55 protein-coding genes (2 of these 55 running past the window's edge) are annotated in these 57671 nt (G+C 39.5%); 12 read left to right on the top strand and 43 right to left on the bottom strand.

Annotated elements, in window-relative coordinates; translation table 11 throughout:
* A protein-coding gene (recG, locus tag BVC88_RS08065; RefSeq protein WP_075350150.1) for an ATP-dependent DNA helicase RecG crosses the window boundary here: on the bottom strand, window positions 1-1450 show its 5' portion. Its footprint begins 644 nt before the window's first position; only the first 1450 of its 2094 coding nucleotides appear in the window; its start codon is at window positions 1448-1450; the stop codon falls past the left edge of the window.
* A gap of 72 nt (window positions 1451-1522) precedes the next feature.
* Window positions 1523-2599 carry a phosphotransferase enzyme family protein gene (locus BVC88_RS08060; RefSeq protein ID WP_075350149.1) on the bottom strand — a complete coding sequence of 359 codons (1077 nt, stop codon included), beginning with the start codon at window positions 2597-2599 and terminating at the stop codon, window positions 1523-1525.
* A 258-nt stretch (window positions 2600-2857) separates the two neighbouring features.
* On the opposite strand from BVC88_RS08060, the gene BVC88_RS08055 reads away from it, so the two are divergent.
* On the top strand, window positions 2858-4633 hold the full coding sequence (locus tag BVC88_RS08055; protein WP_075350148.1) for a sodium:solute symporter family protein: 1776 nt from the start codon (window positions 2858-2860) through the stop codon (window positions 4631-4633).
* On the opposite strand, the gene gldD is transcribed toward BVC88_RS08055, so the two are convergent.
* Window positions 4630-5205, bottom strand: a complete 576-nt coding sequence (gldD, locus tag BVC88_RS08050) for a gliding motility lipoprotein GldD (RefSeq protein WP_075350147.1) — start codon at window positions 5203-5205, stop codon at window positions 4630-4632. The two genes, BVC88_RS08055 and gldD, sit on opposite strands and share 4 nt — an antisense overlap.
* A 76-nt stretch (window positions 5206-5281) precedes the next feature.
* Here gldD and BVC88_RS08045 point away from each other — a divergent pair, with 76 nt between their 5' ends.
* Window positions 5282-5812 (top strand): DinB family protein, encoded by a 531-nt coding sequence (locus BVC88_RS08045; RefSeq protein WP_075350146.1) that lies wholly within the window; start codon window positions 5282-5284, stop codon window positions 5810-5812.
* A 59-nt stretch (window positions 5813-5871) separates the two neighbouring features.
* Here BVC88_RS08045 and BVC88_RS08040 read toward each other — a convergent pair whose 3' ends face one another.
* The 3 genes from BVC88_RS08040 to BVC88_RS08030 form a co-directional block, all read right to left on the bottom strand.
* Window positions 5872-6474 carry a nitroreductase family protein gene (locus BVC88_RS08040; protein WP_075350145.1) on the bottom strand — a complete coding sequence of 201 codons (603 nt, stop codon included), beginning with the start codon at window positions 6472-6474 and terminating at the stop codon, window positions 5872-5874.
* Window positions 6475-6544: 70 nt separating this feature from the next.
* Window positions 6545-8056 (bottom strand): S10 family peptidase, encoded by a 1512-nt coding sequence (locus tag BVC88_RS08035; protein ID WP_075350144.1) that lies wholly within the window; start codon window positions 8054-8056, stop codon window positions 6545-6547.
* Between the two features lie 52 nt (window positions 8057-8108).
* The gene (locus BVC88_RS08030; protein ID WP_075350143.1) at window positions 8109-8828 is read right to left on the bottom strand and encodes a DNA alkylation repair protein; all 720 of its coding nucleotides are present in this window, start codon (window positions 8826-8828) and stop codon (window positions 8109-8111) included.
* A gap of 309 nt (window positions 8829-9137) precedes the next feature.
* On the opposite strand from BVC88_RS08030, the gene BVC88_RS08025 reads away from it, so the two are divergent.
* From BVC88_RS08025 to BVC88_RS08015, 3 genes are all read left to right on the top strand, one after another.
* Window positions 9138-11108, top strand: a complete 1971-nt coding sequence (locus tag BVC88_RS08025) for a sensor histidine kinase (protein ID WP_175574392.1) — start codon at window positions 9138-9140, stop codon at window positions 11106-11108.
* A complete protein-coding gene (locus BVC88_RS08020; RefSeq protein WP_075350141.1) occupies window positions 11101-11736 on the top strand; it encodes a response regulator transcription factor in 636 nt (211 codons plus the stop codon). The genes BVC88_RS08025 and BVC88_RS08020 overlap by 8 nt, the downstream gene beginning before the upstream one ends.
* Before the next feature lie 99 nt (window positions 11737-11835).
* On the top strand, window positions 11836-12114 hold the full coding sequence (locus BVC88_RS08015; RefSeq protein WP_075350140.1) for a hypothetical protein: 279 nt from the start codon (window positions 11836-11838) through the stop codon (window positions 12112-12114).
* A gap of 17 nt (window positions 12115-12131) precedes the next feature.
* Here the strand turns inward: BVC88_RS08015 and BVC88_RS08010 are convergent, their stop codons facing one another.
* The 5 genes from BVC88_RS08010 to pyrF form a co-directional block, all read right to left on the bottom strand.
* Window positions 12132-12989: a nucleoside phosphorylase gene (locus BVC88_RS08010; protein WP_075350139.1), complete on the bottom strand. Its 858-nt coding sequence runs from the start codon at window positions 12987-12989 to the stop codon at window positions 12132-12134.
* A 6-nt stretch (window positions 12990-12995) separates the two neighbouring features.
* Window positions 12996-13967, bottom strand: coding sequence for an oxygen-dependent tRNA uridine(34) hydroxylase TrhO (trhO, locus tag BVC88_RS08005; protein WP_075350138.1), 972 nt, complete (start codon window positions 13965-13967; stop codon window positions 12996-12998).
* 114 nt (window positions 13968-14081) lie between these two features.
* The gene (locus BVC88_RS08000) at window positions 14082-14717 is read right to left on the bottom strand and encodes a NeuD/PglB/VioB family sugar acetyltransferase (protein WP_075350137.1); all 636 of its coding nucleotides are present in this window, start codon (window positions 14715-14717) and stop codon (window positions 14082-14084) included.
* 43 nt (window positions 14718-14760) lie between these two features.
* Window positions 14761-16068: a DUF2851 family protein gene (locus BVC88_RS07995; RefSeq protein WP_075350136.1), complete on the bottom strand. Its 1308-nt coding sequence runs from the start codon at window positions 16066-16068 to the stop codon at window positions 14761-14763.
* Window positions 16069-16336: 268 nt separating this feature from the next.
* Complete coding sequence (gene pyrF / locus BVC88_RS07990; RefSeq protein ID WP_075350135.1) at window positions 16337-17155, bottom strand: orotidine-5'-phosphate decarboxylase; 819 nt, start codon at window positions 17153-17155, stop codon at window positions 16337-16339.
* Window positions 17156-17680: 525 nt separating this feature from the next.
* Here pyrF and BVC88_RS07980 point away from each other — a divergent pair.
* Window positions 17681-18847 carry a hypothetical protein gene (locus tag BVC88_RS07980; RefSeq protein WP_139316544.1) on the top strand — a complete coding sequence of 389 codons (1167 nt, stop codon included), beginning with the start codon at window positions 17681-17683 and terminating at the stop codon, window positions 18845-18847.
* A 244-nt stretch (window positions 18848-19091) separates the two neighbouring features.
* On the opposite strand, the gene BVC88_RS07975 is transcribed toward BVC88_RS07980, so the two are convergent.
* Both BVC88_RS07975 and BVC88_RS07970 read right to left on the bottom strand, forming a co-directional pair.
* Entirely contained in the window at window positions 19092-19967 is an 876-nt protein-coding gene (locus tag BVC88_RS07975) for a lysylphosphatidylglycerol synthase transmembrane domain-containing protein (protein WP_075350132.1), read from the bottom strand.
* A gap of 18 nt (window positions 19968-19985) precedes the next feature.
* Window positions 19986-20972: a glycosyltransferase gene (locus tag BVC88_RS07970; protein ID WP_075350131.1), complete on the bottom strand. Its 987-nt coding sequence runs from the start codon at window positions 20970-20972 to the stop codon at window positions 19986-19988.
* A 119-nt stretch (window positions 20973-21091) separates the two neighbouring features.
* Here BVC88_RS07970 and BVC88_RS07965 point away from each other — a divergent pair, with 119 nt between their 5' ends.
* Complete coding sequence (locus BVC88_RS07965) at window positions 21092-22744, top strand: ArnT family glycosyltransferase (RefSeq protein ID WP_075350130.1); 1653 nt, start codon at window positions 21092-21094, stop codon at window positions 22742-22744.
* Window positions 22745-22913: 169 nt separating this feature from the next.
* Here BVC88_RS07965 and BVC88_RS07960 read toward each other — a convergent pair whose 3' ends face one another.
* The 4 genes from BVC88_RS07960 to rpsU all read right to left on the bottom strand — a co-directional run bounded on the left by BVC88_RS07960 (window position 22914) and on the right by rpsU (window position 26028).
* Window positions 22914-24419, bottom strand: a complete 1506-nt coding sequence (locus BVC88_RS07960; RefSeq protein ID WP_075350129.1) for an ArnT family glycosyltransferase — start codon at window positions 24417-24419, stop codon at window positions 22914-22916.
* A 60-nt stretch (window positions 24420-24479) separates the two neighbouring features.
* Window positions 24480-24785 carry a ribosome hibernation-promoting factor, HPF/YfiA family gene (hpf, locus tag BVC88_RS07955; RefSeq protein ID WP_075350186.1) on the bottom strand — a complete coding sequence of 102 codons (306 nt, stop codon included), beginning with the start codon at window positions 24783-24785 and terminating at the stop codon, window positions 24480-24482.
* A gap of 35 nt (window positions 24786-24820) precedes the next feature.
* The gene (locus tag BVC88_RS07950) at window positions 24821-25705 is read right to left on the bottom strand and encodes a tyrosine-type recombinase/integrase (protein ID WP_075350128.1); all 885 of its coding nucleotides are present in this window, start codon (window positions 25703-25705) and stop codon (window positions 24821-24823) included.
* A 128-nt stretch (window positions 25706-25833) separates the two neighbouring features.
* Entirely contained in the window at window positions 25834-26028 is a 195-nt protein-coding gene (rpsU, locus tag BVC88_RS07945; RefSeq protein ID WP_075350127.1) for a 30S ribosomal protein S21, read from the bottom strand.
* A 565-nt stretch (window positions 26029-26593) separates the two neighbouring features.
* Between rpsU and BVC88_RS21150 the strand changes: the two genes are divergently transcribed.
* Together BVC88_RS21150 and BVC88_RS07940 are read left to right on the top strand one after the other, a co-directional pair.
* A complete protein-coding gene (locus tag BVC88_RS21150) occupies window positions 26594-26800 on the top strand; it encodes a hypothetical protein (RefSeq protein ID WP_139316543.1) in 207 nt (68 codons plus the stop codon).
* Window positions 26800-27948 (top strand): hypothetical protein, encoded by a 1149-nt coding sequence (locus BVC88_RS07940; protein WP_075350126.1) that lies wholly within the window; start codon window positions 26800-26802, stop codon window positions 27946-27948. Before BVC88_RS21150 ends, BVC88_RS07940 begins: the two co-directional genes overlap by 1 nt.
* Window positions 27949-28057: 109 nt before the next feature.
* Here the strand turns inward: BVC88_RS07940 and atpC are convergent, their stop codons facing one another.
* The 3 genes from atpC to BVC88_RS07925 form a co-directional block, all read right to left on the bottom strand.
* Window positions 28058-28303 (bottom strand): ATP synthase F1 subunit epsilon, encoded by a 246-nt coding sequence (gene atpC, locus BVC88_RS07935; protein ID WP_075350125.1) that lies wholly within the window; start codon window positions 28301-28303, stop codon window positions 28058-28060.
* 61 nt (window positions 28304-28364) lie between these two features.
* A complete protein-coding gene (atpD, locus tag BVC88_RS07930; RefSeq protein WP_075350124.1) occupies window positions 28365-29867 on the bottom strand; it encodes a F0F1 ATP synthase subunit beta in 1503 nt (500 codons plus the stop codon).
* Between the two features lie 152 nt (window positions 29868-30019).
* Entirely contained in the window at window positions 30020-30499 is a 480-nt protein-coding gene (locus BVC88_RS07925; RefSeq protein WP_075350123.1) for a C40 family peptidase, read from the bottom strand.
* Between the two features lie 105 nt (window positions 30500-30604).
* On the opposite strand from BVC88_RS07925, the gene BVC88_RS07920 reads away from it, so the two are divergent.
* Window positions 30605-30844, top strand: coding sequence for a hypothetical protein (locus tag BVC88_RS07920; RefSeq protein WP_075350122.1), 240 nt, complete (start codon window positions 30605-30607; stop codon window positions 30842-30844).
* Between the two features lie 35 nt (window positions 30845-30879).
* Here the strand turns inward: BVC88_RS07920 and BVC88_RS07915 are convergent, their stop codons facing one another.
* Window positions 30880-33066 carry a S9 family peptidase gene (locus BVC88_RS07915; RefSeq protein ID WP_075350121.1) on the bottom strand — a complete coding sequence of 729 codons (2187 nt, stop codon included), beginning with the start codon at window positions 33064-33066 and terminating at the stop codon, window positions 30880-30882.
* A gap of 166 nt (window positions 33067-33232) precedes the next feature.
* Here BVC88_RS07915 and BVC88_RS07910 point away from each other — a divergent pair, with 166 nt between their 5' ends.
* Window positions 33233-34216 (top strand): D-alanine--D-alanine ligase, encoded by a 984-nt coding sequence (locus tag BVC88_RS07910; RefSeq protein WP_075350120.1) that lies wholly within the window; start codon window positions 33233-33235, stop codon window positions 34214-34216.
* A gap of 68 nt (window positions 34217-34284) precedes the next feature.
* On the opposite strand, the gene BVC88_RS07905 is transcribed toward BVC88_RS07910, so the two are convergent.
* The 7 genes from BVC88_RS07905 to BVC88_RS07875 all read right to left on the bottom strand — a co-directional run bounded on the left by BVC88_RS07905 (window position 34285) and on the right by BVC88_RS07875 (window position 41328).
* Entirely contained in the window at window positions 34285-34791 is a 507-nt protein-coding gene (locus BVC88_RS07905; RefSeq protein ID WP_139316542.1) for a hypothetical protein, read from the bottom strand.
* 3 nt (window positions 34792-34794) lie between these two features.
* Window positions 34795-35280, bottom strand: coding sequence for a hypothetical protein (locus tag BVC88_RS07900; protein WP_075350118.1), 486 nt, complete (start codon window positions 35278-35280; stop codon window positions 34795-34797).
* Window positions 35281-35332: 52 nt separating this feature from the next.
* Window positions 35333-36775 carry a carboxypeptidase-like regulatory domain-containing protein gene (locus BVC88_RS07895; protein WP_083639043.1) on the bottom strand — a complete coding sequence of 481 codons (1443 nt, stop codon included), beginning with the start codon at window positions 36773-36775 and terminating at the stop codon, window positions 35333-35335.
* 3 nt (window positions 36776-36778) lie between these two features.
* On the bottom strand, window positions 36779-37948 hold the full coding sequence (locus BVC88_RS07890; protein WP_139316541.1) for a hypothetical protein: 1170 nt from the start codon (window positions 37946-37948) through the stop codon (window positions 36779-36781).
* A 14-nt stretch (window positions 37949-37962) separates the two neighbouring features.
* Window positions 37963-38184, bottom strand: coding sequence for a hypothetical protein (locus BVC88_RS07885; RefSeq protein WP_175574391.1), 222 nt, complete (start codon window positions 38182-38184; stop codon window positions 37963-37965).
* Window positions 38185-38443: 259 nt separating this feature from the next.
* A complete protein-coding gene (gene metK / locus BVC88_RS07880; RefSeq protein WP_075350115.1) occupies window positions 38444-39697 on the bottom strand; it encodes a methionine adenosyltransferase in 1254 nt (417 codons plus the stop codon).
* A 239-nt stretch (window positions 39698-39936) separates the two neighbouring features.
* Window positions 39937-41328 (bottom strand): S8 family peptidase, encoded by a 1392-nt coding sequence (locus BVC88_RS07875; RefSeq protein WP_075350184.1) that lies wholly within the window; start codon window positions 41326-41328, stop codon window positions 39937-39939.
* Between the two features lie 405 nt (window positions 41329-41733).
* Here BVC88_RS07875 and BVC88_RS07870 point away from each other — a divergent pair, with 405 nt between their 5' ends.
* Window positions 41734-43389 (top strand): DUF885 domain-containing protein, encoded by a 1656-nt coding sequence (locus BVC88_RS07870; protein ID WP_075350114.1) that lies wholly within the window; start codon window positions 41734-41736, stop codon window positions 43387-43389.
* A 60-nt stretch (window positions 43390-43449) separates the two neighbouring features.
* On the opposite strand, the gene BVC88_RS07865 is transcribed toward BVC88_RS07870, so the two are convergent.
* From BVC88_RS07865 to BVC88_RS07790, 15 genes are all read right to left on the bottom strand, one after another.
* Window positions 43450-44043 carry a precorrin-2 dehydrogenase/sirohydrochlorin ferrochelatase family protein gene (locus BVC88_RS07865; protein WP_075350113.1) on the bottom strand — a complete coding sequence of 198 codons (594 nt, stop codon included), beginning with the start codon at window positions 44041-44043 and terminating at the stop codon, window positions 43450-43452.
* Between the two features lie 231 nt (window positions 44044-44274).
* A complete protein-coding gene (gene cobA / locus BVC88_RS07860) occupies window positions 44275-45054 on the bottom strand; it encodes a uroporphyrinogen-III C-methyltransferase (protein WP_075350112.1) in 780 nt (259 codons plus the stop codon).
* The gene (locus BVC88_RS07855; RefSeq protein WP_075350111.1) at window positions 45051-47150 is read right to left on the bottom strand and encodes a nitrite/sulfite reductase; all 2100 of its coding nucleotides are present in this window, start codon (window positions 47148-47150) and stop codon (window positions 45051-45053) included. The genes cobA and BVC88_RS07855 overlap by 4 nt, the downstream gene beginning before the upstream one ends.
* A gap of 353 nt (window positions 47151-47503) precedes the next feature.
* Window positions 47504-48763: a sulfate adenylyltransferase subunit 1 gene (locus BVC88_RS07850; protein ID WP_075350183.1), complete on the bottom strand. Its 1260-nt coding sequence runs from the start codon at window positions 48761-48763 to the stop codon at window positions 47504-47506.
* A gap of 76 nt (window positions 48764-48839) precedes the next feature.
* Window positions 48840-49739 carry a sulfate adenylyltransferase subunit CysD gene (cysD, locus tag BVC88_RS07845; protein ID WP_075350110.1) on the bottom strand — a complete coding sequence of 300 codons (900 nt, stop codon included), beginning with the start codon at window positions 49737-49739 and terminating at the stop codon, window positions 48840-48842.
* Window positions 49740-49900: 161 nt separating this feature from the next.
* The gene (locus BVC88_RS07840; RefSeq protein ID WP_075350109.1) at window positions 49901-50605 is read right to left on the bottom strand and encodes a phosphoadenylyl-sulfate reductase; all 705 of its coding nucleotides are present in this window, start codon (window positions 50603-50605) and stop codon (window positions 49901-49903) included.
* 3 nt (window positions 50606-50608) lie between these two features.
* Window positions 50609-50851 carry a DUF2061 domain-containing protein gene (locus tag BVC88_RS07835; RefSeq protein ID WP_075350108.1) on the bottom strand — a complete coding sequence of 81 codons (243 nt, stop codon included), beginning with the start codon at window positions 50849-50851 and terminating at the stop codon, window positions 50609-50611.
* Window positions 50852-50929: 78 nt separating this feature from the next.
* Complete coding sequence (locus BVC88_RS07830) at window positions 50930-51343, bottom strand: RrF2 family transcriptional regulator (protein ID WP_075350107.1); 414 nt, start codon at window positions 51341-51343, stop codon at window positions 50930-50932.
* A gap of 173 nt (window positions 51344-51516) precedes the next feature.
* Window positions 51517-52659, bottom strand: a complete 1143-nt coding sequence (locus BVC88_RS07825; protein ID WP_075350106.1) for a hypothetical protein — start codon at window positions 52657-52659, stop codon at window positions 51517-51519.
* Entirely contained in the window at window positions 52660-52917 is a 258-nt protein-coding gene (locus BVC88_RS07820) for a hypothetical protein (protein WP_075350105.1), read from the bottom strand. It abuts the gene before it with no gap.
* Window positions 52918-53582: 665 nt separating this feature from the next.
* Window positions 53583-54563: a hypothetical protein gene (locus BVC88_RS07815; RefSeq protein ID WP_075350104.1), complete on the bottom strand. Its 981-nt coding sequence runs from the start codon at window positions 54561-54563 to the stop codon at window positions 53583-53585.
* 187 nt (window positions 54564-54750) lie between these two features.
* The gene (locus BVC88_RS07805) at window positions 54751-54957 is read right to left on the bottom strand and encodes a hypothetical protein (protein ID WP_139316539.1); all 207 of its coding nucleotides are present in this window, start codon (window positions 54955-54957) and stop codon (window positions 54751-54753) included.
* A 302-nt stretch (window positions 54958-55259) separates the two neighbouring features.
* Window positions 55260-55610: a DUF1573 domain-containing protein gene (locus BVC88_RS07800; RefSeq protein WP_175574390.1), complete on the bottom strand. Its 351-nt coding sequence runs from the start codon at window positions 55608-55610 to the stop codon at window positions 55260-55262.
* 13 nt (window positions 55611-55623) lie between these two features.
* The gene (locus tag BVC88_RS07795; RefSeq protein ID WP_075350100.1) at window positions 55624-56835 is read right to left on the bottom strand and encodes a peptidase associated/transthyretin-like domain-containing protein; all 1212 of its coding nucleotides are present in this window, start codon (window positions 56833-56835) and stop codon (window positions 55624-55626) included.
* Window positions 56832-57671: the 3' portion of a hypothetical protein gene (locus BVC88_RS07790; RefSeq protein WP_075350182.1), read on the bottom strand. It continues 240 nt past the right edge of the window; the window shows 840 of its 1080 coding nt (coding positions 241-1080); the start codon falls outside the window, past its right edge; it ends in the stop codon at window positions 56832-56834. Before BVC88_RS07790 ends, BVC88_RS07795 begins: the two co-directional genes overlap by 4 nt.

Below are 57671 nucleotides of genomic sequence, written 5' to 3'. Positions count from 1 at the left end.
TATAAACTTGCCTTCCTTTTTTGATTTCCTCATTGATAAATCCAAACACCTTCAAGCGATCCTTATCATAGCGATGGACTGTCTGAATTGGCTTCCTTCCCGCCGGAAGTTCATCTATCACAGATACATCCAAGTCCCCATAAAGTGTCATCGCTAGTGTCCTTGGAATTGGCGTGGCGGTCATCACCAAAACATGTGGGATAAATGTTTCATTCTTAGCCCAGAGTTTAGCACGCTGCGCTACACCAAATCGGTGCTGCTCATCGACGATTGCCAAACCTAGATTTTGAAACTGAACAATATCCTCCAACAGCGCATGAGTTCCGATCAGAATTTTGAGTTCGCCGGAAAGTAATTCTTCATGAATCACTCGACGCTGGGCTTTTTTTGAAGAGCCTGTCAGCAAAGCGATCTTAATACCCATCATGTCGGCATATTCTTTCAATCCTTCATAATGTTGATTCGCTAGGATCTCCGTTGGAGCCATCAAACAAGTCTGAGCTCCGGAACTGATTGCAATCAAGGCACAAATAAACGCCACCATGGTTTTCCCAGAACCCACATCACCTTGGATCAGGCGATTCATCTGCTTCCCGGATTTCATATCCATAAAGGATTCTCGGATCACGCGCTTTTGGGCATTGGTCAGTTCGAAGGGAATGTGATTATTGTAAAATTCAGTTAGCAACTCCGTGTTTCCCAAGATTTGGCCACGATACTTTTCAGTTCGGGTGACCTTCATCTTCAGAAGCCGCAGCTGCAAGTAAAAAAACTCTTCAAATTTCAGTCGCTTTCTAGCCCGCTGAAGCAGATTTGGCTCAGAAGGAAAATGAATTTGTCTGATCGACTCTTGCCTTCCGATCAATTGATATTGTTCTCGAATCGAGTCAGGAATGGTCTCTTGAATATGTGGTAAACTTCCCTGAACAAGTCCCTCCATGATTTTGGAAATCCCTCGGGAATCCAAAAACCGATTTCGAAGTTTCTCCGTTGTCGAATAAACCGGTTGGAAATTATTTCGATGCTCATTCGCTGCAGTCACTGGCTCCATTTCTGGATGGGCAATACTCCATTTCCTACCGAAAAGGGCTGGCTTTCCCAAGAAAATAAAAACTGCTCCAACAGGTAGTTTTTTCTGAACCCATTGAATCCCTTTAAACCAAGTCAATTCCATTTCTCCGGTTTCATCCGCTACATGGGCTACCAATCGATTTTTGTTTCCCATGGAGACAAGCTCCACTTTCTTGATCTTGGCAATGATTTGGACGTTTTCTAAGTCTGCTGAGAGCTCCCGGATTTTCCAAAACTTAGTCCGATCCTCGTAGCGAAAAGGATAATGCTGCAGGAGTTCCCCATAGGTGAAGATATTCAACTCCTTATTGATCAGTGCCGCTTTTTGCGGACCGACACCTTTGAGAAATTCTATTTTGGTATCAAAAAAACCAGCCAAGGAGATTTATTTTTGGGGAATAAGCAAATTAAACCCAGTATGGACAATAGGCAATAGAAATGACCTGAATTGTCAAGAATCAATTTGAATTCCGGTGATTTCCGAAAACACCTTTTTTATTTCACCCCGATTAGCCTGAAGACTTTTAAGCAAGATCATTTGATTTTTTGCACGGTGTAAATTCTGTTCCTGATAATCTACATTGTAATAAACATTACCCTCCAAATGGTCCGTAAAAAAACGAACACCCATCAAACAGGTCATCACTTCACCCCCTATCAGTAATGATTCAGCCTCTATTTTAGTAATCAAATCAGCGGCTCCTGCCCAGTAGCCTTCTAGAAGTTTTTCAAAAACCGAAAGGACTACTTTTTGATTCTCCCAAGCTTGACTGGTCTCCTCTTCTGCACTTGCCACCGTCCGGACTAAATCCCCAAAATCATAGAGTAAATAGCCTGGCATGATCGTATCGAGATCTATTACTGCGGCTACTTTTGCAAGATCAGAGGAGAAAATCAGGTTATTAATTTTGGTATCGTTGTGTGTGAGACGTTCTGGAATTTGAGCAGTGATTTGAAGATACTCCTTTACTAATTCATTCTGGTTGATGTAAAAATCCAGAATCTCCTGTTCCTCGGGATTCAGATTTTTGGCTGATTTTGCTACTTCCTCCAATCTTTGGAATCGAAGATCGAGTCGGTGAAAGTTTGGGATGGTTTCCTCAAACTGATTCAACGAAAATGAATCCGCCCATTTGGAAAAAAGGGCATAAGCTTCAGCAGCCTTTTTTGCCTGACTTAGATCATTGATTTGCTGCAAGGTTTTTCCTTCTACAAAGTCAAACAACCTGTAAAGCTTTCCTTGAAACTCTACCATGCCTGTACCTTTTCGATTTAGGATTGGCAAGGGAATTTGAAATGGCAACTGAGTCAGATCACCTGATTTACTTAATACCGAAAGATTTTTTTCGATTCGATCCGGATGCTTAAATACATTTGAATTGAAGCCTTGAAGGATAAATTCCCGCTTTCCGATCTCGATAAAAAATGTCTGATGAATCAGACCGGCACCAAACTTTTGGAAGCTAAACACTTCCAATTCCTCAAAGTGATATTGCCTAAGCAACTCAAGAATGTCCTGTCGATTCATGGTCAAAACTACTGAGATTTTTAAAAATGGTAGAAATTAAATCTGGGATTATTAAAAAACAAATATTCGAAGTAGCCAATGTATTTTATGAATTGAAAGAAAATCAAGGAACCAGAATCAGGTTAAAAAGACACAAATACTACAGGAATATTGTCAGGCCTATAGTTTTTCAGAAAGTTTTTAGAATTTATTAAATAAGTTAAAAGACAATTAGCTATTTTTTTGTTAATTGAAACACCAAAATAAACCCACCATCCTATGAATGTTACCGGAATTGACTGGGCGATAATTTTCGCCTTCTTTGTCATCTCCTTGCTGATCGGAGTTTTCACTTCAAGAAAGGCAGGAACATCTGCAAAAGAGTTTTTCTTATCTGGCAGAAATATGCCTTGGTGGCTCTTGGGTGTTTCGATGGTTGCAACCACATTTTCTGCCGACACTCCTAATTTGGTCACGGATATCGTTCGAAAGAACGGAGTAGCAGGCAACTGGGCCTGGTGGGCATTTCTATTAACTGGAATGTTAACAGTTTTTGTGTACGCGAAGCTTTGGAGAAGATCTGAGGTTACCACCGATCTGGAGTTCTATGAGCTTCGCTATTCTGGTAAGGGCGCAGCATTTTTGAGAGCTTTCCGGGCAATTTACTTAGGAGTATTCTTTAATGTCGTGATTATGGCGACTGTTTCACTCGCTGCAATCAAAATTGGAGGCGTAATGCTTGGCCTGAGTCCTATTCAGACTTTACTTATCGCCTCAATTGTCACAGTGGTATACAGTTCACTTGGGGGTCTAAAAGGAGTTTTACTTACCGATTTCTTTCAATTCTTTATCGCAATGATAGGCGCTTTTGGGGCTGCATATTACATTCTTGATCTTCCTCAAATTGGTTCTTTGAATAACCTCTTGACTCATGAGAATGTAGCTGGAAAGCTCGATTTCCTTCCTGATTTCTCCGATCCTAATGCTTATATCCCCTTGTTTTTGATGCCAATTGCAATCCAGTGGTGGGCTACCTGGTACCCAGGAGCTGAGCCGGGAGGAGGAGGATACATTGCCCAACGAATGCTATCTGCCAAGGATGAGAAAAATGCCATTGGAGCTACTTTGTTTTTCAATATCGCCCATTATGCATTGAGACCTTGGCCGTGGATTTTGATCGCATTAGCTTCTTTAATTGTATTTCCAAATGTGTCTGATATCTCTGCTGCTTTTCCAAATATCCCTGTGGATAAACTTGGAGATGATTTGGCCTATTCTGCCATGTTAACTTTCCTTCCCACAGGATTAATTGGGATTGTGCTAGCCTCACTAATTGCAGCGGTGATGTCTACACTTTCAACACACCTGAACTGGGGTTCCTCCTACATTGTAAATGATTTCTATTTACGATTTTTAAAACCTGAAGCTTCAGACAAAGAATTAGTAGCTGTGGGTAGAATTTCCACCGTTGGCTTGATGGCCCTATCGGCAGTTCTCGCTTTAGCACTTTCCAGTGCTTTGGATGCCTTTAATATTTTACTTCAAATCGGAGCTGGAACTGGATTGATCTTTATCCTAAGATGGTTTTGGTGGAGAATCAACGCATACACCGAGATTTCAGCAATGGCTATTTCCTTTGTAGTCGCTATTTTCTTTGAAGTGATCAACCCTAAAGTAAACTGGATTTTAATCCCTGAAAATCAAGCTTATCTCAAGCTGATTTATAGTGTGTCTATTACTACTGTTGGATGGCTATTGGTTACGTTCATTACTCAACCTGAAAAAGATGAAGTCTTATTGAGTTTCTATCGAAAAGTAACTCCAGCAGCATTTGGCTGGAAAAAAGTATTAGATCGTTATCCAAACGAAAAACAGACCATTGGTCAACTTCCAAAAGAAATTGGATTGATGATGGTAGGTTCAGCGATGGTTTATGCAGCATTATTTTCCACAGGGTTCTTTCTATATGGGAATATGCTTGGTGGATTTATCGCTGGAGCGATTGCGCTCGTCGGAGGTGCCGTAATTATCCGCTCTTGGAAAAACCTGAATTAATCTAAAAACTTGACAGAATTCATCAGGTGGGCCATGTCCACCTTGATGTATTCTATTACAGGGGCAAGCGAATCATTCTTCAGCGCAGTATTAAAATAAAGTGCTCCTCTCAAAAAATGATGGGTTGAGTCTGTTACAAAAAACTGAAACTGAGTAGGCACTTCACCCTCCAGCTCTGCAACTACTCCAGAATATCCTTGCGGAGTAACTAAAATGGCTTCTTCGATCCCATAAGCCTTTTTTTGATGCTTTGCCGTTAATCGAAAAGCATCTTCAGAAAGCATTTTGAAATTGACATTTTCACCATCTATTTTTTTATAAGTCAAATGAACTTTCGCTCCGAAATCGACATAGTTTAAGTTTATCCAAGTGTCTTCATTCAGGTTAAATGAGTCTTTCTCCACTTGCGAAGATTCTGAGTATTCTAAGGAGTAAGGGTAACCCTCCTCAAGTTTCACAAATTGATGTTGGGGCAAATCTATTCGATTATACCCAGGTGGTTTTGGTAAATAATTTTGATCGCAGGAAGCCAACAAAAGGACACACAAAACCAAGGAAAAAGTTTTTCTCATGATTTAAAATTAGACAATCGATTTGATTTCACTTGAGAATAATGGATTTTTAACATCAAACAAACCCCAACAAGTAATGAAAAGGCTAGCAAAAATTATTACAGGTAGTATTTTATTGGGCATTTACTTTTTAGTAAGTACCCAAGTAATGGCTCAAACTTCTAAGGAAGAATTCATGAGCAAGTGGAAAAACAGTAAGCAGTTTACGTTGGATGTTTTGGATAAAATGCCGGATTCAGGCATGGATTATAAAACTGATCCTGCTGCAATGTCCTTCAAAGAGCAAATCCACCATATAGGATCTGCTATTGTTGGAATTTCCCAAGGCTATTTAATGGGAGGTCAACCTGATTTCACAATTGATCTTGCGACTGCATCCAAAGCAGAATTATCAGCCTATGTTGCTAAATGCTATGATTATGGAACAAAGGCAATGGCTGCTATAACTCCTGAACAAGGAAAAGAGACACAAGATGTATTTGGAAATCAAGTTTCCAGAAATCAAGTAATGGCCCTTTTAATGGATCACTCCACTCACCATAGAGGAGCGGCGATTGCTTACCTTAGATCAAATGGTGTAGAGCCACCAGCATTTGTCGGTTTCTAAATTCCTAATTCCATAAAAAAAGCGACGATTAATCGTCGCTTTTTTTATCAGCAATTGAATTATTCTCTAATCCAAGCCACTTTTTCATCCAAGGAATCTCTTTTGCCTTCTGGCCAATTTTCGGTTGCTGGTTTAGCCACATAGAAGAATCCCATAAGGATATCTTCACCTTCCAACCCAAAATCTTCCCTTGCTTCTGGCCAGAAAGTCGGTCCACCGGTTCCCCAATAGGCTGCAAGTCCATGTGCAGAAGCTGTCAAATACATATTTTGAACCGCCATAGCAGTAGCTGAAATTTCTTCCATCAAAGGAATACCTTCTGATCTTTTCATCAAAATTGCAATCACGTGAGATGCTTTTTGAGGGTTATCCAAAAATTTCTGATAAGTACCTTCCAAAAACGGGGTTCCATTTTTCTCAGCACGCATCTTGTACATCTCCGCTTGATATTTGCCAAATGTCTTCAATCCTTCACCAGTATAGACAATGAATTGCCATGGCTGGGTAAGCTTATGAGTCGGTGCCCATCGCGCATTCTCAAGCATTTCTTCTATGATGGAATCATCTACAGGATCATTTTCTTTAAACTGAGCAACAAACATAGACCTTCGTCCACGGATGATTTTATTGACTTCTTCGATATTGAAATCGGGTTTTTGCATGATTTTTAAATTTTATTCTTTAATACAAATAGGATTTGGAGTTCGTAAAGTTCACTGACTTTGAAACAATTTACTTGATCAAATTTGAAATGAAATCTCGAATATCATTTGATAAGGCATCGAAATCCCCTTGGCGATTATACATCATATGACCAGCTTCGTAATATTTCATAGCAATCCGGTCTTGGGGAAAATCATGTCTGGCAAAAGTAAATTCCGAATCAAAAAATGGCGTAATAAGATCGTAATAGCCATTTGCTACCATAACTTTCATTGCAGTATTCCGATGCATTGCCTCACTCAAAGATCTGGCAGTACTTACATAGCTTGGTTCCCAATAAGCCCCATCCGGTACAGGCTTCCAATTCCAAGACCCGCCCATTCCTTCAGCGGATCCAAAATAAGGCTCGTCAAGTTCTACTTTAAGGTCTTTTCGTAAATAATTCTGAAAAACTGCGGTATAAGCTGCATCCGTCATAAAACTACTTGCATCACCAAGCACAGGTCCTTCTGCGGATTTGTCTGTTTCGGTTGCAAAATATCTTCCATCCAAAGTCCCAATCGCTTTTCCTTGATCACGAAGTAATTCCTTCTTGAAGCGATGCATCAAAATCTGATTATTGGATTGAAGAATATAATTTCGATCCAGTCCGGTGAAATATGCCAGCTTTTCAGCAATTGCTTCTTTTTGGGCTATCGTTTGTTTTTCACCTAAAAATAAAGCTTCTAAATATTCACCATATGCAAACTCTCTCGCCTCTTGTACAAATTCCTTCAAACTCTTATCCAATCCAGCTTTACCATGGTACTGAGCGGTGACTGCCATAGAGGGAAGATAGGTAAAGAAAGAGGTAAGGTTATCTGGCCAAGAAGATGACCCCGCATAGTCAAGAGCTTGGGAAATCAACACTATCCCATTCAAGGCCATAGTTTGTCCTCCACCTTCCAAGACCTCAGCGATTTTTGCAGCTCGGGTTGTCCCAAAGCTTTCTCCGGCAATAAATTTGGGGGCTTGCCATCTTCCATGCTTGGTCACCCAAATTCTAATAAACTGTGAAATCGATTCTGCGTCCTCATTCAAACCCCAAAAATCCTTGTTTTCTCCAACTCCAATCGCCTTTGAAAAGCCTGTTCCTATCGGATCAATAAAAACCAAATCCGTGATGTCCAGCAGCGCTTGAGGATTGTCCACAAAACGATATGGTGCAGCTCCATCATCAATACCAGGATCATCTCCTGTCTTTACTACTTTGGGACCAAAAAATCCCATGTGAAGCCAAACTGATGCCGAACCGGGACCACCGTTAAATATGAAGAGCACTGGGCGATTCGTCTCGTCCATTCCATCCCTCAAGTAAGAAGTACTCCAAAGGGAGCCAATCACCTCACCCTTACTATTCTTGAGATGAGTTTCGCCGACCACAGATTTATAAGAGAGTTTAACCCCTCCAAAGGTACCCGTGTGGCTCTGTTCATAGCTTTTTGGAGCTGGGATTTCCGATTTTTCAACTACTTTCTCTTCCTGAGAAAAGGCTATTTGACTGATGAAAAAAATTGATAATGAGAGTAAGACTCGTTTCATGGAATTTAAATTTTTAAGAAAATAAAGATACAGACTTTAATTAGGGAGAAAACTAGAATACTTCCCCCTTTAAAATTTGGAGCCGGAGATTTTGATCAAACTTCTCAATCGAATAGCGAAGTGCTGTTCGAGGCATAATTTTGGAATATTTCCGAAGGAATTCAAGTTCAACTTCTTGATTCATTTTTCCGATTTCTCGCAACATCCAACCTACTGCTTTATGGATCAAATCATGTGGATGGCTTATTAAAATTTCTGCAAGGTTTAGTGCATCTCCAAATTCGCCTCTTTTAATCCAATAGAGGGAAGAGATCATTGCAATACGCTGCTTCCAAAGATTCCCGGATTTTGCTAAATCATAAAAGAGCATCTTGTCTCTCCTAAAATAAAAGTGCCCAAGAATGGGATGACAAGTGGTATCAACCAAATCCCAGTTGTTGATAAACTCCATATGGTTAAGATAAAAATCCACCAATTTCTGTTGTGTTTCCTCAGTTTTGGCTTTTTGATACCGATAGACCAACATAAACAAAGCAGTCAATCGGACTTCGTGATAAGGATCTAGAAGCAATTCTGTGATTTCTTCTAGGGTGATTTCTGAGTAGCAAGACTTTGCAATTTTTCGCTGCTCGGGTACGACAACTCCTAAAAACATATCTCCTTCTCCATATTCACCGGGCATAGCCTTAAAAAATCGGGGAAAGAAAGCTGCTTTCTCCGGAATTCCTTTTTCTTGAAGCGCAAGTTTTATTTGAATACACAATTCGGTCATTCCTAAAAATAGAAAAGGCTGATCATTTGACAGAACAAATCTTAAAAAACCAACCAGCTAAACTCTATAAGTATTGTTTTACTGTCATTTGATCCAATGCTTTTCTGAATAAATAGACCCGCGCCCCTTAAAAATCAAATAGTGTCTATCAGGAGGAACGACTTGAAATCAACTCTTACTGACTGATATTTTTTCAGAAACTCAAGACCAAATACCCCAGTTTCAAATGAAAAAACTGATATTCTGTTTTATAATTAAATGATTTTCAACCATTATTTGATAATTTGCCCTTCTAATCACCCCTTGTTTTTGAAACTCTTATTCCTTTTAATCACCATTTTAGGACTAACCTTTCAAAAGGTTAACGGTCAAGATCTCCCCAAATCCTCTCTGGAAAGACTCATCTCAGACTATCGTAAACTAGATGAATCTGACAGTCTTTCGGGTGTTTTATTGCGAAAAATCATTGAAGAAAGTGAAAGGGAAAAAGAATATGATACGCTTGCGAAGTATGGAGTTCGTTTTTTTAGAAATCGAGCTCCAGGACTTGGAGATCAGAATGAGGAATTAGAAATCCTTCAAAAAATTACCACTTACGATTCTTTGATAAAAAGCAGTAGCCTCAAGGGGACTGTTCATCTAAAATTTGCAGGTGCTTTATTTAATTTCCAAAGATATCCAGAGGCTATTCGCGAATACACCATTGCAAGTGAAACATTTCCTCCGACTGATTCACTGTTAATTGCTGATAGTTTTTTATTTCGTGCACAAGCTCAGGAGAGTATAGGCAATCTGATACCATCTATGAACGATTATCAAAAAGCCAGAACAATCTACCAATCCCTTGGAAATGAACAATATGAGAACTTTGCACTATCAGGAATTGCAATTCTCTTTAGCAAATTCAGTATCTATGATGAGGCTGAAAAAATTAGAATTGAATTAAGGGATTATTATCAAAAAACAGGCTCGCCGATAGATAGGGCTATACAAATCTATAATCAAGCAGAGGATTATGAAAAATTAGGATTGGACTCGAAGAAAAAAGAAGCCTTATTATCTATCAATAGCCAACTACCCTTTGAAGAACCAGCTCCCTATCTGGAAACTTTTCTAAAACTCAAGCTTGCAATCATTTTTGCTGAAGAAGGGAATTTGGAAGAACAAAAACGTTTATTCACTCAAGCAGAGGAATTGATCCTAGAGTATCAGCCAATTGAAGCAAATAATCTTATTTATCTCTACGCAAAGTATTGGAATAAGCTAAACTCTGGAGATGAATATGGAGCTTTAGGTCTAGCCAAACAAATGCTTGCTAAAGCGAAAGAGACGAAGGAAATGGACCATTATTTTTATGCTTATCAGGTTCTTGGAAATTCCCATGAAAGAGTTGGAGATTTTAAAAATGCTTTAAAATATCAAAAGGACTTGAAGGCTTTTCAGGATTCTTTATTTGTGGCGAATAGGGCTACAACTTTTTCATATTATCAAACCCTTTACGAAACAGAGAAAAAAGAATCAGAAATTGCCAAAAAGACAGCCCAAATAGAAGAAATCAACCGGTTTAACAGAACCAGAATCCGAATATTTGTTTCGGTAATTATTGTACTGCTTGTACTCGGAGTTTTACTTTTTCTATGGAAAAACTTACAAGCCACACGGAAAAAAGCAGAACTGCAATCCAAATTTTCTCAGGAACTTCTTAAAAATCAGGAAGAGGAAAGACTCCGCATTTCAAAAGACTTACACGATGGACTGGGACAAAGTCTGCTTTTAATAAAAAATAAAGTTCGTTTAAATCAAGATTTACCCACTGGTGAATTATTAGATACTGCAATTAATGAACTTCGAGCTATAGCACGGTCTTTGCACCCTATGCAATTGGAAAAACTAGGGCTAGCCAAAGCGATTAAATATTTGCTGGACCAAGTTGATAGAGAAACAGCAATTTTTGTAAGTTCAGAAATTGAAGATTTGAGAGGAACTTTAGAAAAATCCAAGGAACTTCAGATTTATAGAATCTTCCAAGAATCACTAAACAATATCTTGAAACATTCGGAAGCCTCAGCAATTCAAGTAAGTTTGGTCAAATTGAAAGACAAGGTCACAATGACAATTTCAGATAATGGAAAAGGATTTGATTTTTCTGAAAAATACAACGATTTTCAAAGTCTGGGACTTAAAACATTGAAAGAGCGAACCGGAGCAATACAAGGGACTATGAAAGTAAGCAGTGAGAAGGGGAAAGGAACAATTCTGAGTTTTTCGGTAAATGTCTGAACAAAAACCAACTATAATAATCGCAGATGATCACCCCATCTTACTCAAGGGACTCAGTGATTTTCTCTCCGATCTAGGATATTTTATTCTGGGAACTGCTACTGATGGCCTTTCCGCCCTGAATCTTATCAAAGAATTTTCCCCAGACTTAGCGATTCTGGATATGGAAATGCCTAAAATGACTGGATTGGAAATCGCTGCAAAATGCCAAAATGAAAAAATCCAAACCAAAATCATTCTACTTACTTTCCATAAAGAGCTCTATCTCTACCAACAAGCTAAAGAGCTGAACCTTTCGGGGTATATTTTGAAAGATTTTGCATTAGATGACCTTTCCACAGCCATTTCCAAAATAATGGAAGGGGGACAGTTTTTCAGTGAAAAAATCTTTGATGAATTGAAGGAAGATGGCATGGATCAAAACGAAAATCCGCTGACACCTTCAGAAGTAAAAATTCTAAGGTTAATTGCGCTAGGACTCTCCACCAAAGAAATTGCAGGGAAACTTTTTATTTCAGAACGAACAATTGAGAAACATAGAAGTAATATGATCTCAAAATTAAATCTTGAAAAGAAACATAACTCCCTGTTAATCTGGGCACAGAAAAACAAGGAAATCATCAATTAATCCACTTTTTGTCTTTTCTCAAGGAAAAATACGTAGAAATACGTATTGTCTATTTTTCGAACCTAAGGTAGATTTGATCAATTCTTTTAGGGTAAGGAAATGAAAATCACAAGTTCACACGGAAATTTTAAGATTATTCAAACGATAAAAAATCGTGATGAATTATTGGTTTTGGCTTCTTGGTCAAACCTTGTGAAGCAGTTTGGAAGTGAGCGTATTTTCCTGATCAATGAGAAAGATTCTCTTTTTGGAATTTATATCTGCAAGCAAGAATGCTCAGATTTTATGTCTAAAATGATTCAAAATATTGATTACCACGAGTGGGAGGATTTCAAAATGGATTTTTCAAGTATCCATAATAAAAATCTATCCGCTTAAAGTCAAGGGTGATTTTTTCAACAGAAACTTTCAAGCGCTGCCTGGATGAGTATCTCCACGGTTTTTTCAGCCTTTTTATCAAACTCCTGAGTCACTCGATTAGCCACAATAGCATTTAAACTCAGCATATTGTGTCCCAATAATTCCCCCAGACCATAATAACCGGCTGTTTCCATCTCAAAATTGGTAAGTCGATTTCCCTCGCAATTTAAACTTGCCAACTTATCCATCATAGATTCGATTATTGGCTTCAAGCGAACTTCTCTTCCCTGTGGAGCATAAAATCCAGGAGCAGTTAAGGTAGTCCCGACTAAAAATGAATCCGTCAACCTTTCCAACAAAACTTGAGAAGCATTTGCTTCGTAAGGTGAAAAGCCTAAATCCAACTCTTTCTTAACTGCATTGGCAAAAGATTGAGAATTTGGAAGTTCTGGGTAAAACTGAAAAAGTGTATCTAAGCCAATCGCTTTTCTCGAGGCTAGGATTGAGCCAACTGGGATATCTTTCTGCATAGCTCCTGAGGTGCCTAAGCGAACAATCTGAAGCTTCTGCTTAGTATCCTTCACTTGACGAGTTGACAAATCAATATTGACAAGAGCATCCAGTTCCGTCATGAGAATCTCGATATTATCAGTTCCCATCCCTGTACTAATGACTGATACTCGTTGATTCCCAATGTATCCGGTGTGTGTAATGAATTCTCGTTTGGAAGCCTGAAACTCCATCCGATCAAAATACTTCGAAACCATTCCTACACGATCTGGATCGCCCACCGTGAAAATAGTTGAGGCCAGATGTTCTGGCCTCAAATGTAAATGATATACTGACCCGTCAGGATTTAAGATCAATTCGGATTCAGGGATTACTTTATTCACGATTAGCTATTTTAAAATTTCTGCTTTATCACTTTTGCGGTAAAGTCCTTTGTATGGATTATATCCATTGGTGTTTTTCTGATAATAACCAGTACCATCATAAGGTCGCTTTTCAGGGTTTTCCTTACATTCTTCTGAGCAGGCACCTTCCATTTTCCAGCCACATTCTTCACAAATTGGAACATGGGCATTGCAAGTTGAATTGGAACAATTGACCATTCTGTCTGAATTGGTACCGCAAACATGACAGGTAGAAATCACTTTCGGATTTACTTTATTTACTTCAACCGCAATTCGATTATCAAAGACGTAACATTTTCCTTCAAAATCTTCACCACCAGCCTCCATGCCGTATTTAATGATTCCGCCATGTAGTTGATACACATCTTCAAAACCTTGTTCTAACAAAAAAGCAGAAGCTTTTTCACATTTGATTCCTCCAGTGCAATAGGTTAAGACTTTCTTATTTTTCAAATGTTCAAGTTCCTTCACTTTTTCAGGAAAGTCCCTAAAATTATCAATATCAAGCCTAAGCGCATTTTTAAAATGCCCCAACTCATGTTCGTAATTGGAACGCACATCAAGGATAACAACATCTTCCTGATCCTTCAATGCTTTAAACTCTTTTGGCTCCAAGTGCTTTCCGGTTTTGACATTGGGATCTAAATGTCTTAGGGAAGAATGGACAATTTCAGGCTTATAACGCACATGGATTTTGGTAAATGCATGCTTATCAAAGCTGTCGATTTTAAATTCTGTCTTCGCAAATCTTGGGTCAGAATGAATGAAATCCATGTATTTTTGGCAGTCTTCAACGAGTCCTGAAGCAGTACCATTCAGACCTTCATCAGAAATGATAATCCGACCACGAATGTTGTTTTCTACACAAAATAAATGATGCTCTTCCCGGTATTCTTCCGGGTTTTCAATTTTTGCGTAGCAGTAATAGAGGAGAATTTGATAGTCTGTGTTTTCCATAACTTGTGCCCTGTTTCGGCAGGGTGTTTTGGTTAAATTTAAGATGTAAGATATAAAATGTCTGATTTAGATTCCACCTAGAAGCCCAATGTAAATGGGACTCTAGATATATTTCTACTTCACTTTTGCAGCAGGATTTCCAAATACAGTTTCGCCATTTCCAACAGTGGAAATTACAACCGATCCAGCACCTACTCGGGCATTTTTACCAATAGTGACACCAGAAATTATGGTAACCCCGCTTCCAATAAAAGCGCCTTCTTCGACAGTCACGTCTGCATTAATCACAGATCCAGCGCCTACCTGCACGAAATCTCCAAGCTTGGCCTGATGATCAATAATGGCTCCAGAGTGCAAAATACAATGGCTTCCAATAGTTGCCGCTGTCCCAATATTGACTTTGGCATTGATAAAGTTACCATGCCCAATCGTAGCATCAGTAGAAATATAAGCCGTCTGATGGATCGCATTTACTGGCTGCACTTTTCGACGATCGTGAAGCATTTCCACCAAGAATTTCCGGTATTTGTTATCATCAACTGCTACAAATGCTTCCGCTTTTTGACCAATTAATTTCAGGAACCCATCATCTTCTGTACTTCCCAAAACTGAAACGGTATTGATTTCTGTTCCATGGAGTTTTTCATCCTCTTCCAAAAATCCAAATACCACTACATTATTGCTATTGAAGATCTCTAATGCAGGATGTGCGATACCTTTCGCTCCAAAAATGATTACCGGTTTTTCCATAATTGCTTTAATTCAGGGTGCAAAAATACGGCTTTTCACGAGCTTAGCCAACACCTGCTTTGGAATCCGATTTAATCAAGCTCTGTGCAATCTTACATTGCAAGCATTTTTTGGGTTGACAATAGGTTTTAAACTGCCCAATCATCCCTTGGGAATCAAAACCGTTTTCCGCGCTCCAACCAACTGCTTCGAATTTCCGGATGATAAAATTTGATTCCGCTGAGAGCTCTTGAAGCAAGTCAAAACAGCGCTCCTGCCAATCCGGTTGTTGGAAAAATCGTCCGTAAGCAAACCAAAGTGGAACCACATAATTAATCACCAAAAGCTGTAATACTGAACTTGAAACGCCTTTCGAAGAAGCTTTTTCACTTGGTTTTCCAAAATTATAGTGATGCTTCCAATAATCACTAGGAGTGATTTGTAGCAATTTTCGAAAAGAAGAAAAGTCTCTGGAATCCTCCATGACTGCCTGAAGCAAGCTCGGAGCTTGAGCCAAGATAGCGACCAATTGAGCAATCCGAAGACTGGGAAAATTCGTCGGGCGAACTCCCATAAAAGTCCAATGCTGTCGCTTCATTGAATCCTCCCAACCATACTTTTTCTGATAAAACTCATACTCCCGAATCAAAAATTGGACATACGGCTCCTCCGAATTCGATGGTAATAAGCCGGCCTGACCGAAAAGCATAGCCTCTAAAACAGTGGGCTGATTCCGATGTTTAAGAAGCATTTTATAAGGAACTCGCTCCGCTAATTCCAGCATCGCCTGAGAATTAACCTTAAACCCAAAGGCATTGAAAAGCCAGCGATAGGCCGTCTCCTCCCAATCGCCTTTGGTTTGATCAAGTAGCTTTAGAATTACCTCTGATTTTTCCTGCAATCGCTCCACCAAGGCCTTTTCCAAGGTAGAAAATCGAATAATCTCTGGAACATCTTTCACCCCATGCGCACAGGGCAAATCAGCTTTATAATCCAACATCCGCTCATAATTTCGCCAGATCTCCAGAAAAATCTTCCCCTTCAATTCCAGAGTTGGCATGGGCGTGCCGTCATTCCGAAAAACCTCCTGGTCATTTTCCCAGACTACATGGAGCACTACCGAATTATAAGCCGGGTCTCCTCCATGAGCATGCTGCTTCCAGTCAGACGCCAATCGATGTACCTCCACATGACCATGAAAGGCAATCCCATCAATCTCAACCACTGAATCTCTGAAATCGGGGCCTTCGCTCAGATTATGAAATCCAACCTGAATAATCCGGATAGCTTCTCCATTGGTGCCTTGGAGTTCTTTTTTGTCGAAGTATTGATACTTCCAGACGAGTTGTAAAAAATCCTCTCTAAAAACCATAAACAATTGTAGACTAAAAGTTTATGGAATATAAAAGAAAAAGTTAAGATTCAAAAAATGATTTTTGTGATTTTAAGAAAGATTGGTTGAGTTAAAGTCAGAAAATATGTATTGGCTTTAAAGCCAGAAGAAATACTTGACAAATCAAAGATTGGGAAAAGCACTGAGTTTGGCTGCTTCGATCTCCTGTCTTCCGTCCTTAAAGTCAAAGGGAATTAAATACAGGCAGGTTGCTCATAAAAACTAATTTGGGAAATGAACTCAGATTTTAACCTAAATACTTTTCCAACAACCCCTTCATTTCCTCTTGAAGAACTTGAGCTTCTCTTCTTGCGGCTTTCGCAAAGTCTTTTTCTTTAGAAGCATAAATGATCCCTCTGCTCGAATTGACCAAAAGCCCGCAGGTGGAATTCATTCCATATTTTGCAACTTCAGAGAGGCTTCCTCCTTGCGCTCCAACTCCAGGAACTAGAAAAAAATGCTCCGGCGCAACTTTTCGTACTTCACCGATCAATTCTCCCCGTGTAGCACCTACCACATACATCAAGTTTTCAGGAGTGCCCCAGTCTTGACTTTTTTCCAAAACTGACTGGTATAGCGGCTTCCCTTGTGTGTCAGAAATCAGCTGAAAATCCGCTGAGCCGGCATTAGAGGTCAAGGCCAATAGGATCACCCATTTATTCTGAAACTCTAAAAAAGGCGAAACTGAATCTGCCCCCATGTAAGGAGCCACTGTAATCGAATCAAATTCCATCGTTTCGAAAAACGCCTTCGCATAGAGCTTGGAAGTATTTCCAATATCGCCTCGCTTGGCATCCGCAATAGTGAAAATATCCTCGGGAATGATCTCCAAAACTTTCTGCAAGCTTTCCCAGCCCTTAGGACCAAGCGCTTCAAAGAAGGCTATGTTTGGCTTATAAGCCACCGCAAAATCCGCTGTCTCCTCGACAATCGCTTTGCAAAAGCTAAAAATCGGATCGGGTTCTGAGAGAAGATGCTTCGGGATTTTTTCCAAATCAGGGTCTAGACCTACACAGAGAAAAGATGATTTTTGCTGGATTTGGGAGAATAGTTCTGAGCGGGTCATGAGAGATTTTTAGAGTTTGGGCAAAAATAGGGATTCCAACTGAGATCAAAAACCCTTGAAAAATACCCATAATTGGGCATTGATTTTTAAAAAAATAGTTTTTTTGAAACTAAAATTTGGCGAATAATAATAATATGTTGTATTGTCTTTAGTTTTCAGGAAGGTCATGAGGATGATAAATGACCTTGGCCAATGGTTGTACGAATTTCAAACTTTAAGATTATGAAAAAATTCAGTTTAATTTTTGCGTTTATTTTGCTAGGTACCGTGAGTACTAGCATCGGTCAAAGCTGCAATGTCACACCTGTTTCAGGGCGGACTTATGTTGCGGGATTTTGTATTGAGTTAATTAATCAATGTGTAGAGCTTCCATCACCTCCTCCTGGTGAACCGGGACTTCCAGGAGACTGCTTTGTAGAAAAGGATGGCCCTACTCCTCCTTCACTGGGGTAGCCTAAAAATGCCAGTTCCCCTCAAAATCTGAGGGGAACTTTATATAATACTGACAATCAATAAATAACTTTTATGAGAACTATCATTCAGCGTCTGGTTTGCTTACTCTTTTTACCGGGAATATATTTTGCCTGTGGACAAAATATGGTTTCAGAAAACAATTCAAATAAAAAGAGAACTCTCGAAATTGAGTTCTCTAAAAATGTTTCTCTGGATATTTCAAACGGTTTTCCAAAACTTCAAGGCAACCCCCTCTTTTATTCGGATGAGACAAACTCATACTTTTATATTCAGACAAGTGAAGGGATCGGAACATTTGATCTGGAAAAAGGTGGAGAGCCTGTTTCCTATCTGAAAGTTTCAGAAATCGAAGGATTAAGAGGACAGAGCTCCACGGGTCAAAATCATTTCATCCCTACTAATCGTGATGGTTTTTTATACTTTGATCGTCGCAATGAGGAAATTTTTGTAATAGAAAATTCTCAGGTTATCCGCAGTCAAAAATTAGCAAGACTTATTCAAGAGGCCCCAAAGCCTCTTTCAGGCGCTCTTAAATTTGCCATTCAGTCAGACCAAATTGTATCTGTCCTTAATATGCTCGAAGTATATGGTAAACCTCCATTTCAATATCAGAAACTGGAAAAAAGCGTAGGACTATTCAGTATAAATCTGCAGGAATTTGAACAAAACCTTCCTCTCCCAAAAGAGTATTTGAATGAAAAAGTAAACGCCTATGACCTGCTGATATCCATGGATTATAACCCTGAGTCAAAGGATTATATCATAAACTTCCCTATCCTCGACGATTTGATTTTTACCAAAGACTTTGAATCTATCAGAAGGCTAAAAGCGACTCCTAAGAATCAATTTGTATCACTTGAAAATCGTCAAGGAGTGAACTTAGCAGAGTGGAAAAAAGAATACTACACGGGAAATTCCTTTTTCACCGTTTATTATGACCCATTTCGGAAATTGTACGTCAGGCATTATCGCCAGAGCCTAACGGATGTAGATTATGATATTGTGACCTCGAATTCGTACAAAATGTTTCACCCTAAGAACAAGAACTTCTTGCTTTTTTTGGATGAAGAAGGCAATCAGCTACACACTATGGATGTATCTGAGTTCAATCACTTGTACATACATTTTGGCAAGGAGGGCATGTATATTTTGAATGACACAGAACTTGAGGAAGAAGATTCGCTCACATTTAGTCTTTTCAGTATTGTGCTAGAGTAACTAAAAGAAACTCCAAAAGCCTATTACATTTTTTTCCAATATCCCATTTATGCCTATATCATAAAACCTTTCTGAGAGAAGATAAGACTCCTCTCCTATATACCAAGAGACCTATGCGTAGCCTTGATATCATCTAAAGCACTGTTAAATCCTTTGGGATAAGCTCAGATTAACTGTGCCAATTGATAGAATAGGAAGCGCTGAATCAGCCTTAAAAGGCTGTAAAACAACTGGAAGTCAATCACTATTGATTTTCTTCTCCCAACTTAACCTTCACAAAAACTCCCAGCAAAGAAACTACTGCTGAAATCAGGAAAAAAATCAGACTAAAAGCTACTGCGGCAGTTTCTGAAATCCCCACATAAGTATGTGCGTAGATAAAAACCAACTCCCGAGCTCCCACTCCTCCAATGGTCAATGGTAACACGGCTACAATCGAGGAAAGCAAAAAGACTAATTGGTAAGACAGGATATTTTCTGTAATCCCCAGACTCCATAAAATAAACCATGCACAAATTAATTGAGCGATTTGACCTGCCATAGACCAGGCATTTGCCGACCAAAAAGAGGGGGGAAAATCTTTGAAAATGAGCTTTTGAAGAAGCCAGAAAGCTGGAAGAGTCAGAATTAATCCCGCAACCATCAATCCATTCCAGCCTGAAGTTTCCAAGAAATCAACCTCAATCTCCACAAGTAGGAAAAATCCAAAAAGTAAAAATACAATCGCCACCAAACCTCCCAAACGATCTAACAAAGCCGCTTGAAGCAATTTTTTGACGGGAGTTTTGAAGTACTTATTTAGCAGATAGATTTTGTAGCCATCTCCTCCGATTCCGCCTGGAAGAAACAGGTTGTAAAACATCCCGATCAGATAAAGCCTGAAATTAAGTTTTTCAGAAAGCTGGAGCCCGATATTTTTGAAGTATTGATTGAGTCGGATAGCCGTAGCTACTTTACTCAGCATAAAAAGAAACAATGCAGGAATCAACCACAGCCATTGGATGGTTTTGGTGATTTCGAGTAATTGATTGGTATCGATTTTTCTGAAAACCAAATAAAGCGCCAAAGCAGTCAGCAGAAGCTTCAGAACAGTTTGGAATTGCTTTTTATATCTCTTCAAAATTTAAGGCAGCTCCTTTCAAACTTCTGATTTTAAACTTCCAATTTCTGCATGCTGACTTTCCGTACTTCCCTGAAAAACCGACTTCACAGTATAAGTCTTCTTATTCTGAGATTCGAAATATGTTCTGACAATAATCTCCGCAATGATACCCGTAGTGATAAATTGAATACCCCCTAGGACTAATATAAAACCGAGAATCATAATCGGTCGGCCCCAGATATCCTCTCCTAGGATTTTCAAGATTAACAAGTAAAAATTGATCAGAATACCAATCAAAAATGCCATCAAGCCGATTCCACCGAATAAGTGAATCGGTCGCTGGAAGTACTTTTGAAAAAAGAGCATTAAGATCAAGTCAGCCATTACTTTGAAGGTCCGGCTTAGACCATACTTCGATTCGCCATGGATTCTAGGATGATGCTTCACATCTACCTCAGTCATTCGGGCTCCTTGCTGCTTAGCTAGGACAGGAATGAATCGATGCAATTCCCCATAAAGTCCCATTCCCTGCGCGATCTCAGCTTTGTAGACCCGAAGCGTACAGCCGTAATCTTTCAAGTACACTTTAGTAGTATTTCGAATCACCCAGTTTGCGATCTTGCTAGGGATTTTTCGCAATACAAAACCATCTTTTCGATTAGCTCTACGGCCTGCCACCACATCCCAATCCTCATCGATTGCTTTATTCAGCATCATAGGAAGGTCTGTTGGATCATTTTGTAGATCCCCGTCCATTGTAGCGATATAGGTTCCTGTCGCCATGTCAATTCCCGCAGCCAGTGCAGTAGTCTGTCCATAGTTCCTGTTGAAAATAATGAGCTTGGTCCGCTCATTAGCATATTTCTTTACCTCGCGAACTGTTCCGTCTGTGGAACCATCTTCAATTAAAATTACTTCGTAGTCAATTGCTTCTAATGCAGCATAAGTTTGATCTAGGAGTGGTTTGATATTTTCCTCTTCGTTGAAAACGGTGATGACAACGGACAATAAGGGCTTGCTCATGGACTAAAATTTGGTCAAAAATACAGTTTTTTACTTCCTACGGCAAAACTAGCTTTGAACTTACCATTAAGCAGAATATAATTTGGGGACTCTTACCCCTTTCACCTTATCTTTGCGGCATGTCTCTAAAAGTCTCCGAAATCAATCCCTGGGTAGTCATGGCTGTTTTTACAGTCTTGATTGGACCTTTTGCATTGAGCTTTCACATGCACTATCCAGACGAAATGTATTACACTGACGCCGCAGTAAAAATGCTTCAAAACGGAGACTACCTGACCACGTATTTGGGTTCTGGGGAATTGCGCTTCAAGAAACCGATCCTGACCTACTGGACTGTCCTCGCAGGCTTCAAGATTTTTGGGGTAAATGCACTTGCCTCCCGTTTTTTCTTTCTTCTCGCAGGTGCTGCAACTGTGGGCTTAACTTATTTACTTTCAAAAACGCTTTTTGACGATCGGAAAATAGCTGGAATTTCTTCCTTAATCATGGCTGCAAATCCTGTCTTGATATTTTCAGCGACACGTTCTATTCCCGATGTATTACTCGTATTGACCATGACCGCCAGTGCGATTGGGTTTGCAGGATTGATTCGCTACGGTAACTACACTCCCAAAAAGTACCTCTGGATCCTCTATATCAGTTTGGCATTGGCCTTTGAAGTGAAAGGTCTTCCTGCCGCTGCTTTGGGTGGCTTAGGGATGTTCGTGCTTCTAATTAATCCTTGGAAACAGATTCATTGGAAAACTCTCTTTTATTTCCCAGCCATCGTACTAAGCACCATGATTGGGCTCTTCTGGTTTGCCGCAATGTGGAAAATTCATGGTCCAACCTTTCTTGACAGCTTTCTGTATGATCAAGTGGGAACTCGTGTGACCTCGCGAGCCCTTCTAATTTTTCAAAATGGACTTCTCGCTTTACTCCTATTGAATGTCATGTTTGTCCCTTGGGTCTTTTTTGGATGGAAAAAAAGCAAGGAAACGGTTCAAAAACTCTGGAATCAAAATCCCACTTTTTTCATTTTTGCACTTTTTTGGACTTTAGCCATTCTTGGAATGGGTGCTTTGACCAGTAAATTTTACGAGCGATACTTGCTTCCAGTGGCTCCTGTGATTGCAGTTTGGATCGCTTGGTTCTTGGTCGAAGCGAAATTTGAAATCAAGAAACAAGAATTAAAATTAGCCTTGGGGATTTTACTCGGGCTGAATTTTATTGTCCTTCTTTTCAGCGTATGGATTAACTTCAAGATGGATTTTGAACTCTTCATCTGGGTTCAATTCCTCGCTGGTATCATAATTTTTGGTTACCTGATTCGTCTTTTTGTTATTGGCGAAAAGCTTCCAAAAGCAATTTCTTACAGTCTTCTACTTCTGTTCTTTTTCATTTCTACAGCAACTTATCGAATTTCACTTCCTGATCAGGGACAACAAGTCAAGATCTTTGCTGCAGAAAATCGACTTTCTCCAGATGGGAAAATAGGTTTTATTGGCAACCTGCACACAAGTAGCAAAATCCGAATTGGCTTGGGGACATCATATGATTTCGTAGATCTTCCCCGATTCACTTTCAGGGAAGTAATCAATGACTATGATCGATTGATTTTAGAGGATAAGTACCTTGATTCAATTGATCATTCCAACTTTAACAAGCGAGTGGTAGCTACCAATTGGAGTTCTCGGCATATTCCAGACTTACTGCTTTCTCTGGGAAAACCTGAATTTGATTCCTTGATGCAGAATCATGGGAAAAAGTATTATCTGCTGGAAGTAAAATAAAATTTTCTGATAATCCACAATGATGCCAGAGTCCTCTTTTTCTTTGCTTATCAGGCTGGAAGACCGATGACCGATGACCGAAGTACCAGTAATGCTAGTGTTTACCAAAATTTAAGTCGCTTTTTACCTTTTACTGGTGCAATTGCGGATATACATGTAAAATTTCCTGTCAAAAGGAGTCAGGAATGAAGGGTTTATACTTTTCCAGGTTTTTCCATACTTGAATCGTCGCTACCCGATTGGGTAACCCTCGAAATTCAATTTTGAATTTCTCCTCATAAATCAACTGATCAAACTCCACAAAATCTCCCGGGGAATCGTAATTCCAACTGACAAAAATCCCCTTCTTCTCTTTCCCCTCAAATTGCTCCAAGCCTGGCCAAAGATCAAATTGGTTTGTTCGGGAGCCCATATTTACCATAAAGGTTTGTGGGTTTCCCGGCAGATAAAAAGCCAACTCCGAGGCCATATGATAGGTCTCCGAAAACACAAAAGCATCTTTAGATCCTAGGCTATCCTGTAAAAACTGAACCCGATCTGCCAAAGGATGATATCCGGAATTGCGCCGGAAAACAGATTTTTCTGCTTTTTTTATAGGAGCAATACTTTTCAAAAACGTAAAGTCTGGCAGAATAAAAAGCAACGGAATCCCAATACTTAGTCCAATTGCCCAATTCCTATAAATAAGCCATTTCCCTTTTTGCTCCACAAGCCATACAGCTGAAGCGATTGCTAAACTACTATAAGCGAATACAGGCCAATTGACTTCTATCGAAGTAAAAAAACTAAGGAAGGCAAAACCTATCCAGGACAAGACAGGGGCCAAGAGCAGAAAAACAGATTTCTGATCCCGATAAAATTTTGACCTTAAAACAAATCCACCAAAAAGTGGTAAAAGAAAAATGGAAATCATTGCAACCTGTCCTCCCAGGTATTCCAATACTTGCTGAGCTGATTTCCCAAAATCGAAAGGGGTAGATTCCCCTCCTGCTCCACCAAGAGCTGCAAGGTGCCTGAAGGTGTAAAAATCATTTTGCCAGTTCCAGATCAACATGGGGATAAAACCAATAAGACTTAGCAGTAGAAAGATCAGAAAATGATTTCTATGCTTTTTCCATGATCCTGAATAGATCATATAAAAAATCAGAAAGGGAAAGGCGAGGATCATAATCAATTTGCTCATGAGTCCAAGAGCTGTAGTGAATCCCGCAAGAATCCACCAGGAAACTTTACCTTCTTCCAATCCCCGATAGATCGCGTACACTGTCAAAATCCAGAAAAAAGTCAATGAGGTGTCAGTCATATGAAAAGTCGATGCAAGCCACCACATAGGCATTGATTGCAGAATCATAGCTGACCAAAACCCAACTTTCGGGGAGTACATTCGCTTACCTAGTAAAAAAGTGATCCAAGAAATCCCAACTCCAAACACAATGGCATTGATTCTTACTCCAATCTCTGTATTTCCCAGAAGTCCGGTACTCAGATAGTTCAGAACAGCCACCATGGGAGGCTTGGAGTAGTAATGCCAGGCCATATTTTGTGACCAAAGCCAATATTGAGCTTCTTCGGTAAAAAGGTCAATCTCAGGTCGGAGGGTAAAAATCAGCTTTGCAACAGCCAATGCAAGGGAAATGATCCAAAAATAAAGGGTGTATGATTTGCGGATTCTCATGGAGCAAAAAAAAGCACTCCTTTAGGGTTTAAGGAGTGCTCAAAATTAATTGAATAATTTTTACTGTCTTGCCAAGACTAATTTTTCTTTATACTTTTTGATTTGTCTTCTCAGTCCCTCTACAGCTTCGTCAGTCGCTGCCTCAAATGAGTCAGCCTGATTCTTTGCAAAGAATTGCTTTCCTGGAACATTCATCTTGATCTCTACGATTTTATTTGCGTTATTTTCATTTTTATCAATTCTCATAAAAACTTCTCCGTCAATAATTTGATCATAAAAGGTGTCCAGTTTATCAGCTTTTTTCTGGATAAAATCGATCAGTTTTCGATCTGCGTCGAAATGAATGGAGTGCATCTGCAGTTTCATATTGATTTGCATTTAGGTGTTGAACAATAATTTATTTATGCTTTAGGGTGTGCCTGTTCGAACACAGCCTTAAGTTTTTCGAGTGAATTGTGGGTATAAACTTGGGTCGCCGCCAAATTCGCATGACCAAGTAAATCCTTGACTGCGTTGAGGTCAGCTCCTTTATTTAATAAATGGGTAGCAAAAGTATGCCTTAAGATATGAGGACTTCGGCTGGAAGTCTGCGCAAAAAGGTCTAAATATTGTTTTACTGTACGATAAACCAGCATAGGGTAACTTTGCTTTCCTTGATTACTGACAATAAAATAGTCACTTTGGTTTGCTTTTAAAAACCTTTCCTCAAATACTTTTTGATACGATAATATATTTCGTTTAAGGGCTGAAGTGATAGGGATTATTCGTTCCTTTTTACGCTTTCCCAGCACTCGGACAGATCCCTCGATGAGATTGAGATCCGACCATTTCAATCCGATCAATTCCGAAAGCCTGACTCCTGTTTGGTACAAAAATTCCATAATCATTTTGTCTCGCTGTCCTTCAAAAGTTGCTTCGTAAACAGCTTCTTCTAAAACGGATTCAATGGCCGACTCTTGTACAAATTCAGGAAGTTTTTTGGGGTTTTTAAGAGATTTTAACTTATAGGTAGGATCCTTTTTAATCAGTCTAGATCGGAGTAAAAATTTATAAAAAGATCTTAGGGTAGCGATTTTCCGATTTACTGTAGTACTGCTTCTTCCTTCATCTACCAGATCTATCACCCAAGCTCTGATTTCAGAATGACCGACATCTTCGATCGATTGTTTTTCAAAAGAAATGGTGACAAACTCCTGAAACTGCTCCAAATCATGGCGGTAGGCTGTCACTGTATGTGCACTTGCTTTTTTCTCGTACGTTAGATAGTTGATAAAGGAATCAATCATTGCCAAAATTTGAAATACAAGTTAAAAGAATATCCTGACTGGAAAAGTGATTTGACTCACCAAATCGCATAAAAAAACGCAGCACTCTAGATGAATGCTGCGTTCGTTATAGTTTTGATCAACTTGGATTACTTAGCTTCTTCAGTCTGAAGTTTTTGCTTATAAGCCGCCTTGATGACCTGCGCTCTTCTTACGATAGAAGGTTTTGTAAATGCTTGTCTTGCTCTCAATTCTCTGACAGCTCCAGTTTTGTCAAACTTCTTCTTAAAACGCTTTAGCGCTTTTTCGATTGATTCGTTCTCTTTTACGTTTACAATGATCATAGTGTACACCCCCTTTCGTGATGCAAAAGTAGTGAATTTTATTTCTAATCAAGACTTATTCTAAAAGTTATTCCTAATGATTTATTGGATCATCCAGAAACACTTTTTTTTAAACTTCAATTTGGAATACTTTTTTGACTGGTGCGACGATTTCTAAATGCATCTCTAACTAAATTTTAACCACTTTAAAAAAAAATGCCTTTTAAATAATTACTAACTAAATTCAACTCATTTGTATTGCAGTTTTCAATCCAATTTTATAGTTTCAAATCGTCATGACATTCAATAAATTAATCAACTTTTAAAAATCAATTTTATGAAAAAAATGATGATTTTAACCTTCGCCGTACTGGGTATGGTCTTGGGTAGTATTTCAGTAGTGCAGCCAACAAAAGCAGCAGGGAATTGTGAATATCTAAGGTCAGACTATACGGGATGTCATAGTTATTTATGCCCTAACGGCTGTACACTGATAGTTTGTCCTAATCCAACTAATCCAGCAGGACCTCCTGAAGTAGGTGAAACCTGTGAATAACCTAACTACTAGATGAAAAAAATAATATTTATGACTATTGGCATACTAGGTATGACTTTGTTCAATATTGTTCTCGCACCGACTGCAAATGCTCAGTCTACAGTAGGATGTGAATATTTAGGTAAAGATGAATGGAATTGCCATAATTACTTCTGTCCAAGTGGTTGCGTAGTTTTTGTTTGCCCAAACTCAAACCCTAACCTACCTTATCCAGAAACAGATCAAACTTGCCCATAATGAAAATTTATATAAAGCGCGTTTTATCCTTTATCCTTAGTTTATCTCTTTTAATTTCATGTCAATCTGATGACGATCAGATTGACAATTTTCCCAAACTCGAGGAACTAGTTTTCATAGATTCGGTTCAAATTTCAGAATCAAGTGGATTTTTCAAAAGACCTTCAAATGCTGCCGTTTTAAATGACTCCTTATTAGGTGTCTCAAGTAATCAAATTAGAGGGATTTGGATATTTGATAAAAATTCTGGCAATGAGAAAAATAGTATTTTGAATAAAGCTATTCTTGAAACCAGTTTTATGATTTCAGGGGTTGATTTTTCTCAATATCCGTTAGTGTTTATTTTAGATGGAATAACTAAGTCAGTTTATCAATTTGATTTAAGTCAAAACGCAAATCAGGAAGATAAATATGTAAATAAAGTTTCCCTAGAAGTACCCGAAGGCTTTCGAATAATGCCTGAAACAGAGACTTTCTTTTTTAATGGTAGTGAATTTATCGTAGAGCTGGCATCGACAACTTTTAAAAGTTCGAAAGACTTTTATAAAAACTCCGATCAGTTCCTAGGAGTATTTGATAGCGAAGGAAAGTTCAAGTTTAGATTTCTCCCCTATCCAGAATCCCTTTCAAAATTGAATGGTTTCCTAGAGCCTTCAAAGGTCTATAATTCTGGATTTATTAAAGCTCAAAATCAACTATTGATATCATTCCCAAGCGAACGGGAAATTTTGATTATTGACAGCCTAGGCAATGAGTCCGGATCGAACAAAATTGCTTTTCCAGAAAGTAGGTATTTCAATTTTGATCTCCCATTATTGCCTGAAGAGGTTTCAAATAATATGGGAGCAATGAAAAATAATCCGGCTGCACATTATTTTGGAGATATTAAAACTGATAATAAATATCTGTACATTCAATCGTTTATGAAGGACAACAAAAATCTTGAACAATGGCTGTTAACTTCCCATGTTATGAAATATAATTTTCAGAGTGAAACTTGGTCAGAAAGTCGGAATCCTGAGAATATTCTGAATTTGGGAATTCTGGCAGGTGTACAAAATGATACTCTTTACTTTATAGAAGCTTCCCTGATGAATAGAAATGAAAAATATATCAAGCGGGCGGTCCTGCGTCCAATTGATAAATAAGGAGCCTTCAACTTACCAAAAGTTCCAAATTTTGTAAAAACTTAATCCATAAAACCAAAAAAGTCCAACTCTCCCGAGTTGGACTTTTTTTGAATTTATTTTTCTAAGATCAGCCGACTACTTTCTCCGCCAATAATACAATCACATTATCTTTTACTTCCACTACCCCACCATCGACAATCATGGACTGCTTGCCTTCAGCTGTGGTAAATGAAACCGCACCTTTTGCCAGTGCAGATACCAAAGGCGCGTGATTAGTCAGTACCTGAAACGCTCCACCTGCACCCGGGAAACTCGCTTCAGTTACTTCACCTTGAAAAACTTTCTTATCCGGTGTGACGATTTCTAAATGCATCTGATTGGGATTTATATATAAACAAGTGACTGGGGTTTCCCAGTCACCGCTTTATTTCTATTTATTTAACTTCAGCCAACATTTTCTCACCCTTAGCGATTGCATCTTCGATGCTACCTACCAAGTTGAACGCTGCCTCTGGAAGGTGATCCAATTCGCCATCCATGATCATGTTGAAACCTTTGATCGTATCCTTAATATCAACCAAGACTCCCTTCAAGCCAGTAAACTGCTCTGCTACGTGGAATGGCTGAGATAAGAAACGCTGAACTCTTCTTGCTCTGTGTACAACTTGCTTATCTTCTTCAGAAAGCTCCTCCATACCCAAGATCGCAATGATATCCTGTAATTCTTTGTATCGCTGAAGGATCTCTTTCACACGCTGCGCACAACCATAATGCTCCTCTCCCAAGATATCTGGAGAAAGAATTCTGGAAGTGGAATCCAAAGGATCCACCGCAGGGTAAATTCCTAGCTCGGCAATCTTTCTGGATAATACGGTAGTTGCATCCAAGTGAGCGAAAGTCGTCGCTGGAGCCGGGTCAGTCAAGTCATCCGCAGGTACGTAAACCGCCTGCACGGAAGTAATTGATCCGTTTTTAGTTGAGGTGATTCGCTCTTGCATGGTACCCATTTCAGTAGCCAAAGTCGGCTGGTAACCTACTGCTGAAGGCATACGACCCAAAAGTGCGGATACCTCAGAACCTGCCTGAGTAAATCGGAAGATGTTGTCAATGAAGAAAAGGATATCTTTTCCAGCTTCTTCACCATCACCATCTCTATAATATTCTGCCAAAGTCAAACCTGTCAAGGCTACTCTTGCACGTGCCCCAGGAGGCTCGTTCATCTGACCAAACACGAAGGTTGCTTTTGAATCTTCTAATTTTTTCAAATCCACTTTTGAAAGATCCCATCCACCTTCTGTCTCCAAGCTATGAACAAAATCTTCACCGTAAGTCACGATGCCTGACTCGATCATTTCTCGAAGCAAGTCATTTCCCTCTCGGGTTCTTTCACCTACACCGGCAAATACAGATAGACCTGCGTAAGCCTTTGCAATGTTGTTGATCAATTCCTGAATCAATACGGTTTTACCTACACCGGCACCACCAAACAATCCAATTTTACCACCTTTTGCATAAGGTTCGATCAAGTCAATTACTTTGATCCCTGTAAAAAGTACTTCCGTAGAAGTAGAAAGATCCTCAAATCTAGGAGCAGATCTGTGAATAGGAAGACGCTTACCTGCAGGAACCTGAGGAAGACCGTCAATCGCTTCACCTACTACATTGAAAAGACGACCTTTAATCGCATCACCTGTAGGAACAGAGATAGGTTGACCTAAATCTCTTACTTCCATACCACGAACCATTCCCTCAGAAGAGTCCATTGCGATTGTACGTACTCTGTCTTCACCCAAGTGCTGCTGAACCTCCATCACGACCACTTGACCGTTTTCTTTGGTTACTTCTACTGCGTCAAGGATGTTAGGCAGTTTACCGCCTTCGAAGGAAACGTCCACTACGGGCCCGATTACTTGAGTTATCTTTCCAATATTTGCCATTTGATTTTGAAATGTAAAAAGGATGTGCTTTTTTAATTCGACCGCAAAATTAAGCAGAAAAGCCTAATACCAAAGGATATTTGGAAAATAATCCGATCATTCCTCCAATTTAGGATTAAGTGGCTCCGAGTAGTCCAAAAATCAACTCGAAATCAGTCCAACACTCTTCTTGCAAACAAAAAAGCTTTGCTCCAATAAGGATTGCTGAGGTAATCTTCAGAAACTCCCAGCGAAGTGGAAGAGTGAATAAACCGGATATCATTTTTAGAAGTCTCGGTGACAATCCCAGAGTGAGTAACTTGTTTCTTTTTCCTTCCTGTGGCAAAAAACAGAACGTCTCCAGGCTCGATTTCATTTTTCTTGATACTTTTCCCCTGTTGACTTTGATCCGTCGAAGTCCGCGGCATGGTAATCCCCACAGAATAAAAAGAATGGTAAACCAATGCTGAACAATCTATTCCTGCCCTGGTAGTTCCTCCATACCGGTAAGGCGTACCTGTGTAGCTCCTAGCAGTAGTAATCACTTGCTTAAATGGCTCCGAAGCGACTTTCTTTTTGGAGGCACAGGAAAAATTAAAAATGACTATTGCAACTAATAGAAAAGAGGAGAAGAGGAATCTTTGTCGGTACATATAGGTTAATGAGTCTTCAAGTATAAGTCTCTAGAGCCAAGTTTTCAACTATTCCTATTCAAAAAACTCGAGATTTCGTTATTTTAGAGCACCCCTTAATGATTTATGAGTAAAGAAGAATTTACCGATCTCCCATTTCACGAAAAAATAAGCACCCTCTATACCGAAGGTACTTTTGTCGTGGGTATTCGTTACTACCGCCACAAGGTCAATCTTTACCTCTTGGAAAATGAATACGTAGAAGTATTCTATAATCACAAGCTGGATAAGATCGATAAGATTGATTTTCTGCCGCGGGATCATACGCGCATGAAATTCTACCTAGATCAAATCAAGTTGAATTAAAAAATGGGGCTAGTTTAAATACTAGCCCCATTTTTTTAAAGCTTCCGCTTTAGGAAATCTGTCATCATCGTGTAGAGATGCCAAGTCGTATTTCCACCATATATTCCATGATTTCGGTTGGGATAGTAGAAAGTCTCAAATTGCTTATCTGCAGTAATCAAAGCGTTAACCAGATCCACTGAGTTTTGGAAATGCACATTATCATCACCCGTGCCATGAATCAGCAGGAAATTCCCTTTCAACTTATTCACATGCATGATCGGACTATTGTCATCATAGCCGGCTGGATTCTGCTGCGGAGTCTGTAAATAACGCTCGGTATATATCGTGTCATAATAACGCCATGTAGTCACCGGCGCCACTGCAATCGCTGTTTTGAAAACATCATTTCCTTTCATCAGTGCCAAGGAAGACATGTAGCCACCATAGGACCAACCCCAGATTCCCACTCGTGTAGGATCGATAAAAGGTAATTTGGCTAAATATTTTCCTCCCTCAATCTGATCCACTGTCTCCAACGCTCCCAAGTTTGCATAGGTGGAATGCTTGAAATCTCGACCTCTTGCACCAGTCCCACGATTGTCAATACAAGCGACGATGATACCCTCAGCTACCAAAGCCTGATGCCAAAGGTCACGCGTACCGCCCCATGAGTTCATCACGTTTTGAGAACCAGGCCCTCCATAGACATACATCAAAACCGGATACTTTTTATTCGGATCAAAGTCCTTTGGCTTGATCAAATAACCATTCAGGGTAGTTCCATCAACAGTCGGGAAAGTAAAAAACTCCTTTTCGCCTAAAGCAAAAGCAGCTAATGTCGTATTCAGGGAAGCATTGTCTTCCAAAACCTTAATCTCTTTTCCGGAGGCTTCATTCAGCGTCACAGTCACTGGTTTTGCAGTCGTGGAATAGTAGTCGATATAAAACCGATGATCCGAACTCATATTAATAGTATGGGTTCCTTTGGCCGGAGTCAGTGATTTTTTGCCTTTTCCATCCAACCCAATCACATAAAAATTTCGCTCCAGTGGAGAAACTTCCGTCGAGATGAAATAGATTTTCTTTCCTTTTTCATCTATGCCGACCATTGAAGTCACTTCCCAGTTTCCTGTCGTAATCTGCCGAATCAGACTTCCATCTAAATTGTGATGGTAGATATGCTTGAAACCATCCTGTTCCGAAGTTCTAATAAAGCTTTTACCATCAGCCAAATACTGAAGATCATCATTGTAATCCAGATCAACGTAAGTTTTGGAAATTTCTGAAATAATCAGTTTGCTCGCTCCGCTTGTTGCATTGGCATGGAACAAATCCATCTGATTCTGCAGACGGTTCAGACGAATAAAAGCCAATTGATTCGCATCCTTTGTCCAGTAGATTCTTGGCAAATAAATATCCGATTCAGATCCTGAATCAATTTTTTGTGTTTTGGAAGTAGCCAAATCATAAACATGAATGCTTACTTCTGAATTCTTTTCTCCAGCCTTCGGATACTTAAATTTGTAATCCTGTGGATAAAGTGGTCCCCAGAGCTGCATATTAAACTCAGGAACTTCCGTCTCATCAAATCGGATAAAGGCTATTTTTTTGCCGTCAGGCGACCATTTGAAAGCCTGGGCCATCGAAAATTCTTCTTCATAAACCCAGTCTGCCGCACCATTAATGATCTTATTCCATTCCCCGTCTTTGGTGATTTGGGTTAATTTATTTCCTGCGAGTTCCACTAGGAAGAGGTTATTATCCTTTACAAAAGCAACTTTATCATTGTCTGGAGAAAGCGTCGCATAAGAGATTTTCTCGCCATTCATCAACTGCTGCTTAACTCCAGTTGCGAGATCCACTACATAATACACCCCTTTGGAAGAACGTCTATAAATCGACTCCACATCTGTAGCAACCAAGGCTTTGGATTCATCAGCATTGAAAGAGTAATCCGAAAAATTCAATCCAAGGGCTTTTCCATCCAACAAAATTCCAGCTTGTTCACCAGTCGTCACATTCATCTTTACCACGATCGGGTAGCCCATCTGATTGATTTGGGAGGAATAATATTGTCCGTCCTTCATCCAATTGATGCCTCGGACAGTCTGTTGGAAAAACGTGTTTTTCTTAAACACTTCTTCCATCGTTACTTTTTTAAGCTCTTGTGCGAAAAGGACCGCACTTGAAAAGGACAAAAAGAAAAGCGCCAAAAACGCTGATTTCAAACTTTTGATCATGGTTCTAAAATTTGGGTGATTATCAATCTAGGAATTGCGAATATAAGGAAGGACCAAGGTCTTTGAAACTCAGTCTGGATAGATGGCGAAAATCTTATGAATTCTTAGGATTTTCTTTCCCCTTTCCATAAAAAATCGGCTAATTCGCATACCCATTCACGCTAATATGAAGAAGAAAATCGCCCTTGTGACCGGTGGCTACACCGGAGAATCCGTGATCTCGCTAAAAAGCGCAGCCGTTGTCGAGCGTACTATCGATCGAGAAAAATACGAGGTGACCAAGATCCTGATTTATCCTGGCGACTGGCATCATATCACGGAGAAAGGCGAGAAAATAATGGTAGACCTCAATGACTTCAGCCTGACTATTGACGGAAAGAAGCTCAAGTTTGATGGGATATTCAACATACTTCATGGATCTCCCGGAGAGGATGGAAAGTTGGCGGGATATTTCGATATGATCGGCTTGCCTTATACAACCTGCGATCAACTCACTTCGGCCATTACCATGAATAAGGGCTACACCAAAGCTATAGTGGATGATATCCCAGAACTTCACATTGCCAAGTCTATCCAACTTTTTGAAAATACTGCCAAAAATTTAACCCGAATCGAGTCAGAATTGACCTTACCACTTTTCATCAAACCGAATAATGGGGGTAGCTCCATCGGGATGAGTAAGGTAAAAACCTGGGAAGAATTACCTGAAGCATTGGAAAAAGCTTTTTCAGAAGACAAGCAAGTTCTTGTGGAGGAATTCGTCTCGGGTAGAGAATTTTCCATTGGGATATTTCGGGGAAAAGGAGAAATCACCGTCCTCCCAGCCACTGAGATCGTCAGCAGCAAAGAATTTTTTGACTATGAAGCAAAATACGTAGCAGGAATTACGGAAGAAATCACTCCAGGTAGAATGACTGAAGAAGAGGTCGCTCGGGTTGGTAGGATTGTCACCCAAGTCTATGAGAAACTCAACTGCAAAGGCGCTGTTCGAGTAGATTATTTTCTCCAAAAAGATACAGGAAAATTCTATTTCATAGAGATCAATACCGTTCCAGGACAGACAGAAACCAGTTTGATTTCTCAGCAAGTCAAAGCGACTGGCAAAGACGTGAAAGAGTTTTATACCGAGCTGATCGAGGAAATGTTTTGACAAATTAGAAATAAGAGGTGAGAAGTCTGAAAAAGTGGTTTCGGCCTTCTCACTTTAGCTTTCTGATTTTAAAACCGAATCACATGGCTGAAAATCGGCTGATCGATCCGGTTTTCTTCAAAATAAACGGGCTTATCTGTTCTGCCAAAATTATAGGAGTCCACTGCCTCTCGAGCTATATTTCGTGCACTGCGATTGAAAATTCCTGAGCTGATTTCAAAGGCCAAACTGGAAATCAATAAGGGCCAAGCAAGATTGCTCATTTGTGAGGACTGCTGCTGTGGTGCCACAATGTAAACAGTTGTACCAATCACCGATGCAAAAGCACCGATGGAAAGTATATTAGCGATCTGCTGTTTTGAGACCGACTTTCTGTAGAGATCTGCCGTTTCAGGAGTGGCTTGAGACATAAGTGTTTGTATTTCCACTTTGGATAATACCTTAGGGCCCTCCAAAAAATCGATTTTCTGGTTGAGGAAATTTTTATGGATATTCAGTTTCAAGAAGGGTGTTTCCTGAGCCATTAGAGACCAGCACATGGAACTGAATAAAATGAGGAGCATTATTTTTTTCATGATCTAAAAGTTAAAAACTAAACCTACTTTCCCTGGAGCAGCTTGAAAACTCACTTCCTTGTAATTGCCTCTATCTTTCAAATAATTGTATTCAGAAACAGCAGTTTCGACCCGACTTTTTCCTTTGCTCCTGATAGCACTGCCAACAGTTCCGACGCCCATCCCAGATAAGGAAATGAGAAAATAGGTTCTGGTATCATCTTGAGTAAAATCCGATAGCCCATAGTTGACCAAAGCTCCCACCAAAACTCCAATTCCCAAAATCCTCAACCCACTCCCTATTCTCATCTGTTTATGACCTTCTAGAAAATCTTTCTGGCTGGATTCAAAATTTGCCATCACTCGGGCAACATCATTAGGTTTGGATTCAATCCCATCAATTTTAAAACGATTATTATTAAAAAAATTCTCTTGGAATGTGACTGTTCCCTGTGCTATTAAAACATTGCTAAAACCAAGAAAAAACAGGGTTAAAATAAGTATCCTCATAAGACCGGATTAATTAAGTCAAATTACGAATTTTATTTTCTTAGGTTTACTTTTAGTAGGATGCATACGAATTATATAGTCCTGTTCTATCCCAATAATTTTCTCTTAATCTATGCCTTCTTCTAAGTATGGAGAAAAGATAAAACTGATTGTTTTTAAATTCAGAAAATTGAGTTTCAAGTGGTCGTTTTGAAGAAAGCTGCATTTCCAGCATTTTCTCATCTGGAAAAGAAGGAAAATCATAGGCATTCCAAAAACTAGGATTATACCTCGCCTCTCCAGCGATGAAAATCCATCCATTATACAAATCAGGATGAGGCTGTAAGGCTCTATTAGGCGATTCACCTCCTATACCCATTTTGTACTTCTGACGGAGTTGCTCCTTGTCCAAGTTGACAAAATCGTAGTCTGTGGCATATAACTCAGCATATTCTTTCACCTTCCAAATCTTGGGTTTCTCCTCGGTATCATAACCGAAATCTGTGTAGTGGTTTACATAATTGGCAAAAGTGAAGAGATAGTCCCCATCCGCATTTCGCTGGTATTTAACCACCCCCTCTCGCTTTTCTCTGGCATATACTTGTCTTCTATATTTGCTTTTTTCTCGATCTCCATCATACTGCTGGCTCAATTCCATCATATGCACTCCGTAGTCTTCCTGATCGATGTAAAAAACAGCATCTTCTAAAAATCCATAAGATGAAAACCCCCATTTTTTTGATTTCCGTTTAATTCCAGAGTTCTTTGCTTTTATCGCCAACACAAAAACATCTCTTTCCCCGATCTTTTTTCCTCCCAGAAGCTCGTAATCAAACCAGCTCACTTTGAAGTCCCACATCCTGAAAATTAATTCTTCAAAAATAAAATCACCTAAAGCGCCTCTGCCTCCTCCTGTCATATCTGTCAGAATCCCATAGTTGGATTTCTGAATTTGGTCAAAGGATAGCATATTATAATGATTTCCACTAACGTTGGCCTTGGAAGAGTGTTTCTCTTGATAACCCTCCGAATGTAGATAGCCTCTAGCCCGAGAAAGGCCTTGGATGGTGTCATTGCCCCAAATTAGCTCCCTATAAAACACCTCCATTTCATGAGGTTTACCATATTGGGTGTTGATTAAATTATCTTTTACCCGTTCTAAAATTACTTCAGGAGAAAAATCCAAAACAATCGCCTGGTCTAGATCATATTCGCTTGGTATCATCTCTACTTCTAGTGTTGAACTTCCCAAATCAGCTACTTTCATCCTGGTCGATTCAAAGCCTATATGGGAAAAAATGATTTCCATTTCAGGTTCTGCATTTGCAGGGAGTCGAAAGTTGAAATCACCATCCATCGTACTCACTGTTCCTTTCCCAAGTTCTGTGATAATAATATTCACAAAGGGTACTGGCTCAGAATTATCTGCTCGGATTACCTTTCCGCTTACCAAGCCTTGCGAATATCCTAATAATGGGAAAAGCAAAACAGATAGGACAAATAGTATCTTTTTCAAATCCTAATTTAAATTTAAAAGATAGAAACCCTGCTTTTCATTTTGCTCATCAAAATATCCATCAGCTACATAGCGATCACCCACTTTTCCCAAAATCCGAAATCTACCAGGCACGCTAAAATCCCCAAGGAGTTTTCCTTCACGGAAAATTTGCATTCGAAGCGGATTGTATGTCTCATCTAAGAGATCTTGCCGATCACTCCCCTGACGGTAGGTTCGGAAAACCAATTCATTCTCCTCATCTACAAAAATATCCTTATAAAACCCCTCGTTTTTTCTGGAGTGATAGAAGTACTTACTTTCAAATGCAACATCCAAATCCTGGGATTCTACATAATCAGTTTTCATAGCTATCCCTGCCGCTCCAAAAGTCTCTTTCAATTTCCAAGACTGGTCATATACATAAATCATAGAATCCGCCTCATATGTCACATAGATTGAGTTGTCCTTGGTCCAATGAAAGTCCAGCATCACATGAAAAGGGATAAACTTATATCGCTCATAGGTATCAGGCCGATTACCAAGCATCTCTACCATCATTCCGGAAAATGGATTGACCCTACCCAAAACCCGACTCTCTCGATAGTACTCACGGGATATAAAAGCATTAAAAATTGGGTGCTCTACATCTAATTTTATGGCCAAAAAACCATCAGGTAATTCCACAGTTTTTGGATTATAGTGCAGCAATTCGTACATCTCCATGTATTCTCCTTTGGGATTGTCCATCATCTCCTGATAACTCACTGTTGAAGCTGATTGAAATATTGATTTTCCAATAAACTCCCAGTTGGAGTCATATTGATAAAACGACCAATCATGTCGGATGATAAAGCCATCCTTTGTAGGAATAAGCTCCGATACCCCTTGCAATTCCTCAGGACCATCTAGTTCCCGTTTTCTAATTCCATTTGATTCGCCCTCAACTGTAAACTCCTCAACAAGCCCATATGCCTTATCCACATAAAAAATGGCATTATCTTTTAAGTAGAAGGAACCTATTTGAGATGATTGAACTGGTTCCAATAACACAGTGTCTATTTCAAGGCTAAAATCTGAAGTTTCAAGCAATTTCTGATTTGTTACAGAAGGTTCCGAACAGGCAAAAGAAAGCATGCAAATCAAAACGAAAGTAGGAGTCTGAAAAATCAGACTCCCTTTAAATAAATTCAATTTAGATAATTCGATTACGAACATTCTCCATTATCACATCTAGATCTGAACGAAATACATTTTGCGGGAGCACACTCCCCTCCTTTGCATGCCGTAAAGCCTCCTTCTGGGCGCTTTGCATCGCAACTACTATCAATTGCCTTCCCAACTTCTATAACCACATCAGCGACTTCTTCCAGTTCTTGGGCATATGATCTAGTGAATGAAAACAAGCTTAAACAAAAAAAGCTTAGCATAACGATTGAAAGATTTAAATTCTTTTTCATAATAATTAAAGTTTAAAGTTTAGAAAAATTCACCGATGAACTAGTAATGACGTCGCTGTAAATCAAAAAAAAAAAAAAATAGAAATCAAAATTAACTACAGTTATTTTATTGAATAAATAGTTGAATTAAGTTAAACAACCTAAAACTATAAACAAAGTGTTGAAAAAGGGTGATGAAAAAAAGCTAATTCTATCAAAAAAGCCCCTCGAAATTCGAGAGGCTCAGTTTTTAGATTCCAAATGCCGATTTGATTCGATCGACATAGTCTAGTTTTTCCCAGGTGAAAAGTTCCACGTCCAAGACTATCTCATCTCGGTAAGGGGAGTAAAACGTTTTCTTAACTACTTCATTCTGTCTTCCCATATGACCATAGGCGGCAGTTTCCTCATAAATCGGATTCCGCAGTTTGAGCCGCTGCTCGATCGCATAGGGACGCATATCGAATAGTTCTTCAATCTTCTTGGCAATTTCACCATCATGAAGGTCCACTTTAGCGGTACCATAAGTATTTACATAAATACCCATTGGCGCAGCCACGCCAATCGCGTAAGAAACCTGAACCAGCATTTCATCTGCAATACCTGCAGCCACCATATTTTTAGCAATATGACGTGTGGCGTATGCGGCAGATCGATCTACTTTTGAGGGATCTTTTCCTGAGAAAGCTCCTCCACCATGTGCCCCTTTACCACCATAAGTATCTACGATAATTTTCCGTCCGGTCAAGCCTGTATCTCCGTGAGGTCCACCAATCACAAATTTTCCGGTTGGATTGATGTGGTAATTAATATCGTTTGTGAAAAGCTTCTGAAGCTCAGGCTTCAATTGTGCTTTTACTCTTGGAATCAAGATGGAAATAATATCGGATTTGATTTTAGCAAGCATTTTTGCTTCCTCATCAAAATCATCATGCTGGGTAGAAATTACAATTGCCTCAATTCGTTGCGGCACATTGTCATCGTTATATTCGATGGTTACCTGCGCTTTTGAATCAGGTCTGAGATAAGTGATTTCTTTGTTTTCTCTTCGCATTGCTGCCAACTCCCTCAAAATCAAATGAGATAGATCAAGCGCCAAAGGCATGTAATTCTCAGTCTCGTTGGTAGCGTAGCCAAACATCATCCCCTGATCTCCTGCACCCTGCTCCTCAGGATTTACCCGATCTACACCTTGATTGATATCGGCCGATTGCTCGTGGATTGCAGAAAGAATCCCACAAGAATTTCCCTCAAACATGTATTCACTTTTAGTGTAACCAATCCGATTGATTACATCCCGAGCTATTTTTTGCACATCAAGATAAATATCAGACTTCACCTCACCAGCTAGGAAAACCTGACCTGTGGTAACTAATGTTTCACAAGCTACTTTGGAGTTCGGATCAAAAGCTAAAAAGTTGTCAATCAGTGCGTCAGAGATTTGATCTGCGATTTTATCAGGATGCCCTTCAGAAACTGACTCTGAAGTGAATAAATATGCCATAACTAGAAATTAGGAATGCGATTTTTTAAGAAAGCCCAAAAATACGGGAACTAGGGGAAATAAAAAATTAGATATGATTTGTCTCGATTTTGTAAAGTCAGATGGAATCATTTCAAAGGAGAACGACGCAAAATGAAATGCTCAAGAACCTCATAATTCCAAGATTCGCATCATTTTAATTAAAAGCAAAAAAAGAGTCTCACTAGGAGACTCTTTTTGGCTGATTATTTTTGATTTAATTAAAAACCTGAAACGTTTAATCTACCACCAGTCACAGTTTTACCTGCCAAAGAAGGCGTAGGAGTGGCTGATCCCAAGATCGCTGCTTTAATCTGAGCCGCAGAAGCATTTGGGTAGATAGAAGCATAAAGAGCTGCAGCTCCACTGACGTGAGGAGTTGCCATGGAGGTTCCATTATAACTTGCATAACCCGAAGTAATAGTAGCTCTTTTCCCTTTTCCTGAAGAAGCAGGTACAGTAGACCAAATTCCAGACCCTGGAGCTCCAATATCTACTGTAGTAGCTCCATACTGAGAGAAGCTCGATAATCCTCCACTACTTGTGATTGATGCTACCGCTATCACATTAGGACTATCATAATTTGAAGGATAGCTTGCAGATGCGTCATTGTCTGTACCAGAATTTCCAGCAGCAGCTATAAATAGAATGCCCGCAGCATCGGCTCGATCGATAGCATCTTTCAAGGCCTGAGAATATCCTCCTCCTCCCCAAGAATTATTTGTGGCTACAATGTTCAATCCTTGACTTTGCTTAAGATCTGTGAAGTAATCAACCGCCTTAATTGCATTCGAGGTAGTTCCTCCACGGCTTCCTAAGAATTTAGCTCCCATAAGTTTGACATTCCAAGCTACTCCGGCAACTCCTTTTCCATTTCCTCCCACGCCGCCGATTGTACCAGCAACGTGAGTACCGTGATCATCTCCAGTTCCATCAAATAAGGAATTGTTATTGCCATCAAAGTCCCAACCATAAACATCATCTACTAGACCATTTCCATCATCGTCAACCCCGTTTCCAGCTATTTCGCCTGGATTGACACCAGCATTTGCAGCAAGGTCTTCATGATCATACATATAGCCTTCATCAATAATTCCTATATATACAGAAGAGCTACCTAACTTATTTGCAGCCCAAGCAGATGCAGCCCGGCTACCAAACTGGTTTCCTCCTGCAGACATTCCCCAAAGAGAGTTGTTTGTGAAATACGGATCATTGGAAGTAGCAAAGTGCTCATAGATCCAATTTGGCTCCGCGTATTCCACTTCAGGCATAGATTTCAGTTTTTCGATAGCTTCCATCGTTCCCAATTTGGAATCTACTAAAATCAAATCACCTGATTTCCCACCTTTTCTGGCATTAGCAAGTTCCATTGCGCCAGTTTTAATTTCCTCAACGATTGTGCCTTCTACAGCAGCTAAGATATCGTCTGAAATTCTTGACTTTGTAGTCTCTGTCTTCATCTTAATTAATAACTGACCGGGCACAAATCTCTGCTGAAGTACAGAAGTTGTCTTTTCTGATAACACAGGCTCATTTTCGCTGATCTCAGCACAGGAAACAGCCAATCCCAGCAGCGCAGGGAAAACCATTAGATGTTTGAAGTTTTTCATAAGGTTGTTGGTTAATTTATTTTTGAAATTTATACTTTTTGTTGAATAAAATTTCAAATTTTTCACAATGAGAAAAATAAAATTATTTGTCTTTTAAAATCCTGAATTTTATAATATTCTCAGTTTAGGTTTCAAAAAGCACTTGTTTAAACCATAGAATTAATATCAAGTGCAATTCAAGTTCGAATAATTGGATTTTAAACTCTTATAATTGATTTTTATCCAAAACTAATTTTATATGAAATTTTCTTGAAACAGAATAATATTCTGATGGCAGAACCCTGAAAATCATCAGAAAAAAAAATATTTCTAAAAATTTACCCGGTATTTAGTGGAAAAAAATCAATTTGAATCCTAAGAGTCGATCCATTACCTTAATAAGTCAAAACCCTTCCCCCTTTGCCTATGACCCGCGTTCTTAATCTTCTTGCTTTTTCTTTGATTTTAGTGATTTCTTTTTCCTGTCAAAAGCCTCAAAATCAGAACCTCAAAATCGAAAAAACCCCAGCCAGCTATTCAGATCTTGTTTCACTTTTTAAGGAATGGAGAACCTTCGAAGTACCTCCTCAATTAGACGGTGCACCGGATTATCGGAAGGCAACTTTTGAACAGCGATTACCCGAGTTTCAAAAACTTCAATCGAAACTTCTTGCTATGGACACTACCGGCTGGAGTATTTCTGAGCAAGTAGATTTTCGAATCGTATGGGCCGAGATGAATGGCTTTGACTTCAATCATCGAATCCTCAAGCCATGGGAAAGAGATCCAGCATTTTACAAATCAATCTGGACAGAACGAAGCGATGTCCCAGCCCATGAAGGACCCACACACCATGGGATTTTGGAACTTTGGCAATATGATTTCCCGCTGCAGTCGGCAAGTCGTGAGAAATTCGCAAAAGAATTAGCTGGAATTCCTGCCTTAAATGAGCAAGCCGAAAGTAACCTGACTGGAAATTCGAAAGAGCTCTGGGCAGCAGGAATTCCTAGCATCGCAACACAAATTGCAGATTTGGAAAATATGTTGACTTTGCCAGGAGTCGGGGAAGATGCTGAATTAGTCAAATTAATCACTGAGGCAAAAAGCTCCACCGATAAACTGGTAGCATGGCTTGAAAAAGAGGCTCCTTCTAAAACCGGTGAATCAGGAATAGGAAAAGAAAATTACACCTGGTATCTCCAAAATGTACACTTGGTGCCGCTGACCTGGGAAGATGAGGTTATGATTTTAAAACGGGAATTGGCTAGAGCCTGGGCTTCGCTGAAATTGGAGGAGCACCGAAATCGGAATTTACCTCCACTCCCAGAAGCGAACACGCCGGAGGACTTTGCCAAGCTAAGTGAAGATGGTGTCAACAGCTTAATAAGTTTCCTTCGTGATCAAGAAATCGTCACGGTGAAAGACTATTTCGAGCCAGCTTTGCGCGTGCACATGGGCTCATTCATCCCCAAGGAAAAGCGAAACTTCTTTACCATTGGAATGCACATCGATCCAAGGCCTTTGTACTCCCATTTCTACCATTGGTTTGAACTCGCCCGAATGGATCTTGAGCCGCATAGCAGCGAGATCCGTCGTTCCCCGCTCCTTTATAATATCTGGGATTCCAGAAATGAAGGGACAGCCACAGCCGTGGAAGAAATATTTATGGATGCAGGATTGTATGAGGATTCCCCAAGATCCAGAGAAATTGTTTACATCATGATCGCACAGCGTGCGGCTAGAGGTTTGGGCTCACTCTATGCCCAAGCCAATGAAATGACTATGGTGGAAGCCGGTGGTATCCACTCAAATTACACACCAAGAGGCTGGATGAAGACCGAAAAGGAGTTGCTGCTTTTTGAGCAGCACTTATATATGCGTCAACCAGGCTATGGGAGTAGCTACATTACAGGGAAATTTTTACTTGAAAATGCGATGGCTGACTTTGCTCGGATTCAAGAAGAAAAAGGAGTAGACTTTAAACTGAAAGACTTCTTTGATCAATTGAACAGCATCGGCAGTATCCCGATTTCTTTGGGACATTGGGAGATGACGGGGGTGGATCAGCAGGAAGGAAGGTAAAATTCCAAAACGTGTTTTTTGGTGATTAAATATTAAAAGCATTTGCTAGGCTCACTTCTTTTATTCCTCCGAAATTAAACTTCTGCTTTTCACCAAAGCCTCAGTCACATCATTCATTGCTTTGACTTTGTACTCGAAGTCTCCTTTTAAAGTCGCGCGATAGGTATGGAGATTTTCCAACAAATCATCGAGTTCATCCGGAAGGACTTCCTCCAAAAGTTGGCGAATCCGCTTTGCGGTGGTTGGCGATTTTCCGTTGGTGCTAATGGCGATCTTGAGATTTCCTTTGGTCACTATTCCTCCCAAATAAAAATCACAGAGTTCAGGAGTATCAGCAACATTGACGAGCAAGAATCGTTCTTTTGACTCATTTCGAATCTGACGGTTGACGGCTTTGTCATCCGTCGCCGCAATCACGATGTGCTTGCCTCCGAGATATTTTTCGTGATAACTATCGGTGATTATCGTGACCGTATCGGATTTTTCAGCCAATTCCAGGAATTCAGGTCGAAACATTTTGGAAACTACAGTCACTTGTGCTTCTGGACTTGATTTTAGGAGAAATTCCAGTTTCTCGGTAGCCACAAATCCTCCACCGACCAATAGGACGTTGAGTTCATGAACTTTTAGAAAAATGGGATAGAGATGATTCATGGTAGATTTTAGAAACAAGATTCAAGACTTTTTGAAATACGTGGAAATACCTCCTCTTTCATCGGGCGAAATATGAAATACAACTCAGTCAAATCGCCCCTCTGGAGCTCTAGATTAAATTTATTTGATTTTTTCTACAATCAAATTGCTTCTCCGAACCTCCTTATTTCACTGAAGGATTAGCTCAGAAAGCGAAGTTTTTCACAAAGCATATTAACCTGAGGGCATAATTCAGCGAAGCTGTATTTCCTGCTGAATCACTTCCCGATACACCTCAGCCAGCTTCACGCTCTCTCGTACCACTTCCCCAATGATGATAATCGCCGGAGCTTCCACTCGGTTCTCTTTTGCCTTTTGAGAAATCGTCGAAATAAACCCTGCAGTGACCTTTTCCTCAGCGGTAGTTCCACTCTGGATAATGGCAATCGGAAGATCGGCCTTTCCGAATTGAAGATAAACTTGCACGATTTCTTCCAATTTTTTAGTCCCCATTAAGATCACCACCGTTGCTGAGGACTGCGCCGCAAGAGCCAAATCTTTAGAAAGTTTTCCCGCTGAAGTCGTCCCAGTCACCACCCAAAAACTCTCGGACACCCCGCGTTTGGTCACTGGGATTCCTGCTGAAGCTGGAACTGCAATCGCTGAACTGATCCCGGAAATCAGTTCGGTCGGAATCCCAAAAGCCTCGATGTATTCAATCTCTTCGGCTCCACGACCAAATACAAAAGGATCCCCACCTTTCAAGCGGACCACATGGCCATGTTTTTTGGCTAAGCTGACACAAAGTTGGTTCGTGTCTTCTTGGGCTTGGGAATGCTTTCCCACGCGCTTTCCTACAAAAATCTTAATGGCAGACTTTGGCGCATGCTTCAATAAAACTGGATCGATCAAGGCATCATAAAGCACTACATCAGCTTTATTTAAGGCAAAAACCCCTTTGAGCGTAATTAATTCAGGATCGCCTGGGCCAGCACCTACTAAGGTGACCTTGGGTTGAATCAGATTTCTCATACACTCACCTCCTCTTCCCGATAGTTTTTCAAGAGTTGATAGATTTCAAAAGCTTGCTTAGCATAGGCCTTTGCAAATTCTTCAGTTGGCTCATGCTGATTGATTTGATATACTTTTTCGGCAAAACTGCCTTGCAAATTGATTTTTCCATTTGCTACAAAAGCCTCATCAAATTGAGAAATGATATTCGCATAGCTATTGGTGCTGATGTCCTCGCTGAGCAAAATAGCCTTGGCTGAATTGATCAATCCGGCGTAATGATGGTAAATACTATCCGACCATCTTCCTGCCGTCAAGGCTTCCTGTCCTAATTCCAATTTCTCCAAAGCCTCCAACAATAAGGTCGCTACCAAGTCAATCACGACTCCGGCACACTCGCCGACTCCCACCGCAACCTCATATGCTTCCTCATGACCCCAATCCACCAATTCGGATTCGGTAATCGTCGAGGCATCCCCCAATTCCTTCAATAATTCATAGAAATACATTTGACCCTGCTGATCGTAGTAGCTGAGGAAATCCAAACCATTGGCATTTTCCTCAAAATCACTTAGCAAAACCCGTAAAGCCTGAGGCCCTCGCCGGCTCGGGATTTTGGTCACTTTATCTGCAAATCGTCCATGACCATCTCCTAGATTTCCACCACCAAGCAAAACCTGAAGTGCGGGAACCACTGTTTTTCCAGCCTTCATAGACATCCCTTGAAAACCTATATGTGCCATATTATGCTGTCCACAGGCGTTCATGCAACCTGAGATTTTGATCACGAGGTTTTGATTTTTCAGATATTGAGGATATTCGTCAAAAATGACTTTTTCGAGTTCCGCTGCGATTCCAGTCGAACTCGCTATTCCCAAATTACAAGTATCTGTCCCCGGGCAAGCGGTAATATCCCCTAGCGAATTATATCCTCGATCGGCCAATCCAATTTTTTTCAGCTCCTGAAAAAAGTACGGAACCAAATCTTCCCGGACATCCCGAATCAGGAAGTTTTGACGAAGGGTAAAACGAATCTCATCATTTGCGAAGCGCTCCACTAAATTCGCCAATGCTCTGGCTTGTGCCAAATAAAAATCCCCCAAATGGACTTTCACCCCTATGGCGACAAAGCCAGCCTGCTTTTGCGGAAGCACATTGGTAAGTTTCCAAAGGTCAAAATCCAAGCCCAGTTCGGCATCGAATGCTGGCTTTTCAGGATTGGGAAGAAGCTGATTAGCCTCGTAATCCGCCGTTTCAATAGGAAATGCAGCAAATGGCAATGCTTTTTTCTCTTGGTCCACCAATTCTAAAAATGCCTCCAAACCCAGATCCTTGACTAAAAATTTCATCCGAGCTTTATTTCTCCGTGCCCGCTCTCCATGCCGGTCAAAAATCCGAAGAACCGATTCGATGAATGGAATCAACTGATCAGTTTCCAGAAATTCATAGACCACATCGGCATGCCGAGGCTGGGAACCCAAGCCCCCTCCAAGGAGAACCTTAAAGCCCCGAAGAAATTGACCATCGGATTCTTTCAGCTTTGGAATAAATCCCAAATCATGGAGATAGCTTAGCGCATTGTCTTCATCTGAAGAGGAAAATGCCATTTTAAACTTTCGCCCCATTTCCTGGCAAACCGGATTTCTCAAAAAATAGCGGTAAGTCGCATCGGCATATGGGGTGACATCGAAGGGTTCGTTTGGATCAATTCCTGCCAACTCTGAGGCAGTCACATTCCGGACGGTGTTTCCACAAGCTTCACGAAGCGTGACATCATCCCGCTCCAGTTCTGCCCAAAGCTCAGGGGTACGGTCCAGACTTACGTAGTGAATCTGAATATCCTGCCGGGTCGTGATGTGCAATCTGCCGATGGAATATTCCTCAGAAACCTTACAAATCCTACGCAATTGTGCCGAATTCACTCGACCATAAGGCAATTTGATTCGGATCATCTGCACACCAGGCTGCCGCTGCCCATAGACTCCGCGGGCCAGTCGAAGACTTCGGAATTTTTCCTCGTCGATTTTTCCTTCTTTGAAAAGCGCGATTTTCCGCTCCAGTTCGAGAATATCCCGCTCCACTACTGGGTTTTCCAATTCAGTTCGAAAGCTTTGCATAGGTTTAATAGGTTAATATCTCTATAGGAATAGTAGGATATTGGATATAAGATTTATGATTTACTAGGATCTAAAAATTAGCATCCTGGTTTTTAATATTTTGAGTTTGTGATTTCTACTTTCAGCTTTCTCATTTAAGACTTCTGACTTTCCCAATTCTTCATTATTCGAAATTCAGCATTCGTAATTCGACATTAATATCGAACACCCAATGTCGAATGATGAACTTTGAAGCTCGGTGAATCTCGTTGCCGCCGTGAGTGTCTCCACTCACGGCTTTTCAGCTTGTTTTATACCACTTCTGGAGATGTAGTATCATGGTGGAAAATCGAAGTCTTGATACTTAAGTCTTTCTACTCAATAAATCCAACCCCAACCGTATCAAAGCTTCCCTCATCAATCAGAATAAAGCTTCCATTTGATTTGTTTGACTTGTAAGAATCGGCATGAATTGCTTTACTAAGTCTGAAATGAACCTTACCGATATCATTCAACTTCAATTGCTCCACTACTTCAGCTCCTGAGAAATCGGTATGAACTCGAGATTCGATTTGATCTACTCTAGCCAAAACTCGGTTGACACCATGCTGGAGTATGTATTTATCGCCCACCTTTAATGCTTTGCTGTTCACTTGGCAGACCGTTGCGCTGAGCAGCTTTTCACTTCGAGGTGCTGTCCCGCTTTTTACCAGCATATCCCCTCTACTCAGGTCCACTTCATCGGCAAGTGTAATCGTGATCGAACTTCCGGCAGCTGCTTCCAGATACTCCTGATCAAAGAAATGAATGCTTTTAATCGTGGTCTCATTACCGGAAGGAAGTACCGTCACTTGATCTCCAACTTTCAAACTGTTTCCGTATAATTTCCCTGAGAATCCCCGGAAATCATGGAAGGCTTCTGTTTTGGGCCGAGTCACATATTGGATCGGAAATCTAGCTACTGCACTTTCGATTAAATCTGCCGGTTCCAACACTTCCAAATGCTGTAAAAGCGTGTTTCCGATGTACCAAGGCATTTCTTCTGATTTTCTGGCGATATTTTCGCCTTTCAAAGCCGATACCGGAATAAACGTAAGCTGATCTTCATGGAAATCACTTTTGGCTACCAATTCATTGAAATCGCCTTTGATTTTCAGGAATACTTCTTCCTCATATCCCACCAAATCCATCTTGTTGATGGCGACCACCACATGGGAAATTCGAAGCAGGTTAGCGATAAAGAAGTGTCGATAAGTTTGTTCAATTACCCCTTTTCGAGCATCGATCAGGATAATCGCTACTTGCGAAGTAGATGCTCCTGTCACCATATTTCGAGTATATTCTACATGGCCAGGCGTATCTGCTACGATAAAATTGGTCTTATCGGTATTGAAATAAATATGCGCCACATCGATGGTGATTCCTTGCTCGCGCTCTGCCACCAAACCATCGGTCGCCAGTGAAAAATCCAGGTAATCATAGCCTCGTTGTTTGGAGCTTTTCTCAATCGCTTCGATTTTATCCGTAGTCAGAGAATTGGTATCATAAAGTAATCGCCCAATCAGGGTACTTTTGCCGTCATCTACTGAGCCGGCGGTGGCGATTTTGATGAGTTTTCGGTTTGGATTATTCATTTTCTTATTTCTTGTCAACGGTCGTCGGACCACAGTCCACGGCCAAATTCGTAAATCTTAAATCGTATTTCTTAAATCAGAAATAGCCCACTTTCTTCCTTGTCTCCATCGCTGCTTCGGATCGCTTGTCGTCGATTCGGGCACCTCGCTCGGAGATGGTGGAATCCCGAATTTCTCCGACCACTTCATCTAAGGAAACTGCTTCGGAAAGAACCGCAGCTGTACAAGTCATATCGCCGACGGTTCGAAATCGGACCATTCGCTCAGTCACCTCTTCATGAGCCTCCCGAAAAACGTGTTCATTGGCGGTCCAAATCATCCCGTCACGAACAAATACTTCCCGGAGGTGCGCAAAGTAAATACTTGGAATCTCGATATTTTCTGTTCGGATATATTCCCAGACATCCAGTTCCGTCCAGTTGGAAATCGGGAAAACCCGAACATTTTGGCCAATGTGAATCTTGCCGTTGAGCATATCGAAAAGCTCCGGACGCTGATTTTTTTCATCCCACTGTCCAAAATCATCCCGAACTGAAAATACCCGCTCTTTAGCTCGGGCTTTTTCTTCGTCACGTCTCGCACCACCGATGCAGGCATCAAACTTAAACTCCTCGATGGTATCAAGAAGTGTGGTCGTTTGTAACGAATTTCGGCTGGAATAGCGACCTCGCTCTTCCCGAACCTTACCTTGATCGATGGAATCCTGCACATTTCGGACTATGAGTTCGAGCCCAAGTTCGGCAACCAGCTTATCCCGAAAAGCGATGGTCTCCGGGAAATTGTGCCCTGTATCCACATGCAAAAGAGGAAAGGGGATTTTTGCAGGAAAGAAGGCTTTTTGAGCCAATCTCACCAAGGTGATCGAATCTTTTCCTCCCGAAAAAAGCAAAACCGGACGCTCAAACTGAGCCGCCACTTCCCGAAGGATATGGATTGATTCTGCTTCTTTGGGATTAGGTGTTAATAGGTTGTGCATTGATGATATATGATTTATGATTTCAGATTTATGAGACCTTTGAAAGTGGCGCTCTACAATTAAACCTTGACCTTTTTATTTCTGATTTCTTACTTCAACTTTCTGACTTTTTTCGCAACATCCTGTGAATTGTGTTCTGCAAACTGACCAATACCCACTGTTTACTGTTTACTGCTATGCAACCCACACTCCTTTTTCGAATCCTCCCACCACCAGCGACCGGCGCGGGCATCCTCTCCTGAAGAAATTGCCCGAGTACAGGGTGCGCAGCCAATGCTTACAAAACCTTTGTCATGCAGCGGATTGTAAGGGATTTTATGATTCTCGAGGTAAGTAAGCACCTCATCGAAAGACCAATCCAGCAAAGGATTGTATTTCCAGATTTGATTGGAATCGTCCCATTCGAGACGCTTCATTGCTGAGCGATTGGCAGATTGCTCCGCGCGTAGCCCCGTCACCCAGATTTCATTCCCGGCTAAGGCTCTTCGAAGTGGTTCTACTTTTCGTACAAAGCAGCAGGATTTTCTATTTTCTACGGACTCGTAAAATCCATTAATTCCAATTGTATCAACTAGATTTTCAACTGACGCAGTTTCCGGATAATAAACCTTGATTTTCGTTTTATACTTTGCTTCAGTCCTCGCTAATAGCTCTAAAGTCTCTGGGAAAAGTCTCCCAGTATCCAGTGAGAAAATTTGAATCGGCAAGTTTTGACTAGCAATCAGCTGCGTGATCACCTGATCTTCCTGACCCAAAGAGGTTGAAAAAGTGACTTTTCCCGGAAATAGTTCAGCCAATAAGGCCAAACCTCCAGCTGCCGAAAGTTGCGCTAATTGAGCCTCCAATTCGATCAAATTTGTTTTCATGGCTTAGGCTTTAGTGGCTTTTTCCCAAACTCGCTCATGAAAATAGTAGAGCGCTACTTTGGACACGACCTCTATCGAACCTATAGAAATGGCCATTTTCAACTGCCCAGTCACAAAATAGGAGATGACCATCGTGTCAATGGTACCTACTATACGCCAAGAGATGGACTTAATAATACTTTTGAAATGTTTGTCTTCACCTGTGTTGCTGACAAACCATTTTTTGATAGGTTGATCGATTATCATACGTGCTAGATACGGATTGGAAATTCAAAAGTATATAAACCCTATCTTTTTTATAGGGTTTGTAGGAAAAAAATTTTATTATTTTTCTAAAATATCCTGTAGGGTCTTGTTTTCCAATATTTTGAGCGTTTCATCCCGAACCTGAATCATGACTTTATTGATACCACATTCGGCCTCGGACTTACATTCGGCGCAGGGTTCGTAGTAGTTGAGACTCACGCAGGGAAGTAAAGCGATGGGTCCATCGAGCAGCCGAATCACTTTAGAAAGTGGAATATCCTGAGGTTCTTTGATCAGGTAATAGCCTCCACCTTTTCCTTTTTTGCTTCCGAGCATACCGGCTTTCTTAAGTTCGAGTAAGATATTCTCTAAAAATTTATGGGAGATCCCGTGCTCTTCAGCGATGTCATGAATCAGCACTGCCTTTTCTTCTCGATGTTTACCCAGATAAGTCAGGGCATGCAATGCGTACTTGGTCTTTTTGGAAAGCATAAACAAAAATAACCCAATTCTTGGAATAGCCTAGTACGGGAGTGGGGAATGAAAAAATCCCCGTTCATTGCCGAGGGGTTAAAATTGTAAGGAAATTCAATGTTTCAATATTAATAGCTCTAAAAAAAGAAAAATACAGCAATTCTAGAAGAGAATTAATGAACTGATATCTGTCAATCAAGAGTGTATTTATAAAATTTCCTATAGATTTCTCCATTTTCTTCTCTAACAGAAACTCCACCGGCAAATAGTTGGTCACCTTGAAAAACAAAATACTTTGCAATAGGCAGCTTATAGTACTTTAATTTTTTTGAATCCAAATCTAATTCAATCAAAGAGACAACTTTATAATTGTTTTGAATAATTTCAAATGGATTCATTTCACGATATTTACTCGTTAATAAATGATTCACAACTCGGTAAATTTTTTCTTTATGAAAAAATGCAGTTTCATAGTCGACCTCTTTAGAAATATATTCCAACGATTGAGCTCGATTTGGTAAGTAAGTAAGCAAATTGGGACTTCCGAAGTTATCCGATCCAGAATAAAAACTCTCCATTGCTCTTGCTCTGATATTATAGATATATATAGAGTCAGAGAATTTATAATTTATCAGAATACGATTATTATCTACCTGATCTATCATAGCGCCCGAAAAATTTGAAGGCATATATTTCCCCTTTATGAATCCAGGAAAATTTATATGATCTATAAACTTATTCGAATCTAGACCATAAAATTGGATTGGGGATACTTTATCAAAAAAATCTGGATCATCATATCTTGTATCGTCTACTGTCGGTAGAATTAATAGATCTTCAAAAAATGCCATACTGGAATACCAGCCGTTTTTATAGTAGCGATCATCATTCAAAGAATTATAACGGTATTCCTCAACTTTAACACCTATTGAATTGTAGAGAAAAAACGAATTTCTTGCTGATGGAAAAACATAGATAGAATCTTTTGATTTAAAAAATACTGAAGCTTCCGATGAATTAAATCCATCAGGTCCTTCCCGCCTTATATAAATTGGCTCTAAATAAACTTTTTTATCAAAATCAATTTGGTGGATTACCAAATCTCCCTCACCATTTAATCCATACTCTACTAGGATTTTCTTTTCACCTGATTTATATGTGGTCCAGTTTGTAATAGAAAGATACTCTAAGGGTAGCGCAATTTCCAAACTATCTTTATTGATAAAATCACTATAAACAAAAGCATTTTCTTTCCTTTCAAAGGAGCAGCCTATTAAAAACAAAATAAGGGCTGAAAAACAACAACCCTTATTTACCAATTTTGCAAAATTCATTTAGGGCATCTTTCTTATAATTCCAAATCCCTCTAGCATTTCTACTGTTACACTTATATCCATCCTTGTAGCACTTCCAGGCATATTACAATCGTCCCCAAGTTTATCCTCACAATGAGAAACAATGTATGTCCTACCATCCATCTTATCAAGACTTTCTACTGATTTGTAATCCCAACCAGCAAACGAATTAAATGGAATTGAAAATACTGCGAAAGTAAATCCTACAAAAAGAGATTTTTTAATATTTTTTTTCATTTTTCTAAAATTTATAGTTAAACAAATTGATTAAAAAGTCCTCAGCGCCTTGAACTTGAACTAAACTTACGCCCCCCACCTAAAATTCCAAATATTAGTTTGAAAATTTTTAGGAGATTTAGTTAACTTATTGATAATCAATGAAATTATTTTTAGTTTGATGGAAAAATACAATTGATAACTTACTATATTTCAATTGGTTAATAAACAGACTTGTTTTAACTATAAACAGCGTAATTCCGTATTTGAATGGTTGAAATCAAAAAAATCCCCGAGGGTATCGGGGATTTTAGAATAACCTATAAGGTCTCTTTTTAGACCTCGAAGGTTTAGCAAATTAATAAACTAAAAACTTCAAAGATATCTCTCAGTCGTACCTCCTTCGAGATGAATTCAAGGTCTTATTGCTTTAAGCATGGCCCCTATTCAACGTAGTCAAATATCAGTTTGGACTGGGTGTAATCCGTAGAGTAGACGGATGCAATGACACCCAGATCTCATTACCATCCCGTACAGCTGTCGGGATTCAATTGCTTTAAGATTCAAATTTATAGTCTCTCAATCAAATCCGAATTTCTCCCGACAATTGTCGCGGAGTATAACTAGCGAAAACCCCACATTAATCTAGAAAGGGGATTGGGGTTGAAAAAAAACCATGAGAGAAGTCAGTTTAATTTAAAGAAAAAAAGTGTGTCCTCATAAAGAATGGCAACATTTGAACCACTAACTGAAAAACCCTCATCTGGTGTCGTATCGTTTAAATTTGGTAAAGGATACGATTTCAAGTAGTTAAATTCAAGGTCGTAAATATCCAAAATTCGCTGATCAGGATAATCAACATGTCCAATATTTGAAATGATAAAGATCCGATTATCTGAAATAAATGAGTCGTAAATTAACTCAGGGGCATCTTCTAACATCATCATGTTTCCTACCTCCAATACATTTGGCTTTTGATAGTCTTGGAGATATGAACCAAATTTGACTCCACTATTATTTTTATCAAAAACAAACCAAAAGCTTGAAAAATAGGATGTGAAAATCAATTTATCTCTATTTGATAATATCTTTCCTTGATAAATTAGCGCAGAGTAGTCTTCTTGGAATAAGTCATTTATTACTTTAATAGGCTGACTTTGCGATTCTTCGATTGAATATTTAGCGAAATTTAATCGAGACTTATCTTCTATACTTACTGTAAAAAGTGAGCTATCTTCCAAATAAACTCCACCCTCTATTGCGAAATCAAATTTTTGATAGAGGTACACAGAATCCTGAAAATCCTGAATTTTAAAAGTATTTTTTTCTACGTCAAATATTGCAACTAAACGGCTGGGAAGGACTTCATAATTACGAACCAAAAGATTTTCTTTTGGTCCATCCCCAAATGATCCAAGCCGATCTATTACCTCAAACCTTTTATCGACTTGAACTATACTCTTATCGTAATAGTCATAGGCATACATTTTACCATAATGCTCTTGAAAGCGAATCAGAGGAAAGTCAAGTATCACACTATCTTGTAATGAAATGGCGTTAAAAACTCTAGTCTTCTCTTTATTTTTCGATTCACATGCGGTAAAAACAAAGTTTGTAGCTACAAAAATTGTACCTATAAATCTAATATGAAGTTGAATCAATTTCATTGATTTACCATAACTCTTCCTTTGCCTCGGTAGACAGTCCCTAATTCCCCATGAGAGTCTAAGCAAATATATTTATCACCCGAAGGACAAATTACTTGTTCTTGAGCATTGACTGAGTATTGGCTAGTAGTTGATGTTAAACCTAATGATACCCCAGTAAAAAGAAGAAAAATTAGTATTATTTTTTTCATGGCGATACAGTTACAATTGTCCTTCCTTTTCCTTTTCTTACGTTTCTTCCATCAGCAGTTGTGTAACAAAGATATTTGTCACCGGAAGGGCATTCTATAGTGGTAGTGGTATCGGGTGCTAGTTCGGATGACCGAACATTTTCAGGCATCACTATAAGCCCCAAAATCATAGTAATTCCAAAAAAAAGAATTGTCTTTTCCATTTTTAAATCATTTAAAATAAAACCATTTATTAAAAAGTTTTCAGCGCTAAAAACTTGAACTAAACTTACGCCCCACATACCTAAAAATCCAAATATTAGTTTGAAATTTTTTTTCAGAACCCAGTCAACTAATTGATAATCAATGAAATTAATTTTAGTTCTAAATAAAATACAAAATCTAACTCCTAATTGTTTAATTGGTTGATGAAGTTTAAATTTTTAATTATAAACAGCGGGATTTTAAGTTTGAATCGGCTAAAACAAAAAAATCCCCGAGGGTATCGGGGATTTTAATTGTGTTCCTATTCACTTCCTGCCTTCACGGAAACTTTCAAAAACTTCTGTTTCGAATCGGTCTTTATTACGGCATATACTTCTCCCAAAGTCTTTAATTGATCCCACGGAACAGTTAAAGAAAGTGTTTCACTCTTATCTGAATTGACTTTTAAAGATGAGATAGTATAATCGGTACAAGAACAATGTGGGCTTACTGAAAAAATATTAATTGGTTCTGCACCTGAATTAATCAATTGAAATTCAGCAACTATTTCACCTAACTCATTCTTGTCTTTTTCAATTACAAGTTTGACTTTCGGCTCAACTAGTAGTTCCTTCGAATTTGATGAGCCAGAGGCAAACCAAATTAAAATCATGAATAAGTAAATTTTACCAAGTAAGTTCATATTCTTTTAAGGTTTTAAAGACAGCTCTAATGAATTCCGAATTTTGCTCCAGATACCTTTTGCTGGATGGGTCATCCCCAACATATTTTTCTCCCGGCGTGTAACTGGATGTTAAAAGCTGAAAATCTTCGAATTCATCTGAGTTATAATCAGGAAAATTCGTTTTGATCAGCTTATTGAATACTGAAAAATCATACTGATAATCTGGCTGTCTGGTGTAGCTACCAAAAGAATTCATCAGTGCATCTCGCTTTGATCGATTGGAATAGGCTTCTGGCAATTGGATATTTCGAGGAAAATCAAGTACAACACAGGATACATTTACTGTCCTATTTTTTTTGGTAATGTCAAAATTCATTTCTGAAAAAAACATTAATTCCCCATCCTGAATAAAATCAATTGTTCCTTTTACTTGATAGGTTTCCCCCGTAAAATGCATAAACTCCTGCTCCTGAATGATCATTTTTATTGGGTTACCAAGCCCAGTTAATTGTATTCTTACTCCAAGCTCATCTAGAATAACCATCTCGTCAGGTGAACTTTCGTTTATATCGAAACTCCATCTCGCATTTTTGGATTTCAATACCTCGAAAAGTAAATCTTGGGTAAAAGTGGAAACAACTGACATACTTGAACTAAAGGGAACATTGTTCTGGGGTAAAGCCCAAAATCTAGAATGTTGAGACAAAAAAGCCATATTCCCAGCATCAAATCGGGCATTCTTTTTATTTCTGTCCTTTAGACCAGCAAGAGTCAAAACTCCGAAGCTTTCCCAATAAGAATTTTCTGACTTTTCTGTGGTAAAAGCTCGCGTGAGATTAAATCCGTCCGACATTGCAGCTAAAAAAGACTTAGCATTAAGAATTAAATCCTCATCAGAGAGTCCAACTATCTCCGCTTCTAGAAGATCGAAAACATCAAGTTCTAGACTGATACGATTATTTCCGATTTTTAAGTCCTTGGAACAAAAAGAATAGTCCTTATAGCCAATGTACCTAATGGAATACCCACAATCTGTATCCGCTTCAGGCAAGGATAGGTGCCCATTTTTATCTCCAATAAAAATTCTATTTTGACCTTCTACAGTCAAGGTAAAGTAGGGGAGCGGTTTATTTTGTTCATCCACTACGACTATAACCTGACTTAAGACTTTACATGATAGAAGCAAGAATAGAATGACTAAAGAAATCTTCATTCTGTTGGTAGTTTAAATTTATAAATTCCCAGTTGATCGTTAATTTCATCTACGACTCCGTCCGCAAAGTAGGAATCACCAATTTTTCCAAGTATTCGAAATCGCTCTGGCACTCGTACATCTCCAATCAGGGTTTTGTCTTGATAAATCTGAAGTCTAGAATATCCTTTTCCAGCTCCCTCCGGAAAATAGGTTCTAAAAGTAATGTTATTGGCTTCATCCAAATAGATTAAATGATAAAAGCCAGCCTTCTTCAAGTCTAGTTTATAATTATCTAAAGCATCATCGATGGTATTGGTTTTAGGATAAGACTTTCGAATATCTACGCCTTCTATCCCAAATTTATAAACCAATTCCCCATCAGCTCCAAAAACATGAATATGTGGATCAATAGCAAATGAGACTAAGATTTCGTTTTTATTTTTGGTGAAAAATGAAAAATCAAAATTTGGGACAAATTTCTGTTCCAAATATTTATCAGACCTCCCCCCAAACCCTTCTATTACCATTTTCTTTTTCAAATCATATCTTCCAAGGATCGCTACGCTTTGGTAATACTCTTCGGATATGTAACCATTTAAAGTCGGGTGACTCATCGTGATTGGAAGAAGCACTTGAGAGCCGGATTCGTCGACAATAAAAGAAGTGTTTTGCCCCTTGGACTTCCAATCCAATTCATACAAGCCAAGCATGGATCCTTTGGGGCTATTGACCATATCCTGATATGACTCAGAATAATTCCACTCAATGGGATAAGAAGTGACTTTTACAAAATTTTCATCAAAAACTACCAGTTCAAAATTATCCAGAACAACATGTTTCTTGTCAAAAGCATA

Origin of the sequence: Algoriphagus marinus, assembly GCF_001936475.1 — a bacterium.
In the GTDB taxonomy this organism is placed as follows: Bacteria; Bacteroidota; Bacteroidia; order Cytophagales; family Cyclobacteriaceae; genus Algoriphagus; species Algoriphagus marinus.
Note: the sequence above shows the minus strand (reverse complement) of the source record. Positions and strands in the feature narration are given on the sequence as shown.

What these genes read in the sequence shown, in the direction of transcription:
- BVC88_RS07980 (WP_139316544.1), top strand. Translation starts at nt 17,681, where the DNA reads ATGAGAACTATCATTCAGCGTCTGGTTTGCTTACTCTTTTTACCGGGA.
- cysD (WP_075350110.1), bottom strand. Translation starts at nt 49,739, where the DNA reads ATGCACAACCTATTAACACCTAATCCCAAAGAAGCAGAATCAATCCAT.
- BVC88_RS07805 (WP_139316539.1), bottom strand. Translation starts at nt 54,957, where the DNA reads ATGGAAAAGACAATTCTTTTTTTTGGAATTACTATGATTTTGGGGCTT.
- BVC88_RS07875 (WP_075350184.1), bottom strand. Translation starts at nt 41,328, where the DNA reads ATGAAAAACTTCAAACATCTAATGGTTTTCCCTGCGCTGCTGGGATTG.
- BVC88_RS07795 (WP_075350100.1), bottom strand. Translation starts at nt 56,835, where the DNA reads ATGAAGATTTCTTTAGTCATTCTATTCTTGCTTCTATCATGTAAAGTC.
- BVC88_RS07825 (WP_075350106.1), bottom strand. Translation starts at nt 52,659, where the DNA reads ATGAATTTTGCAAAATTGGTAAATAAGGGTTGTTGTTTTTCAGCCCTT.
- BVC88_RS07905 (WP_139316542.1), bottom strand. Translation starts at nt 34,791, where the DNA reads ATGAAAAAAATAATGCTCCTCATTTTATTCAGTTCCATGTGCTGGTCT.
- BVC88_RS07885 (WP_175574391.1), bottom strand. Translation starts at nt 38,184, where the DNA reads ATGCTAAGCTTTTTTTGTTTAAGCTTGTTTTCATTCACTAGATCATAT.
- BVC88_RS07910 (WP_075350120.1), top strand. Translation starts at nt 33,233, where the DNA reads ATGAAGAAGAAAATCGCCCTTGTGACCGGTGGCTACACCGGAGAATCC.
- BVC88_RS08000 (WP_075350137.1), bottom strand. Translation starts at nt 14,717, where the DNA reads ATGGAAAAACCGGTAATCATTTTTGGAGCGAAAGGTATCGCACATCCT.
- BVC88_RS07900 (WP_075350118.1), bottom strand. Translation starts at nt 35,280, where the DNA reads ATGAGGATACTTATTTTAACCCTGTTTTTTCTTGGTTTTAGCAATGTT.
- cobA (WP_075350112.1), bottom strand. Translation starts at nt 45,054, where the DNA reads ATGAGAAATCTGATTCAACCCAAGGTCACCTTAGTAGGTGCTGGCCCA.
- BVC88_RS08040 (WP_075350145.1), bottom strand. Translation starts at nt 6,474, where the DNA reads ATGCAAAAACCCGATTTCAATATCGAAGAAGTCAATAAAATCATCCGT.
- BVC88_RS07960 (WP_075350129.1), bottom strand. Translation starts at nt 24,419, where the DNA reads ATGAGAATCCGCAAATCATACACCCTTTATTTTTGGATCATTTCCCTT.
- trhO (WP_075350138.1), bottom strand. Translation starts at nt 13,967, where the DNA reads ATGGAAAACACAGACTATCAAATTCTCCTCTATTACTGCTACGCAAAA.
- hpf (WP_075350186.1), bottom strand. Translation starts at nt 24,785, where the DNA reads ATGAAACTGCAGATGCACTCCATTCATTTCGACGCAGATCGAAAACTG.
- BVC88_RS07940 (WP_075350126.1), top strand. Translation starts at nt 26,800, where the DNA reads ATGAAAATTTATATAAAGCGCGTTTTATCCTTTATCCTTAGTTTATCT.
- BVC88_RS07815 (WP_075350104.1), bottom strand. Translation starts at nt 54,563, where the DNA reads ATGAAATTGATTCAACTTCATATTAGATTTATAGGTACAATTTTTGTA.
- BVC88_RS07965 (WP_075350130.1), top strand. Translation starts at nt 21,092, where the DNA reads ATGTCTCTAAAAGTCTCCGAAATCAATCCCTGGGTAGTCATGGCTGTT.
- gldD (WP_075350147.1), bottom strand. Translation starts at nt 5,205, where the DNA reads ATGAGAAAAACTTTTTCCTTGGTTTTGTGTGTCCTTTTGTTGGCTTCC.
- BVC88_RS07915 (WP_075350121.1), bottom strand. Translation starts at nt 33,066, where the DNA reads ATGATCAAAAGTTTGAAATCAGCGTTTTTGGCGCTTTTCTTTTTGTCC.
- BVC88_RS08015 (WP_075350140.1), top strand. Translation starts at nt 11,836, where the DNA reads ATGAAAATCACAAGTTCACACGGAAATTTTAAGATTATTCAAACGATA.
- BVC88_RS07870 (WP_075350114.1), top strand. Translation starts at nt 41,734, where the DNA reads ATGACCCGCGTTCTTAATCTTCTTGCTTTTTCTTTGATTTTAGTGATT.
- BVC88_RS08035 (WP_075350144.1), bottom strand. Translation starts at nt 8,056, where the DNA reads ATGAAACGAGTCTTACTCTCATTATCAATTTTTTTCATCAGTCAAATA.
- BVC88_RS07920 (WP_075350122.1), top strand. Translation starts at nt 30,605, where the DNA reads ATGAGTAAAGAAGAATTTACCGATCTCCCATTTCACGAAAAAATAAGC.
- BVC88_RS07850 (WP_075350183.1), bottom strand. Translation starts at nt 48,763, where the DNA reads ATGAATAATCCAAACCGAAAACTCATCAAAATCGCCACCGCCGGCTCA.
- rpsU (WP_075350127.1), bottom strand. Translation starts at nt 26,028, where the DNA reads ATGATCATTGTAAACGTAAAAGAGAACGAATCAATCGAAAAAGCGCTA.
- BVC88_RS08060 (WP_075350149.1), bottom strand. Translation starts at nt 2,599, where the DNA reads ATGAATCGACAGGACATTCTTGAGTTGCTTAGGCAATATCACTTTGAG.
- metK (WP_075350115.1), bottom strand. Translation starts at nt 39,697, where the DNA reads ATGGCATATTTATTCACTTCAGAGTCAGTTTCTGAAGGGCATCCTGAT.
- BVC88_RS07840 (WP_075350109.1), bottom strand. Translation starts at nt 50,605, where the DNA reads ATGAAAACAAATTTGATCGAATTGGAGGCTCAATTAGCGCAACTTTCG.
- pyrF (WP_075350135.1), bottom strand. Translation starts at nt 17,155, where the DNA reads ATGACCCGCTCAGAACTATTCTCCCAAATCCAGCAAAAATCATCTTTT.
- BVC88_RS07925 (WP_075350123.1), bottom strand. Translation starts at nt 30,499, where the DNA reads ATGTACCGACAAAGATTCCTCTTCTCCTCTTTTCTATTAGTTGCAATA.
- atpC (WP_075350125.1), bottom strand. Translation starts at nt 28,303, where the DNA reads ATGCATTTAGAAATCGTCACACCGGATAAGAAAGTTTTTCAAGGTGAA.
- BVC88_RS07800 (WP_175574390.1), bottom strand. Translation starts at nt 55,610, where the DNA reads ATGATTTTAATTTGGTTTGCCTCTGGCTCATCAAATTCGAAGGAACTA.
- BVC88_RS07995 (WP_075350136.1), bottom strand. Translation starts at nt 16,068, where the DNA reads ATGGTTTTTAGAGAGGATTTTTTACAACTCGTCTGGAAGTATCAATAC.
- BVC88_RS08055 (WP_075350148.1), top strand. Translation starts at nt 2,858, where the DNA reads ATGAATGTTACCGGAATTGACTGGGCGATAATTTTCGCCTTCTTTGTC.
- BVC88_RS08030 (WP_075350143.1), bottom strand. Translation starts at nt 8,828, where the DNA reads ATGACCGAATTGTGTATTCAAATAAAACTTGCGCTTCAAGAAAAAGGA.
- BVC88_RS21150 (WP_139316543.1), top strand. Translation starts at nt 26,594, where the DNA reads ATGACTATTGGCATACTAGGTATGACTTTGTTCAATATTGTTCTCGCA.
- BVC88_RS07970 (WP_075350131.1), bottom strand. Translation starts at nt 20,972, where the DNA reads ATGAGCAAGCCCTTATTGTCCGTTGTCATCACCGTTTTCAACGAAGAG.
- BVC88_RS07835 (WP_075350108.1), bottom strand. Translation starts at nt 50,851, where the DNA reads ATGATAATCGATCAACCTATCAAAAAATGGTTTGTCAGCAACACAGGT.
- BVC88_RS08045 (WP_075350146.1), top strand. Translation starts at nt 5,282, where the DNA reads ATGAAAAGGCTAGCAAAAATTATTACAGGTAGTATTTTATTGGGCATT.
- BVC88_RS07820 (WP_075350105.1), bottom strand. Translation starts at nt 52,917, where the DNA reads ATGAAAAAAAATATTAAAAAATCTCTTTTTGTAGGATTTACTTTCGCA.
- BVC88_RS08020 (WP_075350141.1), top strand. Translation starts at nt 11,101, where the DNA reads ATGTCTGAACAAAAACCAACTATAATAATCGCAGATGATCACCCCATC.
- BVC88_RS07865 (WP_075350113.1), bottom strand. Translation starts at nt 44,043, where the DNA reads ATGAATCATCTCTATCCCATTTTTCTAAAAGTTCATGAACTCAACGTC.
- BVC88_RS07830 (WP_075350107.1), bottom strand. Translation starts at nt 51,343, where the DNA reads ATGCTTTCCAAAAAGACCAAGTACGCATTGCATGCCCTGACTTATCTG.
- atpD (WP_075350124.1), bottom strand. Translation starts at nt 29,867, where the DNA reads ATGGCAAATATTGGAAAGATAACTCAAGTAATCGGGCCCGTAGTGGAC.
- BVC88_RS07950 (WP_075350128.1), bottom strand. Translation starts at nt 25,705, where the DNA reads ATGATTGATTCCTTTATCAACTATCTAACGTACGAGAAAAAAGCAAGT.
- BVC88_RS07855 (WP_075350111.1), bottom strand. Translation starts at nt 47,150, where the DNA reads ATGCAAAGCTTTCGAACTGAATTGGAAAACCCAGTAGTGGAGCGGGAT.